This is a genomic window from Sphingomonas sp. (assembly GCA_019635535.1).
Lineage (GTDB): Bacteria > Pseudomonadota > Alphaproteobacteria > Sphingomonadales > Sphingomonadaceae > Allosphingosinicella.
Map to the genome: position 1 here is coordinate 1,203,297 of JAHBZH010000001.1, position 55,452 is coordinate 1,258,748.

56 protein-coding genes (2 of these 56 running past the window's edge) are annotated in these 55,452 nt (G+C 69.1%); 34 read left to right on the forward strand and 22 right to left on the reverse strand.

Annotated elements, in window-relative coordinates; all coding sequences use genetic code 11:
- A protein-coding gene (locus KF780_06180; GenBank protein ID MBX3561384.1) for a hypothetical protein crosses the window boundary here: on the forward strand, positions 1–17 show its 3' end. 586 nt of this gene lie to the left of the window's left edge; only the last 17 of its 603 coding nucleotides appear in the window; the start codon falls outside the window, past its left edge; the stop codon is at positions 15–17.
- A 3-nt stretch (positions 18–20) separates the two neighbouring features.
- On the opposite strand, the gene KF780_06185 is transcribed toward KF780_06180, so the two are convergent.
- Positions 21–1,403, reverse strand: coding sequence for a UDP-N-acetylmuramate--alanine ligase (locus KF780_06185; protein ID MBX3561385.1), 1,383 nt, complete (start codon positions 1,401–1,403; stop codon positions 21–23).
- Positions 1,404–1,452: 49 nt separating this feature from the next.
- On the opposite strand from KF780_06185, the gene KF780_06190 reads away from it, so the two are divergent.
- A complete protein-coding gene (locus KF780_06190) occupies positions 1,453–2,295 on the forward strand; it encodes an LD-carboxypeptidase (GenBank protein MBX3561386.1) in 843 nt (280 codons plus the stop codon).
- On the opposite strand, the gene KF780_06195 is transcribed toward KF780_06190, so the two are convergent.
- Positions 2,268–3,857: an AbgT family transporter gene (locus KF780_06195; GenBank protein ID MBX3561387.1), complete on the reverse strand. Its 1,590-nt coding sequence runs from the start codon at positions 3,855–3,857 to the stop codon at positions 2,268–2,270. The genes KF780_06190 and KF780_06195 overlap by 28 nt on opposite strands.
- A gap of 239 nt (positions 3,858–4,096) precedes the next feature.
- Between KF780_06195 and KF780_06200 the strand changes: the two genes are divergently transcribed.
- A complete protein-coding gene (locus KF780_06200) occupies positions 4,097–4,342 on the forward strand; it encodes a hypothetical protein (GenBank protein MBX3561388.1) in 246 nt (81 codons plus the stop codon).
- Between the two features lie 124 nt (positions 4,343–4,466).
- Positions 4,467–5,276, forward strand: a complete 810-nt coding sequence (locus KF780_06205) for an AAC(3) family N-acetyltransferase (protein MBX3561389.1) — start codon at positions 4,467–4,469, stop codon at positions 5,274–5,276.
- Here KF780_06205 and KF780_06210 read toward each other — a convergent pair.
- From KF780_06210 to KF780_06270, 13 genes are all read right to left on the reverse strand, one after another.
- A complete protein-coding gene (locus KF780_06210; protein ID MBX3561390.1) occupies positions 5,273–7,285 on the reverse strand; it encodes a TonB-dependent receptor in 2,013 nt (670 codons plus the stop codon). The two genes, KF780_06205 and KF780_06210, sit on opposite strands and share 4 nt — an antisense overlap.
- Before the next feature lie 109 nt (positions 7,286–7,394).
- Positions 7,395–7,913, reverse strand: coding sequence for a hypothetical protein (locus KF780_06215; GenBank protein MBX3561391.1), 519 nt, complete (start codon positions 7,911–7,913; stop codon positions 7,395–7,397).
- Positions 7,914–8,068: 155 nt separating this feature from the next.
- Positions 8,069–8,470 carry a GFA family protein gene (locus KF780_06220; GenBank protein MBX3561392.1) on the reverse strand — a complete coding sequence of 134 codons (402 nt, stop codon included), beginning with the start codon at positions 8,468–8,470 and terminating at the stop codon, positions 8,069–8,071.
- Between the two features lie 75 nt (positions 8,471–8,545).
- Complete coding sequence (gene hslU / locus KF780_06225; GenBank protein ID MBX3561393.1) at positions 8,546–9,847, reverse strand: ATP-dependent protease ATPase subunit HslU; 1,302 nt, start codon at positions 9,845–9,847, stop codon at positions 8,546–8,548.
- Between the two features lie 115 nt (positions 9,848–9,962).
- Positions 9,963–11,054 carry an FAD-dependent oxidoreductase gene (locus KF780_06230; GenBank protein ID MBX3561394.1) on the reverse strand — a complete coding sequence of 364 codons (1,092 nt, stop codon included), beginning with the start codon at positions 11,052–11,054 and terminating at the stop codon, positions 9,963–9,965.
- A 49-nt stretch (positions 11,055–11,103) separates the two neighbouring features.
- Positions 11,104–12,246 carry an MBL fold metallo-hydrolase gene (locus tag KF780_06235; protein MBX3561395.1) on the reverse strand — a complete coding sequence of 381 codons (1,143 nt, stop codon included), beginning with the start codon at positions 12,244–12,246 and terminating at the stop codon, positions 11,104–11,106.
- Between the two features lie 90 nt (positions 12,247–12,336).
- Positions 12,337–12,879, reverse strand: coding sequence for an ATP-dependent protease subunit HslV (hslV, locus tag KF780_06240; protein ID MBX3561396.1), 543 nt, complete (start codon positions 12,877–12,879; stop codon positions 12,337–12,339).
- Between the two features lie 56 nt (positions 12,880–12,935).
- Positions 12,936–13,478 carry an SRPBCC family protein gene (locus KF780_06245; protein MBX3561397.1) on the reverse strand — a complete coding sequence of 181 codons (543 nt, stop codon included), beginning with the start codon at positions 13,476–13,478 and terminating at the stop codon, positions 12,936–12,938.
- A complete protein-coding gene (locus tag KF780_06250) occupies positions 13,479–13,787 on the reverse strand; it encodes a winged helix-turn-helix transcriptional regulator (GenBank protein ID MBX3561398.1) in 309 nt (102 codons plus the stop codon).
- A 42-nt stretch (positions 13,788–13,829) separates the two neighbouring features.
- Positions 13,830–14,102, reverse strand: coding sequence for a hypothetical protein (locus KF780_06255; GenBank protein ID MBX3561399.1), 273 nt, complete (start codon positions 14,100–14,102; stop codon positions 13,830–13,832).
- Positions 14,103–14,198: 96 nt separating this feature from the next.
- Entirely contained in the window at positions 14,199–16,286 is a 2,088-nt protein-coding gene (ligA, locus tag KF780_06260; protein MBX3561400.1) for an NAD-dependent DNA ligase LigA, read from the reverse strand.
- Positions 16,283–17,935 carry a DNA repair protein RecN gene (gene recN, locus KF780_06265; protein MBX3561401.1) on the reverse strand — a complete coding sequence of 551 codons (1,653 nt, stop codon included), beginning with the start codon at positions 17,933–17,935 and terminating at the stop codon, positions 16,283–16,285. Before recN ends, ligA begins: the two co-directional genes overlap by 4 nt.
- A gap of 33 nt (positions 17,936–17,968) precedes the next feature.
- Positions 17,969–18,826: an outer membrane protein assembly factor BamD gene (locus tag KF780_06270; protein MBX3561402.1), complete on the reverse strand. Its 858-nt coding sequence runs from the start codon at positions 18,824–18,826 to the stop codon at positions 17,969–17,971.
- Positions 18,827–18,954: 128 nt separating this feature from the next.
- On the opposite strand from KF780_06270, the gene KF780_06275 reads away from it, so the two are divergent.
- The 10 genes from KF780_06275 (at position 18,955) to KF780_06320 (ending at position 29,517) form a co-directional block, all read left to right on the forward strand.
- A complete protein-coding gene (locus tag KF780_06275) occupies positions 18,955–20,124 on the forward strand; it encodes a glycosyltransferase (protein MBX3561403.1) in 1,170 nt (389 codons plus the stop codon).
- A 314-nt stretch (positions 20,125–20,438) separates the two neighbouring features.
- A complete protein-coding gene (locus tag KF780_06280) occupies positions 20,439–21,248 on the forward strand; it encodes a PDZ domain-containing protein (protein ID MBX3561404.1) in 810 nt (269 codons plus the stop codon).
- Positions 21,249–23,342, forward strand: coding sequence for a type II secretion system secretin GspD (gene gspD / locus KF780_06285; GenBank protein ID MBX3561405.1), 2,094 nt, complete (start codon positions 21,249–21,251; stop codon positions 23,340–23,342).
- Complete coding sequence (gene tadA / locus KF780_06290) at positions 23,339–24,862, forward strand: Flp pilus assembly complex ATPase component TadA (protein ID MBX3561406.1); 1,524 nt, start codon at positions 23,339–23,341, stop codon at positions 24,860–24,862. The genes gspD and tadA overlap by 4 nt, the downstream gene beginning before the upstream one ends.
- On the forward strand, positions 24,855–26,081 hold the full coding sequence (gene gspF, locus KF780_06295) for a type II secretion system inner membrane protein GspF (protein ID MBX3561407.1): 1,227 nt from the start codon (positions 24,855–24,857) through the stop codon (positions 26,079–26,081). The genes tadA and gspF overlap by 8 nt, the downstream gene beginning before the upstream one ends.
- A complete protein-coding gene (gspG, locus tag KF780_06300) occupies positions 26,081–26,497 on the forward strand; it encodes a type II secretion system major pseudopilin GspG (protein ID MBX3561408.1) in 417 nt (138 codons plus the stop codon). Before gspF ends, gspG begins: the two co-directional genes overlap by 1 nt.
- Positions 26,478–27,500 carry a general secretion pathway protein GspL gene (locus KF780_06305; protein ID MBX3561409.1) on the forward strand — a complete coding sequence of 341 codons (1,023 nt, stop codon included), beginning with the start codon at positions 26,478–26,480 and terminating at the stop codon, positions 27,498–27,500. Before gspG ends, KF780_06305 begins: the two co-directional genes overlap by 20 nt.
- Positions 27,497–27,976, forward strand: a complete 480-nt coding sequence (locus KF780_06310) for a type II secretion system protein M (protein MBX3561410.1) — start codon at positions 27,497–27,499, stop codon at positions 27,974–27,976. Before KF780_06305 ends, KF780_06310 begins: the two co-directional genes overlap by 4 nt.
- Entirely contained in the window at positions 27,973–28,674 is a 702-nt protein-coding gene (gene gspN, locus KF780_06315) for a type II secretion system protein N (GenBank protein ID MBX3561411.1), read from the forward strand. Before KF780_06310 ends, gspN begins: the two co-directional genes overlap by 4 nt.
- A gap of 114 nt (positions 28,675–28,788) precedes the next feature.
- Entirely contained in the window at positions 28,789–29,517 is a 729-nt protein-coding gene (locus tag KF780_06320; protein MBX3561412.1) for a hypothetical protein, read from the forward strand.
- 6 nt (positions 29,518–29,523) lie between these two features.
- On the opposite strand, the gene KF780_06325 is transcribed toward KF780_06320, so the two are convergent.
- Positions 29,524–29,976: a hypothetical protein gene (locus KF780_06325; protein ID MBX3561413.1), complete on the reverse strand. Its 453-nt coding sequence runs from the start codon at positions 29,974–29,976 to the stop codon at positions 29,524–29,526.
- A 59-nt stretch (positions 29,977–30,035) separates the two neighbouring features.
- Between KF780_06325 and KF780_06330 the strand changes: the two genes are divergently transcribed.
- From KF780_06330 to KF780_06380, 11 genes are all read left to right on the forward strand, one after another.
- The gene (locus KF780_06330; GenBank protein ID MBX3561414.1) at positions 30,036–33,626 is read left to right on the forward strand and encodes a hydantoinase B/oxoprolinase family protein; all 3,591 of its coding nucleotides are present in this window, start codon (positions 30,036–30,038) and stop codon (positions 33,624–33,626) included.
- Positions 33,623–34,021 (forward strand): hypothetical protein, encoded by a 399-nt coding sequence (locus KF780_06335; protein MBX3561415.1) that lies wholly within the window; start codon positions 33,623–33,625, stop codon positions 34,019–34,021. Before KF780_06330 ends, KF780_06335 begins: the two co-directional genes overlap by 4 nt.
- Complete coding sequence (locus tag KF780_06340; protein ID MBX3561416.1) at positions 34,018–34,692, forward strand: DUF969 domain-containing protein; 675 nt, start codon at positions 34,018–34,020, stop codon at positions 34,690–34,692. Before KF780_06335 ends, KF780_06340 begins: the two co-directional genes overlap by 4 nt.
- On the forward strand, positions 34,689–35,642 hold the full coding sequence (locus tag KF780_06345) for a DUF979 domain-containing protein (protein MBX3561417.1): 954 nt from the start codon (positions 34,689–34,691) through the stop codon (positions 35,640–35,642). Before KF780_06340 ends, KF780_06345 begins: the two co-directional genes overlap by 4 nt.
- A gap of 101 nt (positions 35,643–35,743) precedes the next feature.
- On the forward strand, positions 35,744–36,733 hold the full coding sequence (locus tag KF780_06350; GenBank protein ID MBX3561418.1) for a DUF2891 domain-containing protein: 990 nt from the start codon (positions 35,744–35,746) through the stop codon (positions 36,731–36,733).
- A gap of 108 nt (positions 36,734–36,841) precedes the next feature.
- The gene (locus KF780_06355) at positions 36,842–37,105 is read left to right on the forward strand and encodes a hypothetical protein (protein MBX3561419.1); all 264 of its coding nucleotides are present in this window, start codon (positions 36,842–36,844) and stop codon (positions 37,103–37,105) included.
- A 145-nt stretch (positions 37,106–37,250) separates the two neighbouring features.
- Positions 37,251–37,409 (forward strand): hypothetical protein, encoded by a 159-nt coding sequence (locus tag KF780_06360; protein ID MBX3561420.1) that lies wholly within the window; start codon positions 37,251–37,253, stop codon positions 37,407–37,409.
- Positions 37,410–37,496: 87 nt separating this feature from the next.
- Positions 37,497–38,168 (forward strand): PspA/IM30 family protein, encoded by a 672-nt coding sequence (locus KF780_06365; GenBank protein MBX3561421.1) that lies wholly within the window; start codon positions 37,497–37,499, stop codon positions 38,166–38,168.
- A complete protein-coding gene (locus KF780_06370) occupies positions 38,165–38,515 on the forward strand; it encodes a hypothetical protein (GenBank protein ID MBX3561422.1) in 351 nt (116 codons plus the stop codon). The genes KF780_06365 and KF780_06370 overlap by 4 nt, the downstream gene beginning before the upstream one ends.
- Positions 38,512–38,856 (forward strand): PspC domain-containing protein, encoded by a 345-nt coding sequence (locus tag KF780_06375; GenBank protein ID MBX3561423.1) that lies wholly within the window; start codon positions 38,512–38,514, stop codon positions 38,854–38,856. The genes KF780_06370 and KF780_06375 overlap by 4 nt, the downstream gene beginning before the upstream one ends.
- Positions 38,857–38,883: 27 nt before the next feature.
- The gene (locus KF780_06380) at positions 38,884–39,117 is read left to right on the forward strand and encodes a hypothetical protein (protein MBX3561424.1); all 234 of its coding nucleotides are present in this window, start codon (positions 38,884–38,886) and stop codon (positions 39,115–39,117) included.
- Between the two features lie 52 nt (positions 39,118–39,169).
- On the opposite strand, the gene KF780_06385 is transcribed toward KF780_06380, so the two are convergent.
- Positions 39,170–39,685: a histidine phosphatase family protein gene (locus KF780_06385; GenBank protein MBX3561425.1), complete on the reverse strand. Its 516-nt coding sequence runs from the start codon at positions 39,683–39,685 to the stop codon at positions 39,170–39,172.
- A gap of 97 nt (positions 39,686–39,782) precedes the next feature.
- On the opposite strand from KF780_06385, the gene KF780_06390 reads away from it, so the two are divergent.
- The 5 genes from KF780_06390 to KF780_06410 all read left to right on the forward strand — a co-directional run bounded on the left by KF780_06390 (position 39,783) and on the right by KF780_06410 (position 46,005).
- Positions 39,783–41,066, forward strand: coding sequence for a 3-methyl-2-oxobutanoate dehydrogenase (2-methylpropanoyl-transferring) subunit alpha (locus KF780_06390; GenBank protein MBX3561426.1), 1,284 nt, complete (start codon positions 39,783–39,785; stop codon positions 41,064–41,066).
- Between the two features lie 5 nt (positions 41,067–41,071).
- The gene (locus KF780_06395; GenBank protein ID MBX3561427.1) at positions 41,072–42,076 is read left to right on the forward strand and encodes an alpha-ketoacid dehydrogenase subunit beta; all 1,005 of its coding nucleotides are present in this window, start codon (positions 41,072–41,074) and stop codon (positions 42,074–42,076) included.
- Positions 42,077–42,083: 7 nt separating this feature from the next.
- Positions 42,084–43,382: a 2-oxo acid dehydrogenase subunit E2 gene (locus tag KF780_06400; protein MBX3561428.1), complete on the forward strand. Its 1,299-nt coding sequence runs from the start codon at positions 42,084–42,086 to the stop codon at positions 43,380–43,382.
- A 9-nt stretch (positions 43,383–43,391) separates the two neighbouring features.
- Positions 43,392–45,713 carry a transketolase gene (locus tag KF780_06405; GenBank protein ID MBX3561429.1) on the forward strand — a complete coding sequence of 774 codons (2,322 nt, stop codon included), beginning with the start codon at positions 43,392–43,394 and terminating at the stop codon, positions 45,711–45,713.
- A gap of 67 nt (positions 45,714–45,780) precedes the next feature.
- Entirely contained in the window at positions 45,781–46,005 is a 225-nt protein-coding gene (locus KF780_06410; protein MBX3561430.1) for a hypothetical protein, read from the forward strand.
- A 6-nt stretch (positions 46,006–46,011) separates the two neighbouring features.
- Here KF780_06410 and KF780_06415 read toward each other — a convergent pair whose 3' ends face one another.
- Genes KF780_06415 through wecB form a run of 3 tightly spaced genes read right to left on the reverse strand, consistent with a single transcriptional unit; the run spans position 46,012 to position 50,256 of the window.
- A complete protein-coding gene (locus KF780_06415; GenBank protein ID MBX3561431.1) occupies positions 46,012–47,943 on the reverse strand; it encodes a transglycosylase domain-containing protein in 1,932 nt (643 codons plus the stop codon).
- Between the two features lie 34 nt (positions 47,944–47,977).
- A complete protein-coding gene (locus KF780_06420; protein ID MBX3561432.1) occupies positions 47,978–49,117 on the reverse strand; it encodes an FAD-binding oxidoreductase in 1,140 nt (379 codons plus the stop codon).
- A gap of 11 nt (positions 49,118–49,128) precedes the next feature.
- Positions 49,129–50,256: a UDP-N-acetylglucosamine 2-epimerase (non-hydrolyzing) gene (gene wecB, locus KF780_06425; protein ID MBX3561433.1), complete on the reverse strand. Its 1,128-nt coding sequence runs from the start codon at positions 50,254–50,256 to the stop codon at positions 49,129–49,131.
- Positions 50,257–50,408: 152 nt separating this feature from the next.
- Here wecB and KF780_06430 point away from each other — a divergent pair, with 152 nt between their 5' ends.
- Positions 50,409–51,095, forward strand: a complete 687-nt coding sequence (locus KF780_06430) for a 3'(2'),5'-bisphosphate nucleotidase CysQ (GenBank protein ID MBX3561434.1) — start codon at positions 50,409–50,411, stop codon at positions 51,093–51,095.
- Here the strand turns inward: KF780_06430 and KF780_06435 are convergent.
- Positions 51,092–51,574 carry a DNA-deoxyinosine glycosylase gene (locus KF780_06435; GenBank protein ID MBX3561435.1) on the reverse strand — a complete coding sequence of 161 codons (483 nt, stop codon included), beginning with the start codon at positions 51,572–51,574 and terminating at the stop codon, positions 51,092–51,094. The two genes, KF780_06430 and KF780_06435, sit on opposite strands and share 4 nt — an antisense overlap.
- 9 nt (positions 51,575–51,583) lie before the next feature.
- On the opposite strand from KF780_06435, the gene KF780_06440 reads away from it, so the two are divergent.
- Positions 51,584–51,973, forward strand: coding sequence for a GFA family protein (locus KF780_06440; GenBank protein ID MBX3561436.1), 390 nt, complete (start codon positions 51,584–51,586; stop codon positions 51,971–51,973).
- On the opposite strand, the gene KF780_06445 is transcribed toward KF780_06440, so the two are convergent.
- Positions 51,949–52,731 carry a dioxygenase gene (locus KF780_06445; protein ID MBX3561437.1) on the reverse strand — a complete coding sequence of 261 codons (783 nt, stop codon included), beginning with the start codon at positions 52,729–52,731 and terminating at the stop codon, positions 51,949–51,951. The genes KF780_06440 and KF780_06445 overlap by 25 nt on opposite strands.
- A 140-nt stretch (positions 52,732–52,871) precedes the next feature.
- Between KF780_06445 and KF780_06450 the strand changes: the two genes are divergently transcribed.
- Both KF780_06450 and alr read left to right on the forward strand, forming a co-directional pair.
- The gene (locus tag KF780_06450) at positions 52,872–54,482 is read left to right on the forward strand and encodes an MFS transporter (protein ID MBX3561438.1); all 1,611 of its coding nucleotides are present in this window, start codon (positions 52,872–52,874) and stop codon (positions 54,480–54,482) included.
- A 28-nt stretch (positions 54,483–54,510) separates the two neighbouring features.
- Positions 54,511–55,452: the 5' portion of an alanine racemase gene (gene alr, locus KF780_06455; protein ID MBX3561439.1), read on the forward strand. It continues 93 nt past the right edge of the window; the window shows 942 of its 1,035 coding nt (coding positions 1–942); it begins with the start codon at positions 54,511–54,513; the stop codon falls past the right edge of the window.

Consider the following 55,452-nt stretch of genomic DNA (forward strand, 5'->3'; position numbering starts at 1 on the left):
ACATGACGCGCTTCTGAGGCTCAGTCCAGGCGGGCGAGAAGATCTTCCGCGAACTGGGTCAGAGTGTCGTCGCGCGCGCCCATGACGACGATCCGGTCGCCCGGGCGGGCAAGGCCGGTGAGGCGCTGGGCGCACGGCGCGCGCTCCGAAACATGCTCGGCGAAGCGGCCGTGCGCGGCGATGCCGTCGACGATGTCGGCGGTGCCGACGCTGCGGTCGGTGGTGCCGCCATGATAGACCGGATCGGGCATAATGAGCACGTCGCCCTCCGCCATCTCCTCGACGAAGGTGGCGATCAGCTCGTCCTTCATCGTCCGCAAGGGGCCGAAGCCGTGCGGCTGGAAGAAGAGGAGCAGGCGGCCGGGAAAGGCGTGGAGGGTGCGCAAGGTGGCGGCGATCTTGTCGGGATTGTGCCCGAAATCGTCGATCACGGTGACGCCGTTCGCTTCGCCGACCTTCTCGAAGCGGCGGCGCAGGCCGGTGAAGCCGGAGAGCGCCTCGGCGGCCTCAGCGAGCGACACGCCGGCGGCGCGCGCGGCAGCGAGGGCGGCGAGCGCGTTCTCGGCATTGTGGCGGCCCGGCACCTGGAGCCGGACCGGCACTTCGCCGATGCGGAAGGAGACGGCGAAAGGCTCCTCCGCCACGCCCGTGCCGAACAGGTCGGCGCTTTCGTCGCTGAGCGAATAGGTGACGACCTTGTCGGGCGGCAGCACGGCCGCGAGCAGGCGGGTTTCGTCGTCGTCGAGATTGAGCACGATCCGCTCCGCCTTCAGCGCGAAATCGCGGAACAGGACGCGCAGCTCGTCCAGGCTCTTGTGATCGAGCGTGATGTTGCCCAGCACGGCGATGCGCGGGCGATAGAGCGCGATCGAGCCGTCGCTTTCGTCCACTTCGCTGACGAAGGCCTCGCCCGCGCCGACCAGGGCGCTGGCGAAGGGAATGTCGGCGCTGACGAAATTCTTCATCACCGCGCCGTTCATCACGGTGGGGTCGCGCCCGGTGGCGTGGAGGATCCAGCCGACCATCCCGGTAACGGTGGATTTGCCCGACGTGCCGCCGACCGCGATGCCGGTGGCGGCGGCATTGAACAGTTCGGCAAGCAGCTCCGGCCGGTTCATGCGCGCTGCGCCGATCCCCTTCGCTTTCACCACGTCCGGCACCGTTTCCTCGATCGCGGCGGAGGTGACGAGGAGCTGGGTTGCGCTCGTGACGCCGCTGCCGTCCTGCGGGAAAAGCGCGATGCCGCGCGCGCGCAGGAACTCGAACTTGGGCGCGAGCCGGCCCTGGTCGAGGTTGCGGTCCGAGCCGGCGACCGTCGCGCCCCGGCCCTGCACGATCAAGGCGAGCGGGAGCATGCCGCTCCCGCCGATGCCGCAGAAGAAATAGGATTTGGCCCCGGTCATCCGACCGCCCTATTGGGAAGCCGAAGCCAATTCAAACGGGAAGAGCCCCATGCGCATCGCCGTCGTCGCGCCCAGCTCCCGCTTCAGCGAGGACGCCGCCGCGCGCGTGCGGGAGATCGCGGCGGCGGAATGTCCGAAGGCGGAGATCGTCTTCCATCCGCAATGCTTCGAGACGCACAATCATTTCGCCGGGACGGACCAAGCGCGGCTGGCGGCGCTGGTCGAAGTGGCGAACGATCCGGGCTTCGACGCATTGTGGTTCGCGCGGGGCGGCTATGGCGCGTGCCGGGTGGCGAAGGAGGCGATCGCGGCGATGGGGCCGGCGGCACGGGACAAGGCCTGGCTCGGCTACAGCGATGCCGGCTATCTGCTCGCCGGCCTCTACCGCGCCGGCTTTCCCCATGTCGCGCACGGGCCGATGGCACAGGACGGGCTGCGGCCGGGCGGTGACGCGGCGGTCGGGCGGGCGCTGGCCTGGCTGACCGCGCGCGACGGCGCCGCGCTGGAGCCGGGGCTGGAAAAGGGAGTGCGCCACGCGGCGTTCAACATGGTGGTGCTGAGCGGGCTGCTGGGGACGAAACTGGAGCCGGACCTGTCGGGCCATGTCCTGTTGCTCGAGGAAGTGGCCGAGCAGATGTACCGGGTGGATCGATTGTTCTTCCACCTCACCGGCAATGCGGCGATCCGCAAGGTGGCGGGCATCCGGCTCGGCCGGGTGAGCGACGTGCCGGACAACGACCCGCCCTTCGGCGAGGACGAGGAAGACATCGCGCGGCTATGGTGTGGCCGCGCCGGCATCCCCTTTCTGGGCCGCGCCGAGATCGGGCACGACACGGCGAACCGCGTCGTGCCCTTCGGCGTTCTTCAGGAGCCGGCCCCCGGCAGCGTGTAATAGATCGGCGCGCTCGGTCCGAGCGGCAGGTCCAGCACGATCCAGCCGATCATCAGCGCAGTGCCGCTGATCAGGATCCAGATCGAATAGGGCACCATCAGCGCCGCGAGGCTGCCCAGGCCAAATGAAGCCTGCCAGCGCTGGCAGAAGATCAGGATCAGCGGGAAGTAGAACATCAGCGGCGTGATGATGTTGGTCGCGCCGTCGCCAACGCGATAGGCGGCCGTGGTCATCTCCGGGCTGATTCCGAGCAGCATCAGCATCGGCACCAGGATGGGCGCGAGCAGCGCCCATTTCGCGCTGGCCGAGCCGATGAAGAGGTTGAGCAGGGCGGTGAACATCACGATCAGCGTCAGCAGGATCGGCACCGGCAGGTCCATCGTCCGCAATGAATCGGCGCCGTGGACGGCGGTGATGAGACCCAGATTCGACCAGTTGAACATCGCCACGAAATGCGCGGCGGCGAAGACCAAGACGAGATAATAGGCCATGTCGCCCATCGCGCCCGACATCATCTTCACCACGTCGCGGTGATCGCTTACCGTGCCGGCCGCCTTGCCATAGGCCCAGCCGGCGGCGAGGAAGAGCAGGAAGAAAGCGGCGACCAGCGAGCGGTAGAAGGGGCTCAATTGCGCTTCGGGCGAGGCGGTCTCGTCGATCAGCGGCGTGCCCGGGCCAAGCGTGAAGAACAGCCACAGGCCGACCACGGCGAGCATGGCGAGGCCGGCCCAGCGCAGGCCCTTCTTCTGCGCGTTGGTGAGGCTGCCGTCCTCCTCCGTGTCGGCGGTGCCGGCGATCCTGGCGGCCTCGCCCTCCGGCACGTAGCGGCCGAGCCGGGGCTCGATCACCTTGTCGGTCAGATACCAGATGACTGGTATGAACAGGACCAGCATGGCGGCGATGAAATACCAGTTGCCGGCGATGTTCGTCTGCCAGTCCGGCACGATGAGCTGCGCCGCCTGCTGGGTGATGCCGAACAGGAGGGCGTCGAGCTGGCCCGGCAGGAGGTTCGCCGAGAAGCCGCCCGAGACGCCGGCGAAGGCGGCGGCGATGCCGGCAATCGGATGGCGCCCGGCGGCGGCATAGACGACGCCGGCGAGCGGGATCAGCACGACATAGGCGGCGTCGGCGGCGAGATTGCCCATCATCGCGACGAAGGCGACGATCGGGGTGAGCAGGAAATTGGGGGCATTGGCGACGCCGGCGCGCATCGCGCTGCCGAACAGGCCGGAGCGCTCGGCGACGCCCGCGCCGAGCATGACGAGCAGGACATAGCCCAGCGGGTGGAAATGCGTGAAGGTGGCCGGCATGTCGACCCACAGGCGCTGGATGTTGGCGGCGGACAGCAGGCTTTCCGCCTGGATGACGCGCGCCGCGCCGGTCGCCTGGTCGACCTCGGTGGGATGCGTGGCGGACCAGCCGGCCATCGCCGCGGCGACGCTGAACAGGATGAGGAAGCCGATCAGGTAGAAGAAGAGGAAGACCGGATCGGGCAGCTTGTTCCCGGTTCGCTCGATCCAGGCCAGCATGCCCTTCTCGCTCCGCATCGCGGCATCGCTCATCCACTCTCTCCCGGTGCTTGTTCTGGCGTCATGATCGCCGCTGAAACGCCGCGCATCAACCCTTGGCGAGAATCTGCCGGAAATGCCCTCCGGGAGGGGCGATGGCCTCTCTGGACCAGACTATCCACAGGAAAAGCCGCTTTCAGGGGGCGAAAAGGCGGTAAATGGGGGCGCGGCCCCATTGCCAAGGGAGGGGAATTGCGCTCTATCGAAGGCCAGTATTTCACAGGGAGGACAGAATGGCACAAAGTGGTTTGCAGCGGCCGGTCACGCCGTCCAAGGAGCTCGCAGCGATCACCGGCTCGGCGGCGCTGCCGCGCAGCCAGGTCGTCAGCAAGATCTGGGACCATATCAAGAAGAACAACCTGCAGAATCCGCAGAACAAGCGTGAGATCGTCGCCGACGACAAGCTGCGCGCCATCTTCGGCAAGGACCGCGTGTCCATGTTCGAGATGAACAAGCACCTGTCGCGCCACCTCAGCTAGGTCCGGGGCCGGCGAACCGCCGGCTTCCGAGCCCGCGAACCGCCCGCCCGGCTTCCCGCCGGGACGGGCGGTTTTCGTTTTTCCGAAGCTGAAAGGGCTGCTCGGCAGCCCGGGGGAGTTCGCCATGACGACAGAAGATCTGCGCGCCGATCTGGTCGCGCTCGGGATCGAGGCCGGCAGCCTCGTGATGGTCCATGCCTCGCTGCGCCGGATCGGTCTCGGCCGCGCCGATTTCGGGCCCGGCGGGGCGGAGGTGCTGCTCGACGCGCTCGACGATGCGGTCGGGCCGGATGGTACGCTGACGATGGTGCTCGGCACCGATTATCCGATGGACTGGGTTTACGATCATCCGCCCGAAGCGCGCGCCGCCTTGCTCGCCGGATCGCCGCCCTTCGACCATCGCGATGCGCCGGTGCTGCCCGAGGTAGGCTGGCTGGCGGAGTCGTTCCGCCGCCGGCCCGGCACGCTGGTCAGCGACAATCCCAGCGGCCGGTTCGGCGCCCGCGGCGCCCGCGCCGCCGAGCTGATGGCCGATCAGCCCTGGCACGATTATTACGGGTCGGGTTCGCCGCTCCAAAAGCTGTGCGATTGGGGCGGCAAGGTGCTCCGGCTGGGCGCCAATCCGGATACGGTGACGGCACTCCACTATGCCGAATATCTCGCCCATCTGCCCGACAAGAAGCGGACGCGCTGGGACTATGTGCTGGCCGGCGCGGACGGTGCACCGGAGCATCGCTGGATCGACTGCCTCGACGATTCGGAAGGGATCGTCGACTGGCCGGGCGAGGATTATTTCGCGCTGATCCTGAAAGCTTATCTGCGGCTGGGGCGGCATCGCGAAGGGCGGGTCGGCAAGGCGCAGAGCGAGCTGCTCGACGCGGCCGATTATGTCGCCTTCGGCGCGCGTTGGATGGAGGAGAATCTAGGGTCCTAACCGGTCCAGCGCAGCCCTAGCCAGAGCGTGCGAGGGCTGGCGCGCTCGACGATCCCGGTCCCGGAAATGCCGGCGACCACGCGCGCGTCGGTCAGATTCTCGGCGCGCGTCTCGAACGCGAGGCGCTGGGTGAGCGGCAGGAGGGCGAAGGCATCGAAGGTCAGCGCGCCGGGAATAAGCTGGCGGTTCAGATCGTCCTCATACTGGCTGCCGGCATAACGCAGGGCGAGCGACGCGCGTTCGCCCCGGGGCCCGGCCCAGGCCAGCGAGGCGCTGGCCGAATGACGCGGCGCCTGGGCCGGGCGCAGGCCGTCCAGCGCCGCCGCTGTGCCGGAGGCCCGGACCGTCGCGTCGGCGAAGCTGTAGCCGGCGGCGAGCTGCCAGCGGCCGAGCACGAGGCTGGCGTCCAGCTCCACGCCCCGGCTGACGATCGCATCGACATTCCGCCGTTGGCGAAACGCGCCGCCGGCCGCAACGAAACCCACGCCGGGGAAGGTGCCGGGGCCTGTCCCCAAAGTGACATTGGAAATCGCGTCTTCGAGCCGGTTGGCAAAGGCCGTGACCGCAATACGCGCGCCGGCCGCCGGGCGTAGCTCCAATCCCGCCTCGACGCCGTTCAGCCGTTCCGGCGCGAGCGCGGCATTGGCGGCGGTCGCGTCCGCGCCAACGCGGAACGGGCGATAGAGCTCATTGAGCGTCGGCAGCCGCCAGCCGCGATAGGCGGCGGCGCGCAGGGCGAAAGATGGGCCGAGCCGCCAGATCGCGCCGGCGCGGGCCGTCGGTTCCCAGCTCTCTCGGTCGGGGAAGGCCGTGTCGGTGAGCGCCGTGCCGTCGGCGAGGCTGCGTTCGGCCAGGCGCCCACCCGCGATCCGCCAATGATCGATCCGGCCGCCGGCGGTGAGCAGCAGCGCGTCGCTGTCCCACTCCACCTCGCCATAGGCACCGAGCGTGCGAGTGTTCCCCCCCGCCACTCGGCCGCGCGTGGGTGCGCTCGCGACGAACTGGAAGAGCTCGCGCGTTTCGCCCTCGGTCGCGCGCCAGTCCGTGCCGAGCCGCAAGCCCACCGGCCCGAAGCGGGGTCGCAGCTCAGCGCGGGCGCCGAGGCCGGTGGCCGGGACATTATATTGATCGAGCGTCTGGTTCGCCGCAGCGCGGCCCGCGCCGACGGCCGCGAAATCGTTGGCGAACTGCCGGAGCTGGACATAGCCGAGCAGCGAGAAGGGCAAGGCGCCGCGCCCGACCAGGCGGAGTGATGCGTCCGCGCCCTTGTTCTCGATAGCGCTGAACGCGGTGCCCCGCTCGCGGGCGTCAGCGAAAGCGGACATGTTCGCTTGCAGTTCGACATCTTCATGGACAGGAAAGGCAGCGCGCAAGGCCAGGCTGGCCTGTTCATAGGGTGCCGTGCGATCGGCGGCGCCGCGTTGTTCGGCGACCACCGGGATGAAACCGTCGCCGCGCGCATAGGAGGCCGAGACATGGGCGAAGCCGCCGCCGAGGCGCGCGCCATAACCGGTGAAGGCATCCACGCCGTTGCGGCTGCCATAAGCGAGGCTGGCGACAGGGTCCGTCGCTTCGTCCGGCCCGGCGCTGCCCAGCTCGATCGTGCCGGCCAGCGCGCCGGGGCCGTTCGCGCCGCCGCCGCCGCGCGTGACGCGGATTTGCCCCAGCCGGCGCGGATCGAAGGCCGGCCAGGCGATCCAGCCGCCGAACGGATCGGTCTGCGGCACGCCGTCGAGGATGACGAGCGCCCGACTCGACGCGTTGCCGCCGAGCGCGCGAAAGGTCGCGCCCTGGCTGGTCGGATTGGCCGAACGGGCATCGGAACGGCGGAATTGCTGAAAACCCGGCACGTCTCGCAGCACGTCCTCGAGCCGGTTCGACGGGGCGTTGGCGAGCCGGTCGCGCCCGATCGTCACACCGCCATAGGCCGCTTCGCCGCGTGCCGTGTCCAGCCCGCCCCCGGTGATAACGATCTCGTCCTGCGCGGTGACGGGCGCGGCGAGGAGCATCGAAAGGAGGAGCAGCTGGCGAGGCACCCGGCTCTCTAACAAGGAAAAGGCCGCCCCGGCGAGAGGAATGCCGGGGCGGCCTGATCTTAACGCCGAAAGGGCGTCGGGCTTAGCTGGGGGTACGCACCCCGGCCGCCGCTTCGAGCTGGGCGCGGGTCATCGCGAGGACGAGGCCCTGCGAATCCTTGCCGAAGCTCGAGATCGGTATCTCCGCCCGCACCGTACCGGTGTTGAGCACGGCGGCCTGGCCTTCGACCGATTCGATCGTCCCGACGGGAGCGCCGGTCTGATCGCGGACCGCGGCACCGGCCTGGACGTCGGCGGCGGTGGCCGCCGTCACCGTGCCGGGCTCGGCGCTCGCGTCGGCCTGCACATCAGTCTGCACCTCGGTCTGCGTGTCGGGGATCTGCGGTTGCGGCGTTTCCGGAACCGGAGGCATCGTATCGCGAACCGTATCCTGCACATCCTGCACCGGGTCGGTCACCGGCGAGGTGAGCGGATGATCGACCGGGGGAACCGGCGGCGTCTGAACCTGGCCCTGCCCGGTCGCGTCGAGCGACTGGGCGGACACGAGGCCCGGGGCCGACAGCATGGCGGCGGCAGCCAACATCTTGATCTTGAACGTCATTATACCCTCCGATGGTGGAAATTCAAAAGGGTAACGCACCGGCCCGCGGGGCAGGTTGCATGGTGCGCGACGAATCGTTCACCCATGGCGACGACCGGCGAAAAATCGCGGAAAACCGCCAAAAAACCAGTAATTTTACGAGGTCTTATGCGTGATCATTCCGGCGCCGGATAACGATCGAAGGCGGGCAGTTCGTGCGCCTTCGCCATCCAGCCCAGCCGTTCGGCGGCCTGGACATGGATGTCCGGCGCCATCGCGCCCGGATCGTCGAGCGTCGCGATCTGGATATCGACAAGTCCGGGCAGAACGGTCTCGTTATAGTAGAACAGGCCCGTGCCGCAGTCGGGGCAGAAGTGCCGCCGGCCATTTTCGGACGAGGCATAGACCTTCGCGGTGCCGGACTGGACGGTGAGCGCGTTGCCCGGAAAGGCCGCCCAGCCCACGACGGGCGCGCCGGCATGGCGCCGGCAATCGTCGCAATGGCACAGCGCCTTGTAGACGGGATCGCCCGTCACTTCGTAACGAATGGCGCCGCAATGGCAGTGTCCGGTGGGCATCGAGTCTCTCCCGCGAGTCGTTCCGGCGCGCATCATGCGCGGAACATATCGCGAACTCAATAACCCCGAACGTAGCTAGAGCACATATTTGCTGAGATCGGCATCGCGCGCGATGTCGGCGAGCTGGGCCTCGACATAAGCGGCGTCGATCCGCACCGTCTCGCCGCCGCGCTCCTCCGCCTCGAAGCTCACATCCTCCAGCAATTTCTCCATCACGGTCTGGAGCCGGCGCGCGCCGATATTCTCCAGGCTCTCGTTCACCTCGGCGGCGATGCGAGCGAGCGCGCTGATGCCGTCCTCGGTGAAGTCGATGGTCACGCTTTCGGTGGCGAGCAGGGCGCGATATTGCTCGGTGAGGCTGGCGCGCGTGTCGGAGAGGATGCGGACGAAATCCTCTTCGGTGAGCGCTTTCAGCTCGACGCGGATCGGCAGGCGGCCCTGAAGCTCCGGGAGCAGATCGCTGGGCTTGGCGACGTGGAAGGCACCGGACGCGATGAAGAGGATGTGATCGGTCTTCATCGGGCCGTATTTGGTGGCGACCGTCGTGCCCTCGATCAGCGGCAGGAGGTCGCGCTGCACGCCCTCGCGGCTGACCGAGCCGCCGCGCACGTCGCTGACCGCGATCTTGTCGATCTCGTCGAGGAAGACGATGCCGTTCGCCTCGGCGTCGCGCAGCGCGACCCGGTTCACGTCGTCGGCGTCGAGGCGCTTGTCCTGCTCCTCCTCGACCAGCTTGTCCCAGGCTTCGGCGACGCGCATCTTGCGCTTCTTGCGGGGCTGCTGCCCCATCGCCTTGCCCATGATGTCGCTGAGGTTGATCATGCCGACCTGGCCGCCCATGCCGGGGATCTCGAACGGGGTGGAGGGCTGGTCGGAAACCTCGATCTCGACCTCCCTGTCGTTCATGCTGTTGTCGATCAGCCGCTGGCGGAAGGATTCGCGGGTGGCGAGGCTGGCATCCTTGCCGGTCAGGGCGTCAAGCAACCGCTCCATCGCCGCGTTGGACGCGGCCTCGCGCACCGCCTCGCGGCGGCGCTCCTTCTCCAGCCGCACCGCCTCCTCGACCAGGTCGCGGGCGATCTGCTCGACATCGCGGCCGACATAGCCGACCTCGGTGAACTTGGTCGCCTCGACCTTCACGAAGGGCGCGTCGGCGAGCTTGGCGAGACGCCGGCTGATCTCGGTCTTGCCGCAGCCGGTGGGGCCGATCATCAGGATGTTCTTCGGCGTCACCTCGTCGCGCAGATCCGCACCGAGCTGCTGGCGGCGCCAGCGGTTGCGCAGGGCGACCGCGACGGCGCGCTTGGCCTCGCGCTGGCCGATGATGTGGGAATCGAGCGCGGCGACCACCGCCTTGGGGGTGAGGGCGTCGTTCATGCGTCCTGCCTTGCTGGGGGTGGCGTCGCTGTGCGGTTCGGAGGCGCCGGTATCGGCCAGCGAAGCGGGTTCATAGTCCATATCGTCCGCTACATTGGTCGCAAGGCGAAACAGTTCAAGCCGTGCAGCGCAGGGCGGAGAAGAGCCGCCGGTGCCGCTCGACGATCCGGGCGATAGCCTCCGGCTGTGTCGCCGCGTCCCACACGCCGCGCTCGAACGTGCCGCCGAGGATGATGCCGTCGGCGCGCGGGAACATGTAGCCTGCCGATCCGGTATAGGCGTAGCGGATCTCCGGCTGGGGCAGCAGCACGGCGAGCTGGCCGCGGATCGGGGTCAGCTCGGTGTCGCCGAACAGGCCGTGGGCGCCGAGGCCGGTGCAGTTGAAGACCAGGGTTTCGAGAAGGGAGGCGATGTCGGTCGGCGCGTGGAATTCGCGCACCCGGATGACGCCGCCGGCGATCTGGATGTCGCGCTGGAGCTGGAAGAGGAAGCGGCCGGTTTCGACATACATGGTGTCGAAGGCGATGATATTGCCGGTTGGGAAGGGGTGCTCGTCGCGCCCGAGGCGGCGGGCGGCGGGATGGTAGCGGTCCGGCTCGCCGTCCCCGCCGCTTTCGGCATAGGTGGTGAGCCAGCGGACGCCGCTATCTTCGCCGATCATGATCTGGAAGCGGCGCCAGCTATAGTCGAGCGCGGCTTCCAGCTGGGCGCGCCAGGCGGACGTCACCGCGCTGTCGCGATAATGGCCATAGGGGCTCCACTGGCCGCCGGCGATGTTGGAGGTCGTGTCGGGCGGCAGCGCCTTGGCGTAGATCGTGACCGGGAAGCCCGCTTCCTGCACCAGCCGCGCGGTGGTGAGCCCGACCGCGCCGGCGCCGATCACCGCGACCGGGCCTTGATGCCCTTGCAGCCCCAGCTCCACGGCCAGCTTCGACGTGCCCCAGCACAAGGTGATGCCGGCGCCGCCATGGCCGTAATTGTGGACGAGGCGTTTGTCCCCCAGCGCCTCGGCGCGGACCACGAAGCCGGAGGCGCGATAGGGGCGCAGGCCGGCGACGGTGCGGATCACCCGATTGGGCGCGACATTGACTGGCGGCAGGCAGCCGCGCGGGGCGGCCGGCGACACGGCATTGGTGGTGACGCAGCCGGGCAGGGCCAGCGCCGAAGCGGCGGAACCGAGAAAGGCACGGCGGCGAAGCGCGTACATGACCGGACCCTAGCCGGGTTCACGCGCTCCCATCAACGGCCTCCCGGCGTCAGCCGCCGCCCTGGACGATCTCCTGCCCCGTCGCCTCGCGCCAGGCCGCATCGACCAGCGGGCGGGCCCAATATTGATCGAACCAGCGGCCGAGCCAGGGATCGCCGCCGGTGAACACAGCCTTGTGTTCCGCGAGATCGATGCGTTCCCGAATCGCGGCCGGCTCCAGCCCCTCGGCGGCGAGCGGGGCGACCTGTTCGCGGACGGCGGCGAGCAAGGCGGTCAGCCGGTCGAGATAGACATGGTCGCGCTGGGCGACGCCGTGGCCGGGCACCAGGATCGCGAAATCGAGCGCGCGGATGCGGGCCAGCGTCTCGATCCAGTCGCCGGCATGGCTGCCGAAGCCGAAGGGCACGGGGGCGACGACGACGTCGCCGGTCGCGACGATCCGCTGGCGGGGCAGCCAGGCGATCGCGTCGCCGTCGGTATTGGCGCGGCCGAGATGCAGGATCTCGACCGGCACGTCCGGATCGTCCAGCACCAGCCGGTCGGCGAAGCTGTCCGTCGGCGGCACGACGAATGCGCCACCCATGTCCCCACGCAAGGTCTGGAACGCGTTCCAGGTGCGCGCGAAGCCGGCGCGTTCCGCTTCGCTCAGGCTTTCGTCGGCGAGATTGCGGCGCAGGAAGGCGATGGCGCCTTCGCCCTGCTGCTGCATCGCCCGATCGAATTCGGCGTCCGGCGCGCCCTGCGGATAGTTCGCCATCGGCGTCCCGGTCATGTGCGCGGCGGTGCGCTCATGGGCGATGATCCGCGCGTCGGGCCAGGCGGCGCGGATCGCGGGAAGACCGAGATAGTGATCGCCATGCCAGTGCGTGACGATCACTGTCTTGACCAGCTTCGCGCTGACCGAGCGGACCAGATCGGCGATGCGGCGGCCCGAGCCGGGCGAGCCACCGGCATCGACCAGCACCAGCCCGTCCGCCTGCTCGATCACCGTGACATTGCCGACCGGCTGCGGCTGGAAAGGCTCGGCCTGGCGGATCAGCCAGACGCGCGGCGCCAGCGGCTCGATCGTCTCGATATGCCCGGTCGAGGGCGCTACCGCCGGCGCATCCGCGGCGTGAAGGGAAACGGGCGCGGCGACGGCGAACAGGCCGGCGCCGAGGGCAAGCAAGGTCAGCTTCGGAAACCGATGCAACACATCCTCCTGTTGGTGTATTGCATCGACAATACGGAATAAGGACGCGATGTAAACCCCGTTGCGGGAGGGTAATGACCGGCGCGGCGGTCAGGCCGCGCCCTCGATCGCCTCCAGCGTCACATTGTCGTTGGTATAGACGCAGATGTCGGCGGCGATCTTCATCGCCTTGCGGGCGATCGCCTCGGCGTCCTCCTCATAGTCGTAGAGCGCGGTCGCGGCGGCGAGGGCGAAATTGCCGCCCGAGCCGATCGCGGCGACGCCGGAGGCCGGCTCCAGCACGTCGCCATTGCCGGTGAGGATCAGGGTCACGTCCCTGTCGGCGACGATCATCATCGCCTCCAGGTTGCGCAGATACTTGTCGGTGCGCCAGTCCTTGGCGAGCTCGACGGCGGCGCGCATGAGCTGGCCGTTATGCTGCTCCAGCTTGCGCTCCAGCCGCTCGAACAAAGTGAAGGCGTCGGCGGTCGCGCCGGCGAAGCCCGCCACCACCTTGCCGTCCCCGATCCGGCGGACCTTCTTCGCATTGGGCTTGATCACCGTCGATTGCAGCGACACCTGCCCGTCGCCGGCGACCACCGCCTTGCCGTTCTTGCGCACGCCGACGATCGTCGTGCCATGCCAGCTTTCCATAAGTCCCTCGCTCCTTGCTTGCGGGCTATGTGGGACGGGAGCGGCGACGGCGCAACTCAATCGGCTGGCGTGGCCTCCTCGTAATGCGCGTGGAGGCGCTGGACATTGGCCCAGAAGGGCGTGCGTTCGGCGTCTTCCAGGATTTCCTGCAGCACGGTGAGATGGGCGTGCCAGCCGCCGGAGACGCCGACCAGTTGCCCGCGATCGGGCAGGCGGCGGTTGGTGAGGACGAGGCGGACCTTGTCGCCTACTTCCGAAAGCTCGAAGCTGACCTCGCTTTCGCTGGACTCCTCGCCCCAGGTGTGGACGAGCAGGTGCGGCGGCTCGACCCGGATGATATGGCCTTTCATCCGGTGCTCCTTGTCGCCGCCCCATTTGGCGGGCGCGACCTCGCCGGGCAAGGCGAGCTGCCAGTTGCGCCAGACATAGTTCATCGCGCCGCCGGGGCGCAGATCCATGTCGCCGGCCGCGAGCCACTTCGCCCGCTTGTCGGACTCGGTGAGATACGACCAGACCCGCTCGATCGGGCCGGGGAGCAGGCGCTCGAAGCGGACCGTGCCGGCTTCGGTGATGACGCCATGGGGAGCTGTGTCGGTCATTCAAATTTCTCCATCTTCGTCCAGAGCGCGCTCGAGGGCGTCGAGGCGGCCGCCCCAGAAATTGCGCATGCGTTCGAACCAGCGCTCCATCTCGGCGAAGCCGTCGGGGTCGAGGCTGTAGATGCGGCGCTGGCCGTCCACCCTGACCCGCACGAGACCTGCCTCGCGCAGCGTCTTCAGATGCTGCGAGACGGCCGGGGCGCTGATCGGGAAGCCTTCGCCGATCGCTCCGGCGGTGCGCGCGCCCGTGCCCAGCAGCTCGACGATGGCGAGGCGGGTGGGATCGGCGAGGGCTGCGAATCGGTTCATGCAGATATAATTCGTATTTCACTTAATTAAGTCAATACGAAACTACAGGCGTTCGCTGCCGTCCGGCCGTATACCGGCATCGGCCGCCTTGCGCCCGGCAGGGGAGGAGCCGAATTCGTAGCCGATCACCGTCGAGCCCCAGCCCAGCACGAGGCCGAGCGCGAGCAGCAGGGGCTCGCGATTGCCCTCCGGGATCGGGACGAAATAGAGGCCGGCGAGGCCGAGCAGCCCGCCGACCAAGGCAACGAGGCCGAGCAGGACGCGATAAGGGCCGCCTTCGCGCGGGGCGGGCTGGGAGATGGGCTGGATATCCATGAGTGCTTCCTTTCAAAACGCTCGGATAACCCATCTGGTTATCTGTAGGAAAACGGAAATGCCGGAACGGCGATCGGTCAGGACTGCAGACGGGCCTCAGCCATTCGCCTCCGCCACGATCTTCAGCCACGCCGCCTCGTCGATCACCTCGATGCCGAGCTCGGCGGCCTTCTTGAGCTTCGAGCCCGCGCCCGGGCCGGCGACGACCAGGTCGGTCTTGGTCGAGACCGAGCCGGCCGCCTTGGCGCCGAGGGCCTCGGCCTGCGCCTTGGCTTCGTCGCGGGAGATGGTCTCCAGGCTGCCGGTGAAAACCACGGTCTTGCCCGTGACGGGAGAATCGCGGGTTTCGACGCGGAAGTCGGGTGGGTGAACCTCGGCGAGCAGATCGTTCCATGCCTCGATATTGTGGGGCTCGTGGAAGAAATCGCCGAGCGCGCCGACCACCGCGCCGCCGACGCCGTCGATGCCGGTCAGTTCGGCCAGCGCGTCCTCGTCGCCGGCGCGCGCCGCTACAGCCGCTTCGCGGAGGCGCGGCAAGGTGACGAGATTCTTCATCAGGTCGCGGGCGGTGACGTTGCCGATATGGCGGATGCCGAGGCCGAACAGGAGGCGGGCGGCGTCCGGCTTCCTCTTGTCCTCGATGGCTTTGAGCAGGGCATCGACGGATTTTGCCTGCCAGCCGTCGCGGCCGACCAGTTCGTCGCGGTGGCGGCTGAGGCGGAAGATGTCGGCCGGCTCGTTCAGCCAGCCCAGTTCCAGGAATTCGGCGATGCTCTTCTCGCCCAGCCCCTCGATGTCGAGCGCGCCGCGCGAGACGAAATGGCGCAGCCGCTCGAAACGCTGGGCGGGGCAGATCAGGCCGCCGGTGCAGCGCACGTCGACCTCGCCTTCCGCCGCCACCGCCTCGCTGCCGCATTCGGGGCAATGATCGGGGAAGGGGAAGGGATCGCCGGGCGCGTCGCGGGTGAGATTCTCCACCACCTGCGGGATGACGTCGCCGGCGCGCTGGATCACCACCCGGTCGCCGGGCCGCACGCCCAGCCGGGCGATCTCGTCGCGATTGTGCAGCGTGACGTTGGAGACGACGACGCCGCCGACCGTCACCGGCTCCAGCCGCGCGACGGGGGTCAGCTTGCCGGTGCGGCCGACCTGGATGTCGATGGCGTTGACGGTGGTCTGCGCCTGTTCCGCCGGGAATTTGTGCGCGATCGCCCAGCGCGGCGCGCGTCCAACGGAGCCGAGCCGGCCTTGCCAGTCGAGCCGATCCACCTTGTAGACGACGCCGTCGATGTCGAAGGGCAGATCGGCTCGCGCCGCCTCGATGGTGCGGTAATGGGCGATGAGGGCGTCCAGATCCTCGACGCGGACGAGGCGGTCGTTGACCGGCAGGCCCCAGGACTCGATCGCCTTCATGACGCCATATTGGGTGTCGGCGGGCAAAGCCGACGCCTCGCCCCAGCCATGCGCCAGGAAGCACAGCGGCCGTGAGGCGGTGATCGCGGCGTCCTTCTGGCGCAGCGAACCGGCGGCGGCGTTGCGCGGATTGGCGAACTGGCGCGCCTTTTCGGGGTCTTCGGCCTCGGCGAGCAGACGAGCGTTGAGCGCGGCGAAATCCGCCTTGGCCATATAGACCTCGCCGCGGATCTCGAAGATGTCGGTGACCTCATATAGCCCTTCCTCTTCAGGGGAGGGGCTAAGGAACTGCGGAATATCCGCGATGGTCCGCACATTGGGCGTCACGTCCTCGCCCGTCGTGCCGTCGCCGCGCGTGGCGGCGAGGACGAGCCGCCCTTTCTCGTAGCGCAGCGAGCAGGAGAGGCCGTCGATCTTCGGCTCGGCGGTGAGCGCGACGGGGGCGTCCGGGGCGAGCTTCAGGTAGCGCCGCACGCGCGCGACGAACTCCGCCACTTCCTCGTCCGCGAAGGCGTTGTCGAGGCTGAGCATCGGCAAAGCATGGGTGACTTTCGCGAGATTGCCCGCGGGCGCCGCGCCCACCTGCCGGGACGGGCTGTCGGGGCGCACCAGATGCGGAAACTCCGCCTCCAGCGCCGCATTTTCCCGCATCAGCGCGTCATAGTCGGCGTCGGAAATCTCCGGCGCGTCGTCGGCATGGTAGAGCCGGTTGTGCCGCGCGATCTCCTTCGCGAGGCGCATCAGGCGATTGGCGGCCTCGGCTTCGGTCATGCCGCCTCCAGCAATCGCGTCGCCTGCGCCCGCGCCTCGTCCGTCACTTCGGCGCCGGAGAGCATGCGGGCGATCTCCTCGCGGCGCTCGGCTTCGCCCAGCAGGTGGACGCCGGTGCGGGTGACGACGCCGTCATGGCTCTTTTCGATGAAGAGGTGCCGCGCGCCGCGGGCGGCGACCTGGGGCGAGTGGGTGACGACGAGGACCTGGCCCGCTTCGGCGAGGCGGTGCAGCCGCTCGCCGACCGCGCTGGCGACGGCGCCGCCGACGCCCCGGTCGATCTCGTCGAAGATCATCGTGGTGGCGCCGCCCTCCTCGGCCAACGCCACCTTGAGAGCGAGGATGAAGCGGCTGAGCTCGCCGCCCGAGGCGATCTTCGTGAGCGGGCCGAAAGGCGCGCCGGGATTGGTCGAGATTTCGAAGGCGACCCTGTCGATGCCGGCGGCGGAGGGCTCGGCAGGTTCGATCACGGTGCGGAAGCGGGCGGCGTCGAGCTTGAGCGGGGCCAGCTCGGCGGCGACGGCGGCGTCGAGCCGGGTGGCGGCGGCGCGGCGGGCGTGGCTCAGCGCCTCGGCGACGTGGTCGTAATCGCCGCGCGCGGCGGCGAGATCGGCTTCCAGTCGGGCGAGGCGTTCGCCGCCCGATTCGATCATGGCGAGCTTGGCGGACAGGTCCGCGCGCAGGCCGGGCAAAGCGTCGGGCTCGACCCGGTGCTTGCGGGCGAGCGCGCGGATCTCGAACAAACGGGCCTCGGCCTCCTCGAGCCGGGCGGGATCGAAGGTGAGAGCCTCGGCGGCGCGCTCCAGCGCGGTTTCGGCGTCGCACGCCTCGATCACGGCGCGGTCGAGCGCGGCCAGCGCCTCGGCGAGAAGGGGGTGCTCTCCCGCGATCCGGTCGAGCCGGCGGGCCGCCTGGCGGAGCTGGGCCAGGCCGCCTTCGGAGCCTTGCAGCAGGCCGTTCAGAGTCTCCAGCTCGTCGCCCAGCTTCGCGCCGGACTGCATGGTGGCGCGCAGGGTGGCGAGGGTCTCCTCCTCGCCGGGCTGGGGATCGAGCTTCGCCAGCTCGTCGACCGCATGGGTCAGCCATTCGCGGTCGCGCTCCGCCTCGTCATGGACGCGGCGGGCCTCGGCCAGCGACTCCTCGGCGGCGCGGACTTGGGCGAAGGCGGCGGCGACCGGGGCGGCGTCGAGCGCGCCGTACGTGTCGAGCAGGACGCGGTGGCCGCGCGGGTTGAGCAGGCCGCGCTCGTCATGCTGGCCGTGGATCTCGACGAGCAGGGCGCCCAGCTCGCGCAGCAGGCCGGCCGAGACGGACTGGTCGTTGACGAAGGCGCGGCTGCCGCCGTCGGCGCGCACAAGGCGGCGGATGACGAGCGGCTCGCCAGGCTCGGCGGCGAGGCCGTTCTCGTCGAGCAGGGCCAAAGCGGCATGGGCGGCGGGAAGCTCGAAGGCGACGCTGACGCTCGCCTGCGTCTGGCCGGCGCGCACCAGGCCGCTGTCGGCCCGTTCGCCGAGCGCCAGGCCGAGCGCGTCGAGCAGGATCGACTTGCCGGCGCCCGTCTCGCCGGTCAGCACGCCCAGCCCGGACGCGAATTCCAGGTCGAGCGTTTCGATGAGGACGACGTCGCGGATCGACAGGCCGGTCAGCATGAACCGGTCTCTGCCATTGCCGGGTTCAGCCGATCAAGATGCCGGCGTGGTCGCCGGCTCTTCCGCCACTGCGGCCGGGGCGGGCGCCGGCATCGCCGCCGCCCCGCGCCGGTCGTGGCGCTGCATCAGATCGTAGGCGCGCTGATACCAGCGGGTTTCGGGATAATTGGCGCCGAGCACGGCGGCGCTGCGCTGCGCCTCTTCGGGAATGCCGAGCGCAAGGTAGGATTCGGTGAGGCGCATCAACGCTTCCGGCGTGTGGCTGGTCGTTTGATAATCGTCGATCACGCTGCGGAAGCGGATGATCGAGGCGAGCCAGCGATTGCGGCGCTGGTAGAAGCGGCCGATCTCCATCTCCTTGCCGGCGAGATGGTCGTTGACCAGATCCACCTTGATGCGCGCATCGGCGGCATAAGGCGTGCCCGGATAGCGGCGGATCAGCTCGCCCAGCGCGTCGAGCGCCTGGCGGGTGATCGCCTGATCGCGAGTCACGTCGCTGATCTGCTCGTAATAATTCAGGGAAATCAGGTAGAGCGCATAAGGCGCGTCGCGGTTGCCCGGATGGATCGACAGGAAACGCCGCGCCGATTCGATCGACTTGGTGTGATCGCCCGCGGCATAATAGGAAAAGGCGCTCATCAGCTGCGCGCGGCGCGCCCAGACCGAATAGGGATGCTGGCGCTCGACCTCGTCGAAGATCGCGGCGGCCTGTGCATAATTGCGCCGTTCCAGCCGGGTGAAGGCGGCATTGTAGAGCGTGTTCACGTCGCGCGCGACGTAACGCTGGTCGATCTTGGTGCGCCCGCCGCCGCCCAGCGTGCCGCAGGCGGCGAGCGGAACGATCGCGGCGACGGCGATGGCGAGGACAAGGGGGCGGGGAAAGCTGTGCATGGCGGGCTTCTTAGCGGAGCCTCAACGCGAGGCCAAGCGGACTTCGCGCATCCCTTTCGCCGGCTGAACGACAGTTTAACGGACGCGCCTTAACCCGGCGATAGGCGACCTGTGGTACGGCGCGCGCGATGCTTCGCGTGCTTACTCTTTCGACTCTCTTCCCCCATGCGGCGCGGCCGACGCTGGGCGTGTTCGTCGAGCGCCAGACGCTGGAGCTGGCGGCGCGCGACGACGTGGCGCTGGAAGTGGTGTCGCCGGCCGGCCTGCCGGCCTGGCCGCTGTCGCGCCATCCGCATTATGCTTCGCTCGCAGGATTGCCGGAGACCGAGGACTGGAAAGGACTCGCCGTCCATCGTCCACGCTATCGCGTCTGGCCCCGCATCGGGCAGGCGGGAGCGGCGCGGCGCATGGCCGATGCCGTGCTGCCGGTGCTGCGCGAGATCAGGGCGCGCTTCCCCTTCGACGTGATCGATGCCCAGTTCTTCTGGCCGGACGGGCCGGCGGCGGTCCGGCTTGGCCGGGCGCTTGGCGTGCCGGTCTCGATCAAGGCGCGGGGCAGCGATATCCACGTCTGGGGCATGCGGCCGGGGATCGGCGAGCAGGTGATCGCGGCGGGGCGGGCGGCGGACGGCCTGCTCGCGGTCAGCGCGGCGCTGAAGCGGGACATGGCGGCGCTCGGCATGCCGGACGACCGTATCCGGGTCCATCATACCGGCATCGACCTTGAGCGCTTCCGCCCGGCCGACCGCGCGGCGGCGAAGGCCAGGCTCGGCGTGGACGGGCCGCTGCTGATCGGCGTCGGCGCGCTGGTCGAGCGCAAGGGGCATCATCTGACGATTGAGGCTTTGCGGCGGCTACCCGGCGCAACGCTGATCGTGGTCGGCGACGGCCCGGAGCGGGCGGGGCTGGCGCGGCGCGCAGCGCGACTCGGAGTCGAGGACCGGGTGCGCTTTGTCGGCAACCGACCGCATGCGGAACTGCCCGCTTTGTTCGCCGCAGCCGATGCGAGCGTGCTGCCGACGGTGTCCGAGGGGCTTGCCAATGCCTGGGTCGAATCGCTGGCCTGCGGCACGCCGGTCGTCACCTGCGACGTGGGCGGTGCGCGGGAGATCATCGACGGACCGGCGGCGGGGCGGCTTGTCGCACGCAATGCCGAATCGATCGCCGGCGCAGTCGCCGAGCTGCTCGCCGCGCCGCCCGATCCGGCCGAGGTGCGCCGCGTCGCCGAACGATTCGGCTGGGACTGGAACCGGGACGAATTGTTCGCGCATCTGTGCGGGCTGGCACGGCGGAGCTGAGGGCGTTCAGCCTTCGTCCATATTGGTGAGGCTATCGAAGACGCTTGAGGGCGGCGTTCTTCCCTAGAGGCGTCGCCCGACTTGCATCCGGCGCCTGTCCGGCTCGCCTCTCCCTCGCGATCAAGCCCTTGCGCGGCCCATGAAAAGCTGTGAACCTTCGCGTTCATGCGACTCTTCGGGGAAGGGGAGGCGTTGCGCCATCCGATTCATCGTTCGAGCCGTCTCGCGCGCCCGTGACTTGTCTTATTTGAGTCATCGGGCCGACATAGCTGGGGGCGTCATGGCCCGGTTCGGGGAGGGATTCGGTTTCGTCGATGCGCCTGGAGACTGATCCGCGCACCGCCCGGCTGTTCGGCCGGCTGTCCCGCCCGACTCCCGCGACCGTGCTGGAGCTGGCGCTGATCGGGCTCGTCGCGGTGCAGGCGGCGCGGCTGGTCTGGACGACCGTGACGCCGCTCGGCCCGCTCGGCGACTGGCAGGCGCCCGCCGCGCTGACGGGACCGGCGCAAGGCGGCGCGCTCGGCAGCTTCGATCCCTTCTTCCGGCTCGCCGAGGGCGGGCCGGCGGTGATAACCGGGCTCAACCTGCAATTGTTCGGCGTGCGCGAGGACCGGGCGACCGGCCGGGGATCGGCGATCGTCCAGCTGCCCGACGGCAGCCAAAGCAGCTTCGCGGTGGGCGAGGAGATCATGCCCGGCGTGACGCTGGTCGCGGTCGGTTTCGACAGCATCACGATCGACCGGGGCGGCACGCGCGAGCAGCTCTTCCTCGACCAGTCCACGCCCGCGCCCGCAGCGGCGCCGACCGGCGAGACCACGGCGACGCAGGTGCCGGTTCCCGTCATCTCGGCCACGCCCCAAGCCGCGCCGGGCGCCGCGCCGCTGCGTTTCGAGCCGCGCGTCGGCGAGAACCAGATCGACGGCCTGACCGTTGCGCCGGGCGGCGACGGCGGGGCCGCCTTCCGGGCCGCCGGCTTCCAGCCCGGCGACGTGATCGTCGCGGTGAACGGCCAGCGCGTCACCTCGTCCGCCCAAGCCGAGCAGGCGCTGCGCGCCGGGGTCGGCACGGCGACGCTGACCGTCGAGCGGGGCGGCCGCAACGTGCAGATTTCGGTGAGGTTCTAGGTGAAGCGTTTTTCCATCGCTCTGGCATTGGCGCTGGCCGCCACCTCGCTCGCACCCGTCGCGCCCGCGTCCGCGCAATATGTGCTGAACCTGCGCGAGGCGGACGTGCGCGCCTTCATCCAGGATGCGTCGCGGGTGACGGGGCGGACCTTCATCATCGATCCGGCGGTGCAGGGGCGCGTTTCGGTCGTCACCGAGCGCCCGCTGTCGCGCAGCGAATATTTCGAGCTGTTCCTCTCCACCCTGCGCGCCAACGGCTATGTCGCGGTGCCGGCGGCCGGCGGGGCGCTGCGGGTGCAGCCGGTGGCGGGCGCGTCCGCCTCGGCCCCGCTCGGCGGATCGCAGCGGGCGGGTACGAGCGGCTTCGTCACCGAGATTTTCCGGGTGCGCCGGGTGGACGCGGCGGCGGCGGTCGAGACGCTGCGCCCGCTGGTCAGCCGCGACGGGTCGATCACGGCCGGACGCGGATCGATCATCGTCTCCGACTTCGCCGACAATGTCCGCCGGGTGCGCGCGGCGCTCGCCCAGATCGACGTGGACAGCGCCGTCACCCGGCTGATCGGCCTCGACAATGCCGGCGCGCGCGAGATCGCCGCCGCCTTGCGCGAGCTGGCTGGCGAAGGCGTTTCGGTCGTGCCGGTGGACAGCGCCAATTCGATCGCACTGCGCGGCGACGCGGCCTCGATCGCGCAACTGGCCACAATCGCGCACGAACTGGACGCGCGGGCGGCGAGCGGCAGCGAGATCCGCGTCGTCTTCCTCGAACATGCCGACGCCGAGCAATTGCTGCCGGTTCTCCAGACCCTGTTGGGCCAGACCGCGACCCAGCCGATGACATCGCCGCGGCCGGCGGCGCGCAATCCCTCCGGCCGCAGCACGAGCGGCGGGCCCAGCATGGCGGGCGACAGCTCCGCCCCGGCGCCGGCTGCGCCGGTTGCCGCCGCGCCCGCCGGGGAAGCGCCGCTCGCCGCGCGCAGCGCCACCGTCACCCGCTTCGCCGGGGCCAATGCGATCGTCATCTCGGCGACGCCGGACATACAGCGGATGCTGGGCGAAGTGATCCGCCAGCTCGACGTGCGCCGCCAGCAGGTGCTGGTCGAGGCGATCATCGTCGAGATTTCGGAAGGCGCGGCGCAGCAGCTCGGCGTCCAGCTCTTCCTGTCGGGACTGCGCGGTTCCAACATCCCCTTCGCCGTCACCAATTATTCCAACATCGCCCCGAACATGAACCTCGTCGCCGGCGCGATCGCGGCAGAGGAGCTGGGCGCTTCGGAGGAATTGACCGAGCAGCTGCGCGACGCCGCGATCGGCAGCCTGGCCGGGGCGACCGGCGGGATCGGCGGCGGCATCATCCGCAGCGGCAACGCGATCTTCGGCGCGATCGTCAACGCGGTGCGCAACGACAACCAATCCAACCTGCTCTCCACCCCGTCGATCATGACTTTGGACAACGAGCAGGCCTATTTCCTGGTCGGCCAGGAAATCCCGATCACCACCGGCGAGGCATTGAGCCCCAATTTCGACAACGCCTTCCGCACCGTGCAGCGCCAGAATGTCGGCATCACGCTGGAGGTCCGGCCGCAGATCAATGCCGGTGGTTCGATCCGGCTCGACATCCGCCAGGAGGTGAGCTCGATCGCCGGGCGGCTTTCGACCACCAATCCCGAGATCATCCTCAACAAGCGCGAGCTGGAGACGACGATCACGGTGGACGACGGCGAGATCGTCGGGATCGGCGGGCTGCTGGACGAGAATGAGCGGCGCACGCTGGAGCGCGTGCCTGTGCTCGGCGACATCCCGATCATCGGCCAGCTCTTCCGTTCGCGCGGGCGGGAGCGGGCGCGGACCAATCTGATGGTCTTCATCCGGCCGACGATCATGCGCACCGCCGCCGATGCGCGGGCGATGAGCGCACGTCGCTACGATTATGCGCGCGGCCAGCAATTGCTCGGCAATCCGGACCGCGAGCCCTCGCTGGACGAGCTGGTGCGCGATTATCTCGGCACCGTGCCGCCATCGGCGAGCGCACCGGGGCCGCAGGACCAGGTGGTGACGCCGGTGGAGGTTCCGCCGAGCGCGGCCGAACCGCGATGAGGATCGCGCGCGGCGAGGAGAGCGAGACGGCCATCCCCGCCGAAGCGCCGGCGCGCATCCCCTATGCCTTCGCCCGCCGCCACGGCTTCGCCGCGACCGGCGAGACCGAGGGGCGGCTGGACGTCGCGATGCGGGAAGGGGCGGACCCGGCGAACATCGTCGAGCTCAGGCGCTTCCTCGCCCGGCCTTTCGCGCTCCAGCCGGTCAGCGCGCCGGACTTCGACCGGCTGCTCTCCGATCTCTACGGCGCCGGGGCGGGGGTCGCGGCGGACGCGGCCGATTCGCTCGGCTTCGGCGACGATCTCGGCCATCTCGCCGCCGCTTTGCCCAGCGCCGACGACCTGCTCGACACGTCCGACGACGCGCCGGCCATCCGCCTGATCAACGGCATCATCGCCGATGCCGCGCGTCAGGGCGTCAGCGACATCCATATCGAGCCCTACGAGACCGGGCTGGTCGTCCGGATGCGGATGGACGGCGTGCTGCGCGAAACGCTGCGCATGCCGCCCCATGTCGCGCCGGTCGTGGTGAGCCGCGTCAAGGTGATGGCCCGGCTCGACATCGCCGAACGCCGGTTGCCGCAGGACGGGCGGATCGGGCTGACGCTGGGCGGCAAGCTGATCGACGTGCGCGTGTCCACTTTGCCGAGCCGGGCGGGCGAGCGGGTCGTGCTGCGTATCCTCGACAAGGACAATGCCGGCATCGGGCTCGACCAGATCGGCATGAGCGACGCGGTGAAGCGCCTGTTCACCGAGGCGCTGGGCGAGCCGAACGGGATCGTGCTCGTCACCGGGCCGACCGGATCGGGCAAGACGACGACGCTCTATGCCGGCCTCAAGCTCTTGAACGACGGGAGCCGCAACATCCTCACCGTCGAAGACCCGGTCGAATATGCGGTGGACGGGGTCGGCCAGACGCAGATCAATCCGCAGGTTGGGCTGACCTTCGCGACGGGCTTGCGCGCCATCCTGCGGCAGGATCCGGACACGGTGATGGTCGGCGAGATCCGCGACCGCGAGACGGCGGAGATCGCCGTGCAGGCGGCGCTGACCGGGCATCTCGTCCTCTCCACCGTCCACACCAACGATTCGGTCGGCGCGATCACGCGGCTCAGGGACATGAAGGTCGAGCCCTTCCTGATCGCCTCGACGGTGCGCGCGGTGCTCGCCCAGCGGCTGGTGCGGCGGCTGTGCGCCGAATGCCGGCGCCCGGTCGAAGCGGTCGGCTCCCTCGCCGAAACGCTGGGGATCGCGGCGGGGGCGACGGTCTATGAGCCGGTCGGCTGCCCGGCCTGTGCGAACAGCGGCTACAGGGGCCGGATCGGCCTGTTCGAAGCGGTGAAGGTGGACGAGACGATCCGGCGCCTGATCAATGCCGGCGACGACGAGGCCGCGATCGCCGGCCATGCCTTCCGCGCCGCGCCGACCCTTTCCGGCGCGGCGCGGGAGCTGGTGCTGGCCGGCACGACCAGTCCGGAGGAGGCGGTGCGCGTGTCGCGGCATGAGGGCGGCGATGCCTGATTTCGCCTGGGTCGGCCTCGACACGGCGGGCCGCGAGCGACGCGGATCGCTGCGCGCCGACAGCGCCGATGCGGCCAAGGCGCAGCTCAGGGAGCGGCGGCTCTATGTCGTGCGAATCGAGCCCGCCACCGAGGCGGCGGCCGGGCCGCCCTTGCTCTCGCGCGGGCTGATCGCGCGGCGGCGGCTTTCGGCCAAGCAGCTCACCCTCTTCACCCGCCAGCTCGCGACGCTCGCCCAGGTCGCGCCGCTGGAGGAGGCCCTGCGCACTTTGTCGCGCCAATCCGAGCGCGAGGACGAACAGCGCATTCTGGGCAATGTCCATGCCGGCGTGGTCGAGGGGCGGCGGCTGGCCGACGCGATGGGACGCGAGGCGAAGAGCTTTCCGCCGCTCTACCGTGCGATGGTCGCGGCGGGCGAGGGATCGGGGACATTGCCGTCGATCCTGGAGCGGCTGGCCAACCTGCTGGAGCGGCAGGCGCAGATCCGGGGCAAGGTGCTCTCCACGCTCGCCTATCCGATCGTGCTGGCGGTGGTGGCGGCGTTCGTCGTCTTCGCGCTGATGATCTTCGTCGTGCCCAAGGTGGTCGAGCAATTCCAGGATGTGGGCCAGCAATTGCCCTTGCTCACCCGGATCGTGATCGGGATTTCGAATTTCCTCGCCAACTGGTGGTGGGTGCTGCTGCTCGGCCTCGCGCTTGCCGTCTTCCTTGGCGGGCGGGCGCTCAAGGAGGACGGCATCCGGATGAAGTTCGACGCGGCGCTGCTGAAGCTGCCGATCATCGGGAGGCTGATCCGCGATCTCCACGCGGCGCGGATGGCGCGCACGCTCTCGACGATGATCGCCAGCCGCCTGCCGCTGCTGGAGGGCCTGACGCTCACCACGCAGACCGTCCACAACCGCGTGCTGCGGCAGGCCAGCGCCGAGATCGCCGAGACGGTGCGGACGGGCGGCAGCCTCTCCGGCGCGCTGAGGAAAGCCGGGGTGTTCCCGCCCCTGCTCGTCTATCTCGCGGCGTCGGGCGAGGCCTCGGGCCGGCTCGACATGATGCTGGAGCGCGCCGCCGACTATCTGGAGCGCGAGTTCGATTCCTTCACCTCGACCGCGCTGTCGCTGCTCGAACCTGCTATCATCGTGATCATGGGCGTGATCGTCGCCGTCATCGTGCTGTCGATCCTGCTGCCCATCCTGCAACTCGATACACTCGCCGGAGGAATGTGATGCTTTTGACCCGACTTCGCCGCTGGCGCCGGCGTGCGCGGCAGAATGAGGAGGGCTTCACCCTGGTCGAGATGATGGTGGTGATCGTCATCATCGGCCTGCTCGCCACGATCGTCGTCATCAACGTCATGCCGGCCGCCGACCGCGCCGCCGTCACCAAGGCGCGGGCCGACATCGCGACGCTGGAGCAGGGCGTGGAGATGTACCGGCTCGACAATATGCGCTACCCGACGAGCGAGGAGGGGCTGCAGGCGCTGGTGAACGGCAATTATGTCCGCCGGCTGCCCGACGATCCCTGGAACAATCCCTATCTTTATGCGGCGCCGGGGCCGGAGGGGCGGCCGTTCCGGATCTCCTCGCTGGGCGCGGACGGGCGCGAGGGCGGCGACGGCGACAATGCCGACATCACCAACTGATCCGATCCTGCTGATCTTCGCCGACGGCGGCGGCTGGCTGCGCCTTGGCGCGGACGGCGCGGTGCTGCGCGGCGCGGGCGGCGCGCCGGCGAGCGAACCGGGCGAGGCGGTGGTGCTGGCCGTGCCGGGCAGCGGTGTCGCGGTGCACTGGCTGGAACTGGAGGAAGGGCTGGCCCCGGCCCAGGCCGTGGCGGCGGCGCGGCTGCTGCTGTCCGATCGGGTGGCCTCGCCGCTCGCCGACCTGCATGGCGCCGCGGGCCGGGCGGAGGCAGGGCTGACGCCGGTGGCGATGGTGCCGGCGGCGCGGATGGCGCAATGGCTGGTCGCGGCCGGGGAGATGGGCATAGATCCCGACGCGATCGTGCCCGCGCCGTTCCTGCTCGCCGCGCCTGATACGGGCTATGCGCGGCATAGCGACGATTACCGCGCTGCGGGCGCGGCCTTCACGCTGGAGCCCGAATTGGCCGGGGCGCTGACCGGCGGCGCGCCGGTGATCGAGCTGGACGGGCCGCGCTTCGAGGCGGGGCTGGCGGCGGCGCTCGCCGATCCGGCGATGAATTTGCGGCAGGGGCCGTTCGCGCGGCGGACGCAATGGGCGTCCGACCGGGGCTGGGCGCGGCGCATGGCGCTGCTCGCCGTGGCGCTGGTCGCGCTGACCCTGCTCGCGCAGATCGTCGACATCGTGCGGCACAATCGCGCGGCGGCGCGGCTGGAGGCCGAGGCGGCGGCGCTCGCCGCGCCGGTGGCGGCGTCCGGCCCGCGCGGCTTCGGCGGCGCGGCGGCGATCCTGTTCGAGGCGATAAGGGCGACGCCGAACGCGGAGCTGGCGCGGATCGAATATCGCCCCGACGGCAGCTTCACCCTGAGCATCCATGCCGACAGTCCGGCGACCCTGGCCGCCCTGCGCGGGCGGATCGAGGCGGGCGGCCATGCGGTGGAGCAGGGCGCGGCGGGCAGCGCCGGCGGGCGGCCCGCCACCGACCTGATCGTGCGGCCGTCATGAGCGGGGATTTCAAGCTCTGGTGGGCGGGCCGGACGGCGCGCGAGCGGTGGCTGCTGCTCGTCATGTTCGTGCTGCTGGCGCTCGTGATCGGCTGGCTGGGCATCGTCCGGCCGCTCGGCAATGCGCAGACCGACGCGCGGCTGCGGCTGGAGACGGCGGCGACGGCACTGGCCGAGGCGCGGGCGCGCTCCGCGACGGCCGTGGATACGCCGCGCCCGGCGGCGACGGCGCAGCCGCCGATCGACGCCCTGCTCGCCCGCACCGCGTCCGACGCCGGCTTCGCCAATGCGCGGATCGACGCGCAGGGGCCACTGCGCGCGTCGGTGACGATCGAGGCCGGGCGGCCGCAGGCCCTGTTCGGCTGGATCGGCGCATTGGAGGGGCAGGGCGTGACGGTGGAAGGGCTGCGCGCCCGGCCCAATCAGGACCGGACCATCCAGCTCGAAGCGAATTTCGCGATCCGGAGCGCGCCATGAGGCGGCGGATCGGCTTTTTCGCGGCGGTCTTCCTGCTGGCCCTGGTCGCGACCCTGCCGCTGCGCGTGGCGGTTGGCTGGCTGGGGTTGGACGAGAAGGGGCTCGCGGCGCGCGAGGCGGCGGGGAGCGTGTGGAGCGGGCGGCTGAGCGAGGCGCAGCTCGGCCGGGTGCCGCTGGGCGACCTGTCGGCGCGCCTGAGGGTGTTGCCGCTGCTGATCGGCCAGGCGCGGGTGGCGCTGGCGCGGCCGGGAGAGCTCGATCCGTTCGAAGGTGCACTGACCGCTATGCCGGGTGGCTTCGGCGTCGATGATCTGACCGGAAGGCTGCGGGTCGCGGCCCTGTTCGCGCCATTGCCGATTTCCGCCATCGAACTCGAAGGTGTCAGCGCCGGCTTTTCCGGTGGGCGATGCAGTCGCGCCGAAGGGCAGGTGCGCGCGATGCTGGCGGGCGAGATCGCGGGGATCGGCCTGCCGTCCGGCTTCACCGGCAACGTGGCCTGCGCGGGGGATGCGGTGCTGATCCCGCTCGCCAGCCAGACCGGCATGGAGCGCCTTGCGCTGCGCCTGTTCGCAGACGGCCGCTACCGTATCGACCTCAATATCCGCCCGACCGACGAGACGATGCGCGCCGCGCTCACCGCAGCGGGTTTCGCGCCCGCGAATGGCGGCTTCGCGCGGCACATCGACGGGCGCTTCTGACTCACCCAGGGAGAAAAATCCGCTTTCGGTCGTTCTTGGGCCACACTGCACTGCATCTGTGCGGGCGTGGGGGGCTTTCGGCCGGCGAGACCGCCGGTTCAAACGGAGGCCAAGATGAAAGCATATTATATCGGAGCGGCGGCGCTCCTGCTCGGGACGTCGGCTTTGGCCGGCAAGATGGCGATTGACGTCGCCGATCCGGCATTTGATGCCAAGCCGGTCGCGGCGGGCTGGAGCGAAGGCTTCGGCCCGGTGATCGACAAGGGCATGGCGCCGACCAGCGAGCCGCTCGCTTATACTGGCAAGGGCATGGACGACAGCTGGGCGGCGGCCGATCCGCCCGCGCAGCTCGATCCGGCCGATCCGGTGCTGACCGACGATCCCGCCGGCACCGGCGCGCCGGTCGATACGCTGGATGCGACCACAGCCTATGGCGAGGCGGCGCCGGTGCAGACGGCGGCGCTCGACCTGACGCCGCGTCCGGCGACGCACAATTACCCGGCCTGCGAGCCTGGGCCGGGCGACGACAGCTGCATCCAGCTCTACGAGCCGGGCGTCGAGATCGCGCTGGCGAGTTGGACCGGCGAGACCGGCGGCTTCGCGGGCGAATCGACCGCATTCGCCATGGGCGGCCCGGACGAGGCGGAGGAGATCGGTCATGAAGCGCCGATCGAGACCGCGATGGTCGATACCGCCGATCCGGCGATGCCGGCGGACGAGCAGGCCTACGAAGGCATGGGCGGCCCGATCGCCGAAACCGGCTATCCGCCCTGCTCGGGCGCGGCCAGCGACGATCGCTGCATCCAGCTCTACGAGCGCGGGGTCACCGGCGAAGGCAATTAACCCTGCCTAGGCCGGATCGGGAGGCGATGCTCCGCTGTCGTCTCCCCTTTCCCGCGCGGCGAGCCAGGCATCGATCCGCGCGACGCTGCGCTCCAGCGCGCGGGCGATGGCGGCGACGCGCGCCGGATCCTCCTCGGCGATGGCGAGATCGGAAAGCCACCAGCTTTCCGACAGCCATTCCGTGCCGTCGTCGCGGTCGGCGAGGCTAAGGCCGACAAAGGCTTCCTCCGCTTCGCCGCCTTCCTCCTGCTCGGCATGGAGACGCACGCCGCCTCCTTCGTGAATGTCGGCGCGGCACATTTCGCGCGCGGCCTCAAGGAACGGCACCACCGTCTCCCAGCCCAGCTTGGCATTGCCGATCGCCTGTTGCGCGGCGGCGGCGATCTGCTTCTGCACGATCGTGTGGAAATCGGCGCTGCCGAAGGGCGGCGGCGGCGCGTCGGGATTGGGCTTGTCCATGCGTGATGGGCTGTCCCAAGCCGCTGGCCCGGTCAAGCGCCCTTTGCTAATCCCCGCTTATGGACGCCGCCGCCTGGACCTTCTCGATCGACCGCGGCGGGACCTTCACCGACATCGTGGCGCGCGGGCCGGACGGGCGGCAGGTGGTTAAGAAGCTCCTGTCTGACAACCCCGAACATTATGACGATGCGGCGGTAGCGGGCATCCGGGCGATTCTGAGCGAGGCGGGGGGCGGTGCGGTCGGCGCGGTCAAGATGGGGACGACCGTCGCCACCAACGCGCTGCTGGAGCGCAAGGGCGAGGCGGTGTGCCTCGCCATCACCGCGGGCTTCGGCGATGCGCTGCGGATCGGCTATCAGGCACGGCCCGACATCTTCGCCCGGCACATCGTCCTGCCCGAGCCCCTCTACGGCTGCGCGATCGAGGTGGGCGAGCGGGTGATGGCGGACGGAACGGTGCTGGTGCCGCTCGATGCGGCGAAGGCGCGGGCCGATCTTCAGGCCGCGTATGACGAGGGCTGGCGCGCGCTCGCCATCGTGCTGATGCACGGCTGGCGCTGGACGGCGCATGAGGCGGCGCTGGCGGACATGGCGCGCGAGATCGGCTTTGCGCAGGTCTCGGTGAGCCATGAGGTCGAGCCGCTGATCAAGCTGGTCGGCCGCGGCGACACCTGCGTGGTGGACGCCTATCTCTCGCCCGTGCTGAGGCGCTATGTGGACCGGGTGGTGGCGGGGCTGGGCGGCGACGGGCGGCTCTTCTTCATGCAATCGAACGGCGGGCTGACCGACGCCGCCGCCTTCCGGGGCAAGGACGCGATCCTGTCCGGGCCGGCGGGCGGGATCGTCGGCATGGCGCGCACCGCCGCCGAGGCGGGGTTCGACCACATCATCGGCTTCGACATGGGCGGCACCTCGACTGACGTGTCGCATTTCGCCGGCACCTATGAACGGACCAGCGAGCGAGCGGTGGCCGGGGTGCGGGTGCGCGCCCCGATGCTGGAAATCCACACCGTGGCGGCGGGCGGCGGCTCGATCTGTTCCTATGACGGCCGCCGCTTCCGGGTCGGGCCGGACAGCGCCGGGGCGGTGCCGGGCCCCGCCTGCTACCGGCGCGGCGGGCCGCTCACCGTCACCGACTGCAATGTCGTGCTGGGCAAGATCAGGGCGGAGCATTTCCCGCGCGTGTTCGGGCCCGGCGCCGACCAGCCGATCGACGCGGAGGCCGCGTTCGCCCGCGCCCGGGAGATCGCCGCGCAGGCCGGCATGGACGTCCGGGCCGTCGCCGAAGGCTTCATCCGCATCGCCGTCGACAACATGGCCAATGCGATCAAGCAGATCTCGATCGCGCGCGGCCATGACGTGACCCGCTACACGCTGCAATGTTTCGGCGGCGCGGGCGGGCAGCATGCCTGCCTGGTCGCCGATGCGCTCGGCATCGAGCGGGTGATGATCCATCCGCTGGCCGGGGTGCTCAGCGCCCATGGCATGGGCCTCGCCGACATGGTGGAGATCCGGCAGCGCACGCTGGCGGGAGCGGAGCTGGCGCCAGTGCTGGCCGAGCTGGCGGCCGAAGCGGTCGCGGCGCTCGAGGCGCAGGGCGTGACCGCGCCGGAGGTCCGGCACCGCGCGGCCTTGCGCTACGCGGGCAGCGACACGGCGCTGGAAGTGGACGTCTCCGACGCCATGGAGGCGGATTTCACCGCTGCGCACCGGACCCGCTTCGGCTTCGTCTCGGACGCGCCGGTGGTGGCGGAGACGGCGATCGTCGAGGCGGTGGGGAAGGGTGAGACGCTCAAATCCTCCCCGGAACGGGCAGGGGAACCGGCGAAGCCGGTGGAGGGGTCGGGGGCGGATCGACCCCTCCACCATCCTTCGGACGGTCCCCCTGCCCGTTCCGGGGAGGATTTGTACGACCGCGCCTCCCTCTCCCCCGGCGACATCATCGTCGGTCCCGCCCTCATCATCGACCCCGCCGCGACCACGATCGTCGAGCCGGGCTGGCGGGCCGAGGTGGACATCCGCGACAATCTCATCCTCACCCGTGCGGCCCCCCGCGACACGGCGCCGGCGATGGGGACTGATGTCGATCCGGTGACGCTGGAGGTGATGGGCAATCTCTTCATGGCGATCGCCGAGGAGATGGGGGTGGCGCTGCGCAACACCGCCTCTTCCGTCAACATCAAGGAGCGGCTCGATTTCTCCTGCGCCGTCTTCGATGCGGAGGGCAATCTGATCGCCAATGCGCCGCACATCCCGGTCCATCTCGGATCGATGGGCGATTCCATCCGCACGATCGTCGCTGCGCGGGGAGATGCGCGCGACGGGCGGGGCATGAAGCCGGGCGACGTCTATGTGCTGAACGCGCCCTATCGCGGCGGCACCCACCTGCCGGACATCACCGTGGTCATGCCGGTCTTCGCGGATGATGGTGATGCGGCCCCGGCCTGGTTCGTCGCGGCGCGCGGCCATCATGCCGATATCGGCGGCATCGCGCCGGGATCGATGCCGCCGAACAGCCGCAGCGTCGATGAGGAAGGCGTGCTGATCGACAATGTCCTGCTCGTCGATGCCGGGCATTTCCTCGAGGCGGAGCTGCGCGCACTGCTCGCCGAGGGGCCGTGGCCGGCGCGCAATCCGGACCGCAACGTCGCCGATCTGAAGGCCCAGATCGCCGCCTGCGCGCGCGGCGCGAGCGAGCTGAAGCGTGTGGCGAGCGAGCAGGGGCGCGGCATGATCGACGCCTATATGGCGCATGTCATGGATTATGCGGAAGAGGCCGTAAGGCGCTTGATCGACAGGCTTTCAGACGGATATTTTAGGTATGAAATGGATGACGGCGCGGTGATTTCCGTGGCCGTGACCGTCGATAAGGCGGCCCGTTCGGCGATCGTGGACTTCGCCGGGACCAGCGACCAGCAGCCCACCAATTTCAACGCGCCTTATTCGATCTGCCGCGCCGCGACGCTCTATGTCTTTCGCACTCTGGTGGACGATCCGATCCCATTGAACGACGGCTGCATGCGGCCGATCGAGCTGTGCGTGCCGGACGGTTCGATGCTCAATCCGCATTATCCGGCGGCGGTCGTGGCGGGCAATGTCGAGACCAGCCAGGCGATCACCGATTGCCTGCTCGCCGCCTGCGGCGCGCTGGCGCCGAGCCAGGGGACGATGAACAATTTCACCTTCGGCAATGCGCGCCACCAATATTACGAGACGATCGCGGGCGGCGCCGGGGCCGGGCCGGACTTCGACGGGGCCAGCGCGGTGCAGACCCATATGACCAATTCGCGGTTGACCGATCCGGAGGTGCTGGAGACGCGCTTTCCCGTGCTGCTGGAGCGCTTCGCGATAAGGCGCGGCTCGGGCGGCGCGGGGGCGCATCGCGGCGGCGACGGGGTGGAGCGGCGGCTGCGCTTCCTGGAGCCGATGAGCGCCGGCATCCTCTCCAACCGGCGGCGGATCGCGCCGCGCGGCATCCTTGGCGGGGCGGACGCGGAGCCGGGCGTCAATCGGGTGCTGCGCGCGGACGGGCGCGAGGAGCGGCTCGACGCGACCGCCTCGGCCGAGATGGCGGCGGGCGATGGGTTCGAGATATGGACACCCGGCGGCGGGGGCTATGGCGCCGCGGATGAAGGGGAGGTCGGCCAATGAGCAGATTCGGACAGATCGCGCCCGCATTCCTTGTGGCGGACGTGGGCAAGACGGCGCGCTGGTATCGCGACGTGCTGGGCTTCGGCTTCGGCACGCATCCGCAGGTCGAGCCGTTCGAATGGGCGAGCCTGCGTCGCGACGGCGTGGAGATCATGCTCCAGCGCTCGCCCGGATACGAGAAGCCGGACCTCGATCCGTTTCGGCCCGGCGGGGCGTGGGACGCCTATATCTATGTGACCGACGTTGACGGCCTGTTCGCCGCCGTCGCCGATCGCGCCCAAGTCCGGCGTGCGCCCTGCGACCAGCCTTACATGATGCGCGAGTTCGAGATAAGCGATCCCAACGGCTATGTCCTGGTGTTCGGCCAGGACATTTCCGGAGCGGCTGCCGCATGAGCGAGTATCTGCCGCTCGCCGGCATATTGATCGTCGTTGTCGGCTTCGCGCTGAAGCTCAATCCGATGCTGGTCGTCACCGTCTCGGCGATCGCGACCGGGTTGCTCGGCGGCATGGATCTGGTCGCCGTCATCGCCCTGTTCGGCAAGGCGTTCAACGACAACCGGATCATCGCGATCGTCTGGATCGTGCTGCCGGTGATCGGTCTGCTCGAGCGCTACGGGCTGCAGCAGCGGGCGCGGGCGGTCATCACCGATTTCCGGAACGCGACCGCCGGGCGCATCCTGCTCCTCTATCTCGGCTATCGGCAGATCACTGCCGCTTTGGGCCTTTATTCCACCGCCGGCCATGCCCAGACGGTGCGCCCGCTGATCGCGCCGATGACGCTCGCCGCCGCCGAGCAGCAGCGCGGCGGGCTCGATGAGGAGACGGGCGAGAAGGTGAAGGCGATGTCGGCGGCGACCGACAATGTCGGCCTGTTCTTCGGCGAGGACATCTTCTTCGCGATCGGCTCGATCGTGCTGATCCAGCAGACGCTGGCAACCTACGACATCAACCTGGCGCCGCTGCAACTGGCCGTCTGGGCGATTCCGACCGCGATCGCGGCCTTCATCGTTCATGGATCGCGGCTGATCATGTTCGACCGGCGGCTGGGGAGGGCCCGGCCATGATCACGCTGGAATGGCTCTACATCCTCGCCGGGTCGATGTTCGCGGCCTTCGCTTTGCTCAGCCTGCTCGACCGCAAGTCGAAGAAGCGGTTCGGCAATGCCGCCTTCTGGGGGTTGATGGCGACGAGCCTGCTCGCCGGATCGCGGCTGGGCGATTTCAACAACGGCCTGCTCGTGCTCGGGCTGGTCGGCCTGGCCGGCTTCGGTTTCATCGGGCCGGGCAGCCCGAAGACGACCAGCGAGAAGGAGCGGATCGCCTTCGCCGAGATACGCGGCAACAAGCTGTTCCTGCCCGCGCTCATCATCCCGGCCGTCGCCCTGTTCGGCACGCTCGCTTATTATTACACGCCCTTCGGCCAGTCCGGGCTCTTCGAGGAGCGGCGCGAGACCTATATCCTGCTGGGCGCCGGCGTGCTGCTCGCCATCCTCGTCATCTTCGTCTGGCTGAAGCCGCCGGCGATCGCGCCGCTGGAGGAGGGACGCCGGCTGATCGATTCGATCGGCTGGGCCGCCGTGCTGCCGCAGATGCTGGCGGCGCTGGGCGTCGTCTTCGCGGCGGCGGGCGTCGGTACGATCATCGGCGATGCCACCCGCGCGGCGATCCCGCCCGGCAGCGTCTTCCTCACCGTCGCCGTGTTCGGCATCGGCATGGCCTTGTTCACGATGATCATGGGCAATGCCTTCGCCGCCTTCCCGGTCATGGCCGCCGCAATCGGCGTGCCGCTGCTGATCACTGGCTATGGCGGCGATCCGGCGGTGGTCGGCGCGATCGGGATGCTGGCCGGCTTCTGCGGGACTTTGATGACGCCGATGGCGGCCAATTTCAACATCGTCCCCGCCGCCCTGCTGGAGCTCAAGGACCGCAACGGCGTGGTGAAGATGCAGGTGGCGACCGCGCTGCCCTTGCTCGCGATCAACATCGGCTTCATCTACTGGTTCGCGTTCCGATGAATTTTTCCGTCATGCTGAACTTGTTTCAGCATCCATCGACGAGCAGCGGTGCGGATGGAAATATGGACCCTGAAACAAAGTTCAGGGTGACGGAGAAATTGATGACTCATCGCCTCACTCCTGAAATCGCCAGCCGCTTCGCCGGCATCGCGCTTGGCCATGTCAGCAAGGAATATCCGCACAAGCTCGATCATGTGATGGACGGGCCGGAGGACGTGCTGGGGCCGAAGGCGCTGCACCCGATCTTCTACGGCAGCTTCGATTGGCACAGCTGCGTCCACGGCTACTGGCTGCTGGCGCGGTTGCTGCGGCTTTACCCGGACATGCCGGAAAGTGTCCGGATCCGGACGTTGCTGGACGAGATGATCGCGGGCGAAAAAGTCGCGGGCGAGCTGGCCTATCTGGACCGCGCCTATACGGGCGGGTTCGAGCGGCCTTATGGCTGGGGCTGGCTGCTCGCGCTCCATGTCGAATTGCAGCGGCACGACCGGCATTGGGCGGACGAGCTGGCGCCGCTGGCGCGGGCCTTCGCCGATCGTTTCCATCTCTACCTGCCCAAGCTCACCTACCCGATCCGGGTCGGCACCCATTTCAACACCGCCTTCGCGGCGATCCTCGCGCTCGAATGGGCGGGGGATAACGATCCCGCCCTGGCCGACCTGATCAGGGCACGGGCGCAGGAGCATTTCGGCGCGGATCGCGGCTGCCAGGCCTGGGAGCCGGGCGGCGACGAATTTCTGTCCTCCGCGCTCACCGAGGCGCTGCTCATGCGCCGCGCGCTGCCGGCGGCGGCGTTCCGGCCCTGGTTCGACGCCTTCCTGCCCGATCTGGGCGACGGCTTGCCCGCCAGCCTGTTCACACCGGCCTTCGTCTCCGACCGATCGGACGGCAAGATCGCCCATCTCGACGGCACCAACCTGTCGCGCGCCTGGTGCTGGCGCGGCATCGCGGACGCGCTGCCGCCGGCGCTTGCGGCCAAGGCGCGCGAAACGGCCGACGCCCATCTCGACGCCAGCCTGCCGCATGTCGCGGGCGACTATATGGGCGAGCACTGGCTGGCGACCTTCGCGCTGCTCGCGCTGGAGGCTTAGGCGATCCCATAGGCCGAAAAACGTCGGTATGGTTTACAACCCGTTAACCGTTAACCTTAATTCCCGCGCATTTGCGTCGCTGGCCCGGTCCTTGCTGCCGTACGGGCGATGCTGCGACGGATTGGCAGATTGTTCGTCATCAAGACGCGCTGGGAGGCGATGCTCGTGATCTACGCGCTCGCCTTGGGCGCGATCGAACGCGGGCGCCATTATCTCGAAGTCTATCCCGGAATCTTCGGCTGGCTGCTCGCCGCGGCCTGCACCGGCGCGGTCTTCCTGGCCGGGGCGCGGCTGATGGAATTCACTCGGCCGGACAATCGCGAACGTCGCCGCAAGGGCGACCTCGATCACGTTCGCCAAGAATTGGCGTAATTTCCCAAATCGCGGCAGCGCCGTATCGCGCTTGGCGCTCCTGAAAAATCAGAAAATGGCGGAAATCCGCCAGAAAATCCGTTTGGCACGGCTCTTGTTATTCTTTGGGCAACAATTTCAACGCGACGCACAAAGGAGCAAGGCCATGACCAAGCTGAACCAGATCGCCCGCACCGCCACCGCCGCCATCGGCGCGTTGGTCATCTCCACCGCCTGCGTGGCCGCCGCCGTCGGCCCGGCGACCGGCAATGCCGCCGCCCCCGTGGCTTACGCCTCCGCTTCGGTCCAGGCCACCAACGCCTGACCCGAAGCCCGGCGGCCGGGATGCCGCCCACCCCCATGCGTCCCGGCCGCCCTTAGTCGATCCGCCTCCGCCAAGGACCACCCGCCAATGAGCATCTTCTCCCGCACCCGCGACATCATCGCCGCCAACGTGATCGACCTGGTCGAACGGTCGAACGATCCGGCGAAGACGATCCGCGTGGTCATCCTCGAGATGGAAGAGACTTTGGTCGAAGTCCGGGCCTCGGCGGCGCGCAGCATCGCCGACCAGAAGGAGAAGCGCCGGCAGATCGCGCAGCTCGCCACGCTCCAGGAGAGCTGGACCGAGCGCGCGGAGCTCGCGCTCTCCCGCGGCCGCGACGATCTCGCCCGCGCCGCTTTGATGGAGAAGGAGAAGCTCACCGACCTGGCCGACGAGCTGACGCGGGAAGTCGCCGAGATCGACGCGGCGCTGCGCGCGTCCGAGGCGGACATCACCAAGCTCCAGGCCAAGCTGCGCGAGGCGCGCAGCCGCCAGGCGGCGATCGCGACCCGGATCGAAAGCGCGGAGAACCGCGTGCGGATGCGCGAAATGTATGCCGGCTCGCGCGTCGAAGAGGCATTTTCCAGCTTCGCCCTGCTCGAGCGTCAGGCGGACCTCGCCGAAGGCCATGCCGAAGCGCTGGCGCTCGCCGCGCCGCCCAAGTCGCTCGAGGAGGAGATCGCCGAATTGAAGGTCGCCGAACGGGTCGATGCCGAGCTTGAGGCGATGAAGGCCCGGGTGCGGAAGGAAGCGGCATGACGTTTTCGATCGACGGCACCGATATCGGCCAGGCGATCGAATTGGCGATCGTCGTCGGCACCATCGTGATGATGGCGATCGGGGCGTTCGTGGTCTGGCTGATGGTCCGTCCGCCGCGCCATGTACGCGAGGAGCGCCGGCAGCGGGGACGCAAGCCGGAGGCGCGGGAGATCGATGCCGCGACCGCCGAGGAGATGGTCCGCCTGATCGAACGGATGGAGGACCGGCTGGCGGTGCTGGAACGCGCCGTGGGCGACGTCAACGAGACGCCGCGTCGGATCGAGCCGCGCGGGCAAGAGCTGTTTGAAGCGGGCGAGAAGAGCCCGGAGACGAGGAGGGTGAAATGAGCATGCGGGGCGTGAAGTTCGAGCTGGACCGGGACGAGGGCAAGCTGCTCGGCGTGTGTGCCGGAATCGCCCGGACGACCGGCGTGGATGCGACCGTGGTGCGCATCGGCGTGGTGCTGATCGCCTTGTTCGCGAGCTTCACCGTCGCACTCGTCGCCTATTGCGGCCTGGCCGCCTACGGCCATTTCCAGGGCCGGGGCGGCAATCGGGAGCGGATCGGGGCGCGCGACGAGGCATCGCCGGACCGGCTGCGGCGCGACGAGCTGCGGCTGCGCGCGATCGAGACCTGTTCGGCCAGCGCCAACAGCCGCCTCGCCCGCGAGATCGAAGACCTGCGCTGATCGAGAATTGAAGAGAGGGAGGAGGACATGGACGAGATCATGACCACCGTCACCCTGGCGAGCTTCGCCCTGACCGGCCTGTGCGTCACCGTCGTGGCGGGCCTGAAAGGCTGGCAGGGCTGGCTTGAGGTCAAGCGGATGGAGCTGAGCGGCGTGGGCCGGCGCGAGCCGCGTGGCGCGGCGGCCGACCTGATCGAGATGGCGGACCTGAAAGAGCGGGTGCGCAAGCTGGAATCGATCGCGGCCTGCATCGATCCCTAGGTTTCCCCGAGCGGGGACGGGCCTCTCCCACCTCTCAGGGGAGAGGCCCTATTCATGGTTCGATTCGCGCGCGGATCGTCGCGCCGTCCGGGCCGACCCGCCAGAGATCGCCGAAATCGGGATGGGAAAGATCGGCGGGCCGCGTTCCGCCGAGCTGATCGACGATGTCCGGCACGGTGTTGCTGTGACCGATGATCAAAGCTGGCAGGGGCCCGGCGCGGACGCGGGCGACGAGCGCCGGCGTGTCGCGAGGATCGTAGAGAATGGGCTCCAGACCGAGCCGTTCGGCGAGCGGGCCGGCGGTCTGACGGGTGCGCTTGAAATCGCTGATATAGATCGCCGCGATCCGTTCTCCGGCCAGCCGGTCACCGAGCAGGATAGCAACGCGCTGACCCTCCGGCAGCAGATCGGGATCGCGCTCGCCTTCGGGTGTGTGCAGATGCCGCACGACATAGATGGCCGGATCGGACGGCACCATGTCGGCGGTGGCGGCGCATGCGGGCAGCAGCAAAGCGGCGAGCAAGGCGAGCGGCGTGAACCAGTGCGGGTGCGGCATGAGGGTCTCCAATCGCCGTGACACCGAACGCGTGGCACGAAGCGACAAGGGGTGCAACGCCCGGAAAAATCCTCTAGGGCTCGCCCGGACAGCAGACACAGGATCGAGGATGCCCAGCAAGACCGAGCGCCGCAGCAACCGTCCGGCGCTCTCCCTCCACGTTCCCGAGCCCGAAGCGCGGCCCGGCGACGAGGTGGATTTCAGCCGAATCGAGATTCCCGCCGCCGGCAGCGTGCCGCGCCCGGACGTTTCCGCCCCCGCCGCCGACACCCATCCCTTGTGCTTCACGCTGGTGCGCGTCCTCGACGAGGACGGCAAGGCGACGGGGCCGTGGGATCCCCGGCTCGATGCCGACACGCTGCGCCGGATGCTGAAGGACATGCTGACGGTGCGCGCCTTCGACGAGCGGATGTTCCGCGCGCAGCGGCAGGGCAAGACCAGCTTCTACATGAAGTCGCTCGGTGAGGAGGCGGTGGCGGTGGCCGCGGCCCATGCGCTGGACGGCGAGGACATGTGCTTCCCGACCTATCGCCAGCAGGGGCTGCTTGTCGCGCGCGGCTATCCGATGGTCGAGATGATGAACCAGATCTATTCGAACCGCGGCGACCGGCTGAAGGGGCGCCAGCTGCCGATCATGTATTCGGACAAGAAGAAGGGCTTCTTCTCCATTTCCGGCAATCTCGGCACCCAATATCCGCAGGCGGTGGGCTGGGCGATGGGCAGCGCGATCAAGGGCGACAGCCGGATCGCCGCCGCCTGGATCGGCGACGGATCGACGGCGGAGGGCGATTTCCACAGCGCCGTCACCTTCGCCGGAGTCTATCGCGCGCCGGTGATCCTCAACGTCGTCAACAATCAATGGGCGATCTCGTCCTTCTCCGGCATCGCGGGGGGCGAGCTGACGACCTTCGCGGCGCGCGCGGTGGGTTATGGCATCGCCGGCCTACGGGTGGACGGCAATGACGCGCTGGCGGTCTATGCCGCGACCCGGTGGGCGGCAGACCGGGCGCGCTCCAATCTCGGGCCGACCCTGATCGAGATGTTCACCTACCGGGTCGAGGGCCATTCCACGTCCGACGATCCCAATGCCTACCGGCCGCAGGGCGCGGGCCGGCAATGGCCGCTGGGCGATCCGATCGAGCGGCTGAAGCGGCATCTCGTCGGGTTGGGCGAATGGGACGATGCGCGTCACGAGGCGCTGACGGCGAAGGTCGATGCCGAGGTCCGCGCCGCGCAGAAGGAGGCGGAGAAGCAGGGCACCCTCGTCGCCTCGACGATCGACTTTCCGCAGGATGTCCGGACCATGTTCGAGGACGTCTATGAAGAGATGCCCTGGCATCTGAAGGAGCAGCAGGCCCAGATGGTCGCCGAGCTGGAGGCGAAGAAGAAATGACCGTCATGAACATGATCCAGGCGATCAACAGCGCCCATCATGTGATGATGGAGCGGGACGATTCGACCGTCGCGCTGGGCGAGGATGTCGGCTTTTTCGGCGGCGTCTTCCGCGCCACCGAGGGGCTGCAGAAGACATATGGCCGGTCGCGGGTGTTCGACACGCCGATCTCCGAGGGCGGGATCATGGGTGTCGCGATCGGCATGGCGACCTATGGCCTGCGACCGATCGCGGAAATCCAGTTCGCCGACTACATCTATCCGGGCTTCGACCAGATCGTCTCCGAAGCCGCGCGGATCCGCTATCGCACCGCCGGCGAATGGTGCGTGCCGCTGACCATCCGATCGCCTTATGGCGGCGGCATCTTCGGCGGACAGACGCACAGCCAGTCGCCCGAGGCCCTGTTCGCCCATATCGCCGGCATCACGACGGTGATCCCGTCCAATCCCCATGACGCCAAGGGGCTGCTCATCTCGGCGATCGAGAGCAACGACCCGGTCGTCTTCTTCGAGCCCAAGCGCATCTATAACGGCCCGTTCGACGGCTTCTTCGACCGGCCGGTGACGCCCTGGGCCAAGCATGAAGCGTCCGAAGTTCCGGAAGGGCATTATACCGTGCCGATCGGCAAGGCGGCGGTGGTGCGCGAAGGCGAGCAGCTCACCATCCTGGCTTACGGCACGATGGTCCATGTCGCGCTGGCGGCGGCCGAGGCGGCGGGGATCGATGCGGAAGTGATCGACCTGCGCACGATCGTCCCGGTCGACATCGAGGCGATCGAGCAATCGGTGAAGAAGACCGGCCGCTGCGTCGTCGTTCACGAGGCGACGCGCACCGCCGGCTTCGGCGCGGAACTGGCGGCGCTCGTCCAGGAGCGCTGCTTCTATCATCTCGAAGCGCCGGTGCAGCGCGCGACGGGCTGGGACACGCCCTATCCGCACAGCCTGGAATGGGCCTATTTCCCGGGCCCGATCCGGCTCGGCACCGCGTTCAAGCAGGCATTGGAGGACTGAGACGGCCATGGCGCGCTACCAATTCAAGCTGCCCGACATCGGCGAAGGCATCGCCGAGGCCGAGATCGTCGCCTGGCATATCAAGGTCGGCGACACGGTCGGCGAGGACCAGCAGATCGCCGACATGATGACCGACAAGGCGACGGTGGAGATGGAAAGCCCGGTCGCCGGGAAGGTGGTGAGTCTGGCCGGTGAGGTGGGCGACCAGATTCCGATCGGATCGGTGCTGGTCGAATTCGAGGTTGAGGGCGAGGCGCCGGCGGAAGAGGCGCGCGAAGATACGGTGGCGCTGTCCGATGGGCTGGTGGAGCCGACCGAGGCGCAGGAAAAGGCGATTCCGGTGGTGAATGAAGCCCCCGCCGTTCGCCCTGAGCCTGTCGAAGGGCTGCCTTCTTCAAAAGAGGAAGGAAAGGGCTTCGACAAGCTCAGCCCGAACGGGGAGGGGGCGAAGAAGGCCGTCCAGGCCTCCCCCGCCGTGCGCCAGCGGGCGCGCGATCTGGGGATCGATCTCACCCGGGTGAAATATGCCGGCGATCGCGTCCGCCACGCCGATCTCGACGCCTATCTTCTCTACAATGGCGGTGGGGTTGCGGGTGGCCCTGTGCCGCGCCGGGCGGACGAGACGATCAAGGTGGTGGGCCTGCGCCGCAAGATCGCAGAGAACATGCAGGAGGCGAAGCGCCGCATCCCGCATTTCACCCTGGTCGAGGAATATGACGTCACCGCGCTGGAGCAGACCCGCGCGATGATGAACCGGGACCGGGGCGACAATCCCAAGCTCACCATGCTGCCCTTCCTGATCACCGCCTTCGCGCGGATGCTGGCCAGATATCCGCAGATCAACGCGACCTATGACGACGACGCGCAGGTCGTCACCCGCCACGGCGCGGTCCATATGGGCATGGCGACGCAGACGCCGAACGGCCTGATGGTCGCCGTCATCCGCGACGCGCAGGGCCGTGATCTGTGGAACCTCGCCGCCGAGGTGGCGCGCCTCGCCGACGCGGCGCGGACCGGCAAGGCGAGCCGCGAGGAGCTGTCGGGATCGACCTTCACCATCTCCAGCCTCGGCCCGATGGGCGGCATCACCTCGACGCCGGTCATCAACCGGCCCGAGGTCGGCATCGTCGCGGTCAACAAGGTGCGCGAGGCGCCGGTCGTGGTGGACGGCGATCTGGAGATCAGGAAGCTGATGAACTTGTCGCTGTCCTGCGATCACCGCGTGGTGGACGGCTGGGACGCGGCCGAGTTCATGCGCGATCTGAAGGGCCTGATCGAGAACCCGCTGAAGCTGCTGTCGACCTGAAGCCCTGACATGCTGAAGAAGACCGAGAGCGCTGATCTCGATGCGCTGAAGCTGCTGGATGACCGGTTGCGCTGGTTGTCCGCGTGGACGATCCACAATGCGAACCATCTGCGGACAAGCGCGGACGGGCTGAAGGTCGGCGGCCATCAGGCGTCCTGCGCGTCGATGACGGCGATCATGGCGGCGCTCTATTTCCATGCGCTGGGTCCGAACGACAAGGTGGCGGTGAAGCCCCATGCCGGGCCGGTGCTGCACGCGATCCACTATCTGCTGGGCTCGCAGACGCGCGAACAGCTGGAGGCGTTTCGCGGCTTCGGCGGGATGCAGAGCTATCCGAGCCGGACCAAGGACCGGATACCGGTGGATTTCTCGACCGGATCGGTGGGATTGGGCGTGGCGGTCACCGCCTTTGCCAGTCTTGTGCAGGACTATCTGATCGCGCACGGCATGATGGAGCCGGCCGAGACGGGGCGGATGATCGCGCTGATGGGCGATGCCGAGCTGGACGAGGGCAATATCTACGAATGCCTGATCGAGGCGGCCAAGCACGACATCCGCAATTGCTGGTGGATCGTCGACTATAACCGCCAGAGCCTGGACGCGACCACGGCCGACCGGATGTTCAGCCGCTTCGACGACATTTTCGAGACCTGCGGCTGGCGGGTCGTCACGCTGAAATATGGCAAGGCGCAGCAGGCGGCGTTTCGCGAGAAGGGCGGCGCGACGCTGCGCAACTGGATCGATCAATGCCCGAACGTCGATTATGCGGCGCTCACCTACCTCGGCGGCGCGGCATGGCGGGCGCGGCTGGAGAAGGATCTGGGCAAGGCGATCAAGCCGATCCTCGACGCGCGCGACGACGAGGCGCTGGCCGCGCTGATGACCGGGCTCGGCGGGCATTGCATGGAGACCCTGGTCGAAGCCTTTGACGGCGCGCGGGACGATGTGCCCACCTTCTTCATCGCGTACACGATCAAGGGCTTCGGGCTGCCTTTCGCGGGCCACAAGGACAATCATGCCGGCCTGATGAATCCCGGCCAGATCGCGACCTTGCGCGACAGCATGGGGATCGCGCAAGGCGCGGAATGGGAACCCTGGGCGGGCCTCGGCGGCAACAGCGCCGAAGCGGCGAAAGCGCTGGCGGAGCGCAGCGCCTTCGCGCGCGAGAAAAAGGCGCGGCGCTGGAACGTCGCCGAGGTGCCGGCAATCGCGGCCCCGTCGGGCGAAGAGCAATCCACCCAGGCGGCGTTCGGGCGCATCCTGCTCGATCTGGCCAAGGCGGGGGGACCGCTGGCGGACCGGATCGTGACGACTTCGCCGGACGTGACGGTCTCGACCAATCTCGGCGCCTTCGTGAACCAGAGAGGTTTGTTTCGTCGACAGGAACTCGCCGATGTGTTTGCCGCCGCGAAGATCCCCTCGGCCCAGAAATGGGCGGGCGGCAAGGCGGGCCAGCATATCGAGCTGGGCATCGCGGAGAACAATCTGTTCCTGATGCTGGCCGCGCTCGGGCTGGCCGGCGATCTGTTCGGCGACCGGCTGTTCCCGGTCGGCACGGTCTACGATCCCTTCATCGCGCGCGGCCTCGATGCGCTCAATTATGCCTGCTACCAGGATGCGCGCTTCCTGCTGGTGGCGACGCCCTCGGGCCTGACGTTGGGGCCGGAAGGCGGCGCGCACCAGTCGATCAACCCGCCGCTCATCGCGATGGGCCAGCCGGGCCTGCGTCATTACGAGCCGGCCTTTGCCGACGAGCTGGCGCTGCTGATGGAAGAGAGCTTCCGGCTGCTGCAGACCGAGGACGGCGAGAGCGTCTATCTCCGCCTGTCCACCCGCAGCATCGCGCAGGTCGCGCGGGACGGCGATGGCTGGCGCGACGATGCGCTCGCCGGGGGCTATTGGCTCCGCGAGCCCGCGCCGGACGCACAGGCGGCTTTGGTCTATAGCGGCGCGCTGGCGCCGGAGGCGCTGGCCGCCTGGGAGGCGCTCAAGGACGATGTGCCGGGCCTCGGCCTGCTCGCCGTCACCTCACCGGACCTCCTCCATCGCGGCTGGAGCGCGCGCAACGCGGCGCGCTGGACCGGGGGCAAGCCGGCGCCCAGCCATGTCGAGACGCTGCTCGCGCCGCTGTCGCGCAATGCCGGGCTGGTCACGCTGATCGACGGCGCGCCGGCCGCGCTCTCCTGGCTCGGCGGGGTCGCCGGCCACAAGGTCAGCCCGCTCGGGATCGAACGGTTCGGCCAGACCGGCAACCTCGCCGATCTCTACCGCGCCTATCGCATCGACGTGGACGCGATCGTCGAGGCGGCGGCCGAATTGTTCCTGGATTGAAACCGCGCGGGCGCATCCACATCTTCCCTTTCGCCGGCGAATGAGGCCGGTGCGTAGGGAGACGGGCATGATCGGCAAGTTGATCGGAGCGGAGATCGGGCGGCGCGTGGCCGGTCCCGGGCAGGGGCTCAAAGGTGTGCTGATCGGCGCTGCGGTGCCCTGGGTGTTGCGCCGCGCCTTCACGCCGATCGGCGTGGTCGCGATCGGCGCCTATGGCGCGAAGAAACTCTATGATCGCCGCCGTGCCCGTCGCGCGGCGAATCCCGACATCACGCCGCCGCCGCGCGGCTGATCCGGCTTATTGGCTGGGCCGCGGCTCCTCACGCGGCGCGGCCGGCTGGGTCACCGCCTGCGGCGCCTCGGGCTGCTGCGGCGCCGGCTGCGGACCGGGGAAGGGCGGGGGCGTCACCTGCGGAAGATCGGTCTGGTTGACGGCCTCGCTCGCCGGCGGCGGAGTCGACGCGGGCCGCCGCGCCGGGCGGATGCCCAGGGCCTCGGTCATGAAGGTGCGGAAGATGCGGGCCGGCGTGCCGCCGCCGCTGGTGCCGGGGAGGGGGCGGTTGTCGTCATTGCCGACCCAGACGCCCACGACGAGGTCTCCCGCGAAGCCGACGAAGACGGCATCACGATAATCGGAGGTCGTGCCGGTCTTGCCGAAGGTCGGCACCGACAGAGCGGCGGCGCGGCCGGTGCCGTCATTGACGACGGCGTAGAGCACGTCGCGCAGCATCGGAAAGGCGCGGTCGCGGCTCAGCCGATCGGCGAGCGAGCCGCCGAACCAGCCCGCCGGGGGCTCGGGCAGGCCGCGCGCGACGATCGGGTACCGCCCGGCGGCGATGGCGGCATAAGCGGCGGTGAGCTCGACCAGGCTGACGCCGCCCGAGCCGAGCGCGAGGCTGGGATCGGGCCGCAGCGGCGCGGTGATGCCGAGATCGCGCGCGGCGCGGATCACGGCATCGCGCCCCACCCGCTCCTGCACCTGCACCGCGACCGAATTGCTCGACTGGGCGACCGCCTCGCGCAAGGTGATGCGGCCGCGATAGGCATTGCCGTAATTGCGCGGCTGCCAGTCGCCCAGGCGGATCGGCACGTCATCGACCGGCATGTCCGGCGTCAGGCCGGCGCGGAAGGCGGCGAGATAGACGAAGGGCTTGAAGGCGGAGCCCGGCTGGCGGCGCGCCTGGGTGGCACGGTTGAACTGGCTTTGCGCATAATCGCGCCCGCCGACCATCGCCACGACGCGCCCGTCCAGCCGCATCGCGACCAGGGCCGCCTGGGAACGGCCCAGCCCGGCGCGGCGGATGGTGCGCATCGCGATGCGCTGGAGATTGGCGTCGAGCGTGGTCAGCACGCGGCGCTCGCCATAGCTGCCTTCCTCCAGCTCGCTCGCCTGCGGCACCACCCAGTCGGCGAAATAGGTGCCCGTCGGCACATTGTCGTCACCGCCACGCCGGACGTGCGCGGGACGGGCGGCTTCGCGCTCGGCGGCGGTGATGAAGCCCGCTTCCTCCATCGTGCGCAGCACCAGCCGCGCGCGGTCACGCGCGGCTTCCAGATTGGTGGTGGGCGCGAGTCGAGAGGGTGCATTGACCACGCCGGCCAGCATCGCCGCCTGGGCCAGCGTCAGCTCCTCCGGCTCGACGTCGAAATAATGATGGGCGGCCGCGCGCAGGCCATAGACATTATCCCCGAAATAGACGTTGGAGAGATAGCGGCTGAGGATCTCCTCCTTGGAAAGCCACGCCTCCAGCCACAGCGCGATCAGCGCCTCCTGCGCCTTGCGCGACGGGGTGCGGTCGGGCGTGAGGAAGCTGGTCTTGGCGAGCTGCTGGCTGATCGTACTGCCGCCTTCGCGCACCCGGCCCGAGCGCAGGTTGCGCGCGAAGGCCCGCGCGATGCCCCAGGGATCGAGCCCGACATGGCGGAAGAAGCGTCGGTCCTCGATCGCGACGAAGGCCTGGCCGACATGGGGTGGCAGTTCGTTCACATCCACCGGCTCGTCCATGATCGCGCCGCGCCGGGCGATCGGCTCGCCATCGGCGGCGAGAATGGTGAGCCCGGGTGCGTTGGCCGGCTGAAGCGAGCTGGAGAGCGGTGCGGTGACGATCAGCCAGAACAGAATCAGCGCGAACAGGAGAACGACGAGCTTCAGCCCGCGGCGCACGAGACGGGCGCGCGACGGCCTCGGCGCCACCGGTGCCTGAGCCTGGGCTGTGTCCGCTTCGGCCATATCGGCCCTTAGCAGCACGTTTGGACGGCGATGATCAAGCGCCGAACAGTCGTTCGGGCCTGATGTCGGCCGGCGCGACGCCGACTTCAGCGAGCGTTTCGGGCCAGTCTCCGCCGGTGGCCAGAGCCGCCGCCGCGCCGGCCATTGCCGGGGCCGTCTGCAGACCGTAGCCGCCCTGGCCGGCGAGCCAGAAAAAGCCCGGCGCGTCGGGCGCGAAACCGGCGGTGGGCACGCGATCGACGGTGAAGGTGCGCAAACCCGCCCAGCGATGCGCGATCCGCCGCACCGACAGGGTCGTGTAATGTTCGAGCCGGTCGGCGGCGAGCGCGATATCGTAATCGTCCGGCCCGGCATCGCAGGGTTCGTCGTCCACCTCGTCGGCCGGTGAGACGAGCAGTCGGCCTGCCTCCGGCAGCATATAGAAATCGCTGGCCGCGCTGTGGACGAACGGCCAGCGGGCGATGTCGGCGTCGGCGGGCGGCGCGACGACGATCACGGTGCGGCGCTTTGGTGTCAGGCCGAGCGGCGCGACGCCGGCCAGCGCGGCGATCCGGTCGGCCCAGGCGCCAGCAGCGTTGACCAGGATTGGCGCAGCGAACGTCTCGCCCGCTTCTGTGTGCGCCGCCCAAAGCTCGCCCCGCCGCTCGATCGCGACGACCCGCTGCTCGGTCAGCACCGCGCCGCCGGCGCCGCGCAGGGCGCGGACACAGGATTGGAGCAACGCGTCGGCGTCGAGCTTGAGGCCGGTGGGATCGAACAAAGCGGCGACGGCGCCGCCTTCGCCGGTTCGCACGATCGGGCAGAGCCGGGCGATCTCCACCGGATCGACCGCGCGGATCGCGTCGGTGAAGCGCGCCATGCCGGCGCCGAGCGCATCGAGCCGGGCCACGTCGCCGGCATGGGCGAAATAGAGCGCGGTGGCGCGGGCGGCGAGTGGGGCCGTGGCGAAACCCTCGGGCGGCGTTTCATAGAACGGGCGGCTGGCGAGGGTAAGGCCGCGCACTGTCGCATCGCCGATGCCGTAATGGCTGAACGAGACGCTGCGGCCGGACGAATGATAGCCGAGCGCGTCCTCGGCTTCGAGCACGGTCACGCGCCAGCGCCCGGCCAGCGCCGCTCCCATCGACAGACCGGCGACGCCGCCGCCGACGATGAGGAAATCCGAACCATTCATGGCGCGCTCCGCTAGCCGATCCAGGTCGGCCGGTCACGCGCTTCGGGAGCGAATTCGTCGATGGCGTGGCCGAGCAGCGCATCGACGATCCGGCCGGCCGCCCGGCCGTCCCCATAAACGTCCGAAGGGGCAAGGAAGGGTGGGCGATCGAGCCATTGCATCGTCGCGCTTACAATCCGCGCCGGATCGCTGCCCACCAGCACCGCCAGCCCGGCGGCGATGCCTTCATTCCTTTCGGTGGCGTCGCGCAGCACCAGCGTCGGTCTGCCCAGCGCCGCCGCCTCCTCCTGAACTCCGCCCGAATCGGTAAGCACCAGATCGGCGCGCCGCAGTGTCCGCGCGAAAGCGGCGAGGCTGAGCGGTGGCACCAGGCGGATATTGGCCGCATCCCCGAGTGCTACCGTGATCGGGTCTCTGATCCGGGGGTTGGGATGGACGGAGCAAAGGATCGCGACGTCCGGTCGCTTGGCGATCTCGCGGAGTGCGGACCAGATGCCATCGAACGGCGTGCCGAAATGCTCGCGGCGATGGCCGGTGAACAGGATCAACCGGCGATCGGCGGGCAGGTCGGGCATCGTATCCCGCGCTGCATCGCACCGGGCCAGGACCATGTGGAGCGCGTCGATGCCGCTATTGCCGGTGACGACAATGCGCCCACGCACGCGTTCGGCGGCGAGATTGGCCGCCGCCACCGGCGTGGGCGCGAGGTGAAGATCGGCGAGGAGCGTGATCGCCCGGCGGTTCGCCTCCTCCGGCCAGGGATTTGCGGCATAGGTGCGCAGCCCCGCCTCGACATGGGCGACCGGGATGCCGCGATGATGCGCGGCCAGCGCCGCAGCATAAGCGGTGCTGGTGTCGCCCTGCACGATGACGCGGTCGGGCGCGATTTCGGCGAGCACAGCGTCGAGCCGGTGCAAGGCCGTCGAGATAAGCGCGTTGAGCTCCTGCCCCGGGGTCATCAGATCGAGATCCACGTCGGGTGCGAGATCGAAGAAACGCAGCACGTCGTCGAGCAATTCGCGATGCTGGCCGGTCACGCATAGCCGTGAATCGACACCCGGTTCGGCGGCGAGCGCAAGCAGCACGGGCGCCATCTTCACCGCCTCGGGCCTCGTCCCGATCACCGACAGCAGCCGCATGTCGCCTCCCCCGCGCGCAGCTAAGCACAGCTCGTCCGGCGCGCAAAGCTTGTGCCGGCCCTCGCGCCGGCGCATCAGACCGCATCGAAAGGCGGAGGCACGGATTGACCGACGAGGAGCTTGCCGCAGCGCTGGCCGAGGAGGCCGGGCGCATGCTGATGCTGATGCGCGCGGGAAGCTGCGCGGACCCGCAGGGCCTGGGCCATGCCGCGGACAAGGCGGCCAATGCCTTCCTGATCGAGGCGTTGCGCCGACACCGGCCTGAAGATGCGATCCTGTCGGAAGAAAGCCCCGACGACCCGGTGCGGCTGGAGCGCGCGCGTGTGTGGATCATCGATCCGCTCGACGGCACCCGCGAATATTGCGAGGGACGCGACGATTGGGCGGTGCATGTCGGCCTCGCCGTGGACGGCCGGCCGGCGGCGGGTGTGGTGGCGGTGCCGGCGTTGGAACGGATCTTCCGCTCCGACCGGCCCGCCGCCCCGGCCGCGCCGCGTCTTCGCCCGCTGCTCCTTGTCAGTCGCAGCCGCCCGCCGGAGCAAGCGGCAGCGCTCGCGGCCCATCTGGGCGCTGACGTGCGGGAAATGGGGTCGGCCGGGGCCAAGGCGATGGCGGTAGTGGCGGGCGAGGCCGATCTCTACATCCATGCCGGCGGCCAGCGCGAATGGGACAATTGCGCGCCGGCCGCCGTAGCGCTGGGCGCCGGGCTGCATGCGAGCCGCCTCGACGGTGGGCCTCTCCTCTACAACCGCGCCGACACATGCGTGCCCGATCTCGTGATCGGCCGACGGGAACTGGCGGAACGGCTGGTCGCGTTCGTGCGCGCCGGGCAGGGCTAGAGAAAGGCGGCGAGCTTGCGCCATTGCGCCCGCTTGCGCTCATAAGCGAGCGTATAAGCGGGGCTGCTCGACGGCAGATCGATCAACGCGACATTGTTGATCTCGCCGAGCTGACGGCGGCCGATTCTTGCCGATGTGCCGCCGTTGAATGCGACGGCCTTGAGCGAAGGCAATGTCGCGGCCAAGGCGGCGAGATCGCTGGCGGCGAGGAGGCGGATATCGGCATCGAGGCTGCCCTTGCGGGTCGCCGCAGCGACGCTATCCCACAGGCCGACACCGGCATCGAGCAGGGCCGCGAGACGCTCTTCGTAATCGAGGGCAACGAGGTCGCTCCCGATCGCATCGCCGATCAGCCGCCAGAACTGGTTGCGCGGATGGGCGTAATATCGGCCGGCCGCCAGCGAGGCCATGCCGGGCAGGCTGCCGAGGACGAGGAGGCGCGTGTCGGCGCGGGTGACGGGCGGGAAGCAATGGTGCATGAGGCGGACATGAAAGTTCAGGGCGGATGTCATTGCAAGACCGTGCGGTTCGAGGCGGAGGTGGCGGAGGCAGTCGAGATCCTCGACTGCAATTGCTCGATCTGCGCGATGACCGGTTTCCGGCACCTGATCGTGCCGCATGAGGCGTTCCGGCTACTGTCCGGTGCGGACCGTCTCACCAGCTACCGGTTCGGGACCGGCGCGGCGGACCATCTGTTCTGCGCGGTCTGTGGGGTGAAGAGCTTCTACCAGCCGCGCTCGCATCCCGAGGCGTGGAGCGTGAACCTCAATGCGCTCGACGATGTGGGGGCGCTTGAGGTGAGCGCGCGCGCCTTCGACGGGCGCAACTGGGAACAGGCCGTTGCCTGGCTCGGTCAGGCGGCCTCGCCGAAGGCATAGGCGTCCATCGCCAGCACGTTCCAGGTGTAACTGTGATGCAGACGCCGGCCGGCCGCGCCGCCGCCCGCGCCATAAGCGAAGAAGAGCGGGAGCAGATGCTCGTCCGTCGGATGATTGCGCGCGGCGTCGGGTGCTTCCCGCATGGCGTCGAGCAGCGTGTCACCATCGCCGCGCCGGATCGTGTCTTCGAGCCATGAGGTGAAGGCTTCGACCCAGGCGATGTCATCGCCCGAGCCCGGCGCGAAGACCGCGCGCAGATTGTGCGAGATGCTCCCCGATCCGATCAGCAGCACATTGCGCGCGCGCAGCGGCGCCAGCGCGCGGCCGATTCGCTCGTGCCAGCGCGAATCACGTTTCGGGTCGATCGAGACCATCACGACGGGGATGTCTGCATCGGAGAAGAGGAGCGAGAGCGGCGCCCAGGCGCCGTGATCGATCAGGTCGCTCTCGTCGCGGCGTGGTTCGAGGCCCGCCGCGTCGAGCAGACGCATGACCTCATCGGCCAGCGCCGCATCGCCCGGCGGCTCGTAACACAGCTCGAACAGCCGAGAATCGAAATTGCCGAAATCGTGCCAGGTGCGGAAGCGCTCCGGCGCGCGCACCGCGACACCCTCGGCCTCGTGATGGGCGGAGGCGATGACGATCGCGTCGGGCCGGGCCAGCTTCTGTCCCAGCTCCGCGAGAAAATGGCGGGCAGGAGTGTCGCTCAGCAGCAGGTCCGGCGCGCCGTGGGAGACAAAGAGGCTCGGTTGGGTCATGGCGCCGATATAACGCGCCGCCACCGTTTCCGAAATGCGGTCCGATGCGAACTCTTCGTTGCCATTCACGCAACGCCAGCAGCCGCTTGTCGCGGTTCTCCTCCCGACATAGTCTCCGGCGAAATAGCGGGGAGGGATGAATGACGGACGTGGTCGCGGACGGGCAGGCGGTGGCGGGCGACGATTATGTCGTCGATCCGAAACGCGACCGGAAGGTCATCATCGCCTCGTCGCTCGGCACGGTCTTCGAATGGTATGATTTCTTCATCTACGGCACGCTCGCCGCGATCATCGGCCGCGCCTTCTTCCCCGCCGGCAACGAGACGATGCAGTTCCTGCTCGCGCTCGCCGGCTTCGCGGTCGGCTTCGGCTTCCGGCCGCTGGGCGCGGTGCTGTTCGGCTATCTGGGCGACCGGCTGGGGCGCAAATACACCTTCCTCGTCACGATCACCCTGATGGGCGTCGCCACCGCGGCGATCGGCTTCCTGCCGGGCTATGCGACACTGGGCATCGCCGCGCCGCTGATCCTGATCCTGCTGCGCATCCTGCAGGGCCTCGCGCTGGGCGGCGAATATGGCGGCGCGGCGATCTACGTCGCCGAACATGCGCCGGCGAACAAGCGCGGCTTCTATACCGGCTTCATCCAGGCGAGCGTGGCGGCGGGATTCATCCTGAGCCTCGTCGTCGTGCTCGGCACCAAGCTTTTCCTGACCGACGCGCAATGGTTCGAATGGGGCTGGCGGCTTCCCTTCATCTTCTCGATCCTGCTGCTCGCCATCTCGCTGTGGATGCGGCTCAAGCTCAGCGAGAGCCCGGTCTTCCAGGCGATGAAGGCCAAGGGCGCGCTGGCCCGCAATCCGCTGAAGGAGAGCTTTTCGACCTGGCGGAACGTGAAGCTGATCCTGGTCGCTATGCTCGGCATCGCGGCGGGGCTCACCGTGATCTGGTACACGGCGATGTTCCAGGTGCTCTATTTCCTGCAGAACGGCCTCAAGGTGCAGGAGACGACGGCGCAATTGCTGGTCGGCGCGGGCGCGGTGGTCGGGCTGTTCTGGTTCGTCTTCTTCGGCAGGCTCTCCGACCGGATCGGGCGCAAGAAGCCGATCGTGGTCGGCTATGTGCTGACCCTGCTGCTGCTCTTCCCGATCTTCCACGTCATCGCCAACGCGGCCAATCCGGGGCTGGCCGAGGCGGGGCGGCGCGCGCCGATCGTCGTCGCCGGGCCGGACTGCGCCTACAATCCGTTCGCGACGCGCGGCCAGGCGACGGACTGCGGCCGGCTGCTCGATCATTTCTCGCGGCTCGGCCTCCATTACCAGAAAGCCGACGCGCAGGTCGCGGTCGTGACCATCGGCGGCCGGCCGATCGCGGACACCAGCCCGGAATCGCTCAATGCGGCGCTGGCCGAGGCGGGTTATTCGCTCGACAAGGTCACGCCGACCGGGAGCCGCATCGCGATCATCCTGCTCGCGATCATCGCCCTCTCCGCGCTTTCGGGGATGACCTACGGACCCGTCGCGGCCCTGCTGACCGAGCTGTTCCCGAGCCGCATCCGCTACAGCTCGATGTCGATCCCCTATCATATCGGCACCGGCTATTTCGGCGGATTCCTGCCTTTCATCAGCCAGTATATCGTGGCGCGCAGCGGCGATCCCTTCGCGGGCCTGTGGTACACGATGGCGGTGGTGGCGATGGCGCTGATCGTCACCGCGATCTGGCTGCCCGAAACGGCCGGAAAGCGGTTGGACTAGGCGGCGTGGCCGGGTTACGGGCGCGATCATGGTGCACCGTCCGCTGCGGCTGATCCTCGATGGCGACGCGCTGGTCGCGAACTGGCGCTGGCTGGCGCGCCAGAGCGGCGCCGCGGCCTGCGGCGCGGCGGTGAAGGCGGATGGCTACGGACTCGGCGCGCGCGAGGTGGCGGCGGGGCTGGCGGCGGCGGGGTGCCGCGACTTCTTCGTATCGACCTGGGCGGAGGCAGAGGCGCTGGGGCCGCTGTCGGAGGGCGTGGCCTTGTCGGTGCTGCACGGCGTGGGGCCGGACGACATGACGGCGGCGTCGGCCTCGCCCGCCCGCCCGGTGCTGAACAGCCCCGAACAGGTGGTGCGCTGGCGCGGGACCGGTCGGCCCTGCGACGTGATGGTAGACACCGGCATGAACCGGCTGGGGCTTTCGGTCGCCGATGCCGCGTCGGGCCTGCTCGACGGCCTCGCGATCGAGACGCTGATGAGCCACCTCGCCTGCGCCGACGAGGACTCGCCCGCCAATGCCGCGCAGTGTGCGGCGTTCGTCGAGGTGGCGGCGAAGACGCCGGCGAAGCGCCGCAGCCTGGCGAACAGCGCCGGCATCTGCCTGGGGGCGGAATACGCCTTCGATCTCACCCGGCCCGGTCTCGCCCTCTACGGCGGCGTGCCGCGTCCGGAGGCGGCGGGGCGCATAAGGCAGGTCGTCCATGTCGAGGCGCAGGTGATCCAACGCCGCCGGATCGGCCCGGGCGAGCGGGTCGGCTATGGCGGCACCTTCGCCGCCGCGCGCGCGCACGAACTGGCGATCCTCAATATCGGCTATGCCGACGGCTATCTGCGCGGCTTCTCCAACAGCGGCCGGGCGCGGATCGGCGAGGTCTTCGCGCCGGTCGCAGGGCGCGTGTCGATGGACCTGCTGGCGGTCGCCGTGGACGAGGCGCCGAGGCTCGAGGAAGGCGATTGGGTGGAGTTGGAC

Excerpts from the sequence above, each read along its gene's own strand:
- KF780_06185 (MBX3561385.1), bottom strand. The coding sequence starts at position 1,403 with ATGACCGGGGCCAAATCCTATTTCTTCTGCGGCATCGGCGGGAGCGGC.
- KF780_06190 (MBX3561386.1), top strand. The coding sequence starts at position 1,453 with ATGCGCATCGCCGTCGTCGCGCCCAGCTCCCGCTTCAGCGAGGACGCC.
- KF780_06195 (MBX3561387.1), bottom strand. The coding sequence starts at position 3,857 with ATGAGCGATGCCGCGATGCGGAGCGAGAAGGGCATGCTGGCCTGGATC.
- KF780_06200 (MBX3561388.1), top strand. The coding sequence starts at position 4,097 with ATGGCACAAAGTGGTTTGCAGCGGCCGGTCACGCCGTCCAAGGAGCTC.
- KF780_06205 (MBX3561389.1), top strand. The coding sequence starts at position 4,467 with ATGACGACAGAAGATCTGCGCGCCGATCTGGTCGCGCTCGGGATCGAG.
- KF780_06210 (MBX3561390.1), bottom strand. The coding sequence starts at position 7,285 with ATGCTCCTCGCCGCGCCCGTCACCGCGCAGGACGAGATCGTTATCACC.
- KF780_06215 (MBX3561391.1), bottom strand. The coding sequence starts at position 7,913 with ATGACGTTCAAGATCAAGATGTTGGCTGCCGCCGCCATGCTGTCGGCC.
- KF780_06220 (MBX3561392.1), bottom strand. The coding sequence starts at position 8,470 with ATGCCCACCGGACACTGCCATTGCGGCGCCATTCGTTACGAAGTGACG.
- hslU (MBX3561393.1), bottom strand. The coding sequence starts at position 9,847 with ATGAACGACGCCCTCACCCCCAAGGCGGTGGTCGCCGCGCTCGATTCC.
- KF780_06230 (MBX3561394.1), bottom strand. The coding sequence starts at position 11,054 with ATGTACGCGCTTCGCCGCCGTGCCTTTCTCGGTTCCGCCGCTTCGGCG.
- hslV (MBX3561396.1), bottom strand. The coding sequence starts at position 12,879 with ATGGAAAGCTGGCATGGCACGACGATCGTCGGCGTGCGCAAGAACGGC.
- KF780_06245 (MBX3561397.1), bottom strand. The coding sequence starts at position 13,478 with ATGACCGACACAGCTCCCCATGGCGTCATCACCGAAGCCGGCACGGTC.
- KF780_06250 (MBX3561398.1), bottom strand. The coding sequence starts at position 13,787 with ATGAACCGATTCGCAGCCCTCGCCGATCCCACCCGCCTCGCCATCGTC.
- KF780_06255 (MBX3561399.1), bottom strand. The coding sequence starts at position 14,102 with ATGGATATCCAGCCCATCTCCCAGCCCGCCCCGCGCGAAGGCGGCCCT.
- ligA (MBX3561400.1), bottom strand. The coding sequence starts at position 16,286 with ATGACCGAAGCCGAGGCCGCCAATCGCCTGATGCGCCTCGCGAAGGAG.
- recN (MBX3561401.1), bottom strand. The coding sequence starts at position 17,935 with ATGCTGACCGGCCTGTCGATCCGCGACGTCGTCCTCATCGAAACGCTC.
- KF780_06270 (MBX3561402.1), bottom strand. The coding sequence starts at position 18,826 with ATGCACAGCTTTCCCCGCCCCCTTGTCCTCGCCATCGCCGTCGCCGCG.
- KF780_06275 (MBX3561403.1), top strand. The coding sequence starts at position 18,955 with ATGCTTCGCGTGCTTACTCTTTCGACTCTCTTCCCCCATGCGGCGCGG.
- KF780_06280 (MBX3561404.1), top strand. The coding sequence starts at position 20,439 with ATGCGCCTGGAGACTGATCCGCGCACCGCCCGGCTGTTCGGCCGGCTG.
- tadA (MBX3561406.1), top strand. The coding sequence starts at position 23,339 with ATGAGGATCGCGCGCGGCGAGGAGAGCGAGACGGCCATCCCCGCCGAA.
- gspF (MBX3561407.1), top strand. The coding sequence starts at position 24,855 with ATGCCTGATTTCGCCTGGGTCGGCCTCGACACGGCGGGCCGCGAGCGA.
- gspG (MBX3561408.1), top strand. The coding sequence starts at position 26,081 with ATGCTTTTGACCCGACTTCGCCGCTGGCGCCGGCGTGCGCGGCAGAAT.
- KF780_06305 (MBX3561409.1), top strand. The coding sequence starts at position 26,478 with ATGCCGACATCACCAACTGATCCGATCCTGCTGATCTTCGCCGACGGC.
- KF780_06310 (MBX3561410.1), top strand. The coding sequence starts at position 27,497 with ATGAGCGGGGATTTCAAGCTCTGGTGGGCGGGCCGGACGGCGCGCGAG.
- gspN (MBX3561411.1), top strand. The coding sequence starts at position 27,973 with ATGAGGCGGCGGATCGGCTTTTTCGCGGCGGTCTTCCTGCTGGCCCTG.
- KF780_06320 (MBX3561412.1), top strand. The coding sequence starts at position 28,789 with ATGAAAGCATATTATATCGGAGCGGCGGCGCTCCTGCTCGGGACGTCG.
- KF780_06325 (MBX3561413.1), bottom strand. The coding sequence starts at position 29,976 with ATGGACAAGCCCAATCCCGACGCGCCGCCGCCGCCCTTCGGCAGCGCC.
- KF780_06330 (MBX3561414.1), top strand. The coding sequence starts at position 30,036 with ATGGACGCCGCCGCCTGGACCTTCTCGATCGACCGCGGCGGGACCTTC.
- KF780_06335 (MBX3561415.1), top strand. The coding sequence starts at position 33,623 with ATGAGCAGATTCGGACAGATCGCGCCCGCATTCCTTGTGGCGGACGTG.
- KF780_06340 (MBX3561416.1), top strand. The coding sequence starts at position 34,018 with ATGAGCGAGTATCTGCCGCTCGCCGGCATATTGATCGTCGTTGTCGGC.
- KF780_06345 (MBX3561417.1), top strand. The coding sequence starts at position 34,689 with ATGATCACGCTGGAATGGCTCTACATCCTCGCCGGGTCGATGTTCGCG.
- KF780_06350 (MBX3561418.1), top strand. The coding sequence starts at position 35,744 with ATGACTCATCGCCTCACTCCTGAAATCGCCAGCCGCTTCGCCGGCATC.
- KF780_06355 (MBX3561419.1), top strand. The coding sequence starts at position 36,842 with ATGCTGCGACGGATTGGCAGATTGTTCGTCATCAAGACGCGCTGGGAG.
- KF780_06360 (MBX3561420.1), top strand. The coding sequence starts at position 37,251 with ATGACCAAGCTGAACCAGATCGCCCGCACCGCCACCGCCGCCATCGGC.
- KF780_06365 (MBX3561421.1), top strand. The coding sequence starts at position 37,497 with ATGAGCATCTTCTCCCGCACCCGCGACATCATCGCCGCCAACGTGATC.
- KF780_06370 (MBX3561422.1), top strand. The coding sequence starts at position 38,165 with ATGACGTTTTCGATCGACGGCACCGATATCGGCCAGGCGATCGAATTG.
- KF780_06375 (MBX3561423.1), top strand. The coding sequence starts at position 38,512 with ATGAGCATGCGGGGCGTGAAGTTCGAGCTGGACCGGGACGAGGGCAAG.
- KF780_06380 (MBX3561424.1), top strand. The coding sequence starts at position 38,884 with ATGGACGAGATCATGACCACCGTCACCCTGGCGAGCTTCGCCCTGACC.
- KF780_06390 (MBX3561426.1), top strand. The coding sequence starts at position 39,783 with ATGCCCAGCAAGACCGAGCGCCGCAGCAACCGTCCGGCGCTCTCCCTC.
- KF780_06395 (MBX3561427.1), top strand. The coding sequence starts at position 41,072 with ATGAACATGATCCAGGCGATCAACAGCGCCCATCATGTGATGATGGAG.
- KF780_06400 (MBX3561428.1), top strand. The coding sequence starts at position 42,084 with ATGGCGCGCTACCAATTCAAGCTGCCCGACATCGGCGAAGGCATCGCC.
- KF780_06405 (MBX3561429.1), top strand. The coding sequence starts at position 43,392 with ATGCTGAAGAAGACCGAGAGCGCTGATCTCGATGCGCTGAAGCTGCTG.
- KF780_06410 (MBX3561430.1), top strand. The coding sequence starts at position 45,781 with ATGATCGGCAAGTTGATCGGAGCGGAGATCGGGCGGCGCGTGGCCGGT.
- KF780_06415 (MBX3561431.1), bottom strand. The coding sequence starts at position 47,943 with ATGGCCGAAGCGGACACAGCCCAGGCTCAGGCACCGGTGGCGCCGAGG.
- KF780_06420 (MBX3561432.1), bottom strand. The coding sequence starts at position 49,117 with ATGAATGGTTCGGATTTCCTCATCGTCGGCGGCGGCGTCGCCGGTCTG.
- wecB (MBX3561433.1), bottom strand. The coding sequence starts at position 50,256 with ATGCGGCTGCTGTCGGTGATCGGGACGAGGCCCGAGGCGGTGAAGATG.
- KF780_06430 (MBX3561434.1), top strand. The coding sequence starts at position 50,409 with ATGCTGATGCTGATGCGCGCGGGAAGCTGCGCGGACCCGCAGGGCCTG.
- KF780_06435 (MBX3561435.1), bottom strand. The coding sequence starts at position 51,574 with ATGCACCATTGCTTCCCGCCCGTCACCCGCGCCGACACGCGCCTCCTC.
- KF780_06440 (MBX3561436.1), top strand. The coding sequence starts at position 51,584 with ATGAAAGTTCAGGGCGGATGTCATTGCAAGACCGTGCGGTTCGAGGCG.
- KF780_06445 (MBX3561437.1), bottom strand. The coding sequence starts at position 52,731 with ATGACCCAACCGAGCCTCTTTGTCTCCCACGGCGCGCCGGACCTGCTG.
- KF780_06450 (MBX3561438.1), top strand. The coding sequence starts at position 52,872 with ATGACGGACGTGGTCGCGGACGGGCAGGCGGTGGCGGGCGACGATTAT.